56 protein-coding genes and 1 pseudogene (2 of these 57 cut by a window edge) are annotated in these 55588 nt (G+C 63.0%); 33 read left to right on the forward strand and 24 right to left on the reverse strand.

Annotated elements, in window-relative coordinates:
• The 3 genes from NP503_RS14105 to mgrA all read left to right on the forward strand — a co-directional run.
• On the forward strand, positions 1-290 hold the end of the coding sequence (locus NP503_RS14105; protein WP_127268555.1) for a sugar phosphate isomerase/epimerase. 457 nt of this gene lie to the left of the window's left edge; the window shows 290 of its 747 coding nt (coding positions 458-747); its start codon lies off the left edge, out of view; its stop codon occupies positions 288-290.
• 11 nt (positions 291-301) lie between these two features.
• The gene (locus tag NP503_RS14110) at positions 302-1444 is read left to right on the forward strand and encodes a Gfo/Idh/MocA family protein (protein WP_127272134.1); all 1143 of its coding nucleotides are present in this window, start codon (positions 302-304) and stop codon (positions 1442-1444) included.
• A 121-nt stretch (positions 1445-1565) separates the two neighbouring features.
• Positions 1566-2612 (forward strand): L-glyceraldehyde 3-phosphate reductase, encoded by a 1047-nt coding sequence (gene mgrA / locus NP503_RS14115; protein WP_127268557.1) that lies wholly within the window; start codon positions 1566-1568, stop codon positions 2610-2612.
• 75 nt (positions 2613-2687) lie between these two features.
• Here mgrA and NP503_RS14120 read toward each other — a convergent pair whose 3' ends face one another.
• Positions 2688-3785: a serine protease gene (locus tag NP503_RS14120; protein WP_127272136.1), complete on the reverse strand. Its 1098-nt coding sequence runs from the start codon at positions 3783-3785 to the stop codon at positions 2688-2690.
• Positions 3786-4181: 396 nt separating this feature from the next.
• On the opposite strand from NP503_RS14120, the gene NP503_RS14125 reads away from it, so the two are divergent.
• Positions 4182-5276: a serine protease gene (locus NP503_RS14125; protein ID WP_127271446.1), complete on the forward strand. Its 1095-nt coding sequence runs from the start codon at positions 4182-4184 to the stop codon at positions 5274-5276.
• 62 nt (positions 5277-5338) lie between these two features.
• Here the strand turns inward: NP503_RS14125 and NP503_RS14130 are convergent, their stop codons facing one another.
• The 3 genes from NP503_RS14130 to NP503_RS14140 form a co-directional block, all read right to left on the reverse strand.
• Positions 5339-6040 (reverse strand): hypothetical protein, encoded by a 702-nt coding sequence (locus NP503_RS14130; protein WP_127272138.1) that lies wholly within the window; start codon positions 6038-6040, stop codon positions 5339-5341.
• Positions 6037-6417: a hypothetical protein gene (locus tag NP503_RS14135; RefSeq protein ID WP_127271640.1), complete on the reverse strand. Its 381-nt coding sequence runs from the start codon at positions 6415-6417 to the stop codon at positions 6037-6039. The genes NP503_RS14130 and NP503_RS14135 overlap by 4 nt, the downstream gene beginning before the upstream one ends.
• Before the next feature lie 113 nt (positions 6418-6530).
• Positions 6531-8729, reverse strand: a complete 2199-nt coding sequence (locus NP503_RS14140; RefSeq protein WP_127273154.1) for a caspase family protein — start codon at positions 8727-8729, stop codon at positions 6531-6533.
• Positions 8730-8973: 244 nt separating this feature from the next.
• Between NP503_RS14140 and NP503_RS14145 the strand changes: the two genes are divergently transcribed.
• On the forward strand, positions 8974-9378 hold the full coding sequence (locus tag NP503_RS14145) for a Fur family transcriptional regulator (protein WP_056594898.1): 405 nt from the start codon (positions 8974-8976) through the stop codon (positions 9376-9378).
• Between the two features lie 231 nt (positions 9379-9609).
• On the opposite strand, the gene polA is transcribed toward NP503_RS14145, so the two are convergent.
• Positions 9610-12561 carry a DNA polymerase I gene (gene polA, locus NP503_RS14150; RefSeq protein ID WP_164748733.1) on the reverse strand — a complete coding sequence of 984 codons (2952 nt, stop codon included), beginning with the start codon at positions 12559-12561 and terminating at the stop codon, positions 9610-9612.
• Between the two features lie 415 nt (positions 12562-12976).
• Between polA and NP503_RS14155 the strand changes: the two genes are divergently transcribed.
• From NP503_RS14155 to NP503_RS14195, 9 genes are all read left to right on the forward strand, one after another.
• On the forward strand, positions 12977-14362 hold the full coding sequence (locus tag NP503_RS14155; protein ID WP_127271233.1) for a M20/M25/M40 family metallo-hydrolase: 1386 nt from the start codon (positions 12977-12979) through the stop codon (positions 14360-14362).
• Positions 14363-14487: 125 nt separating this feature from the next.
• Positions 14488-15108, forward strand: coding sequence for a ribonuclease D (locus NP503_RS14160; protein ID WP_095084743.1), 621 nt, complete (start codon positions 14488-14490; stop codon positions 15106-15108).
• A gap of 104 nt (positions 15109-15212) precedes the next feature.
• On the forward strand, positions 15213-15413 hold the full coding sequence (locus NP503_RS14165; RefSeq protein ID WP_027037740.1) for a hypothetical protein: 201 nt from the start codon (positions 15213-15215) through the stop codon (positions 15411-15413).
• 215 nt (positions 15414-15628) lie between these two features.
• Positions 15629-15883, forward strand: coding sequence for a GlsB/YeaQ/YmgE family stress response membrane protein (locus tag NP503_RS14170; protein WP_013529551.1), 255 nt, complete (start codon positions 15629-15631; stop codon positions 15881-15883).
• Positions 15884-15908: 25 nt separating this feature from the next.
• Positions 15909-16055, forward strand: coding sequence for a hypothetical protein (locus NP503_RS14175; protein ID WP_013529552.1), 147 nt, complete (start codon positions 15909-15911; stop codon positions 16053-16055).
• Positions 16056-16085: 30 nt separating this feature from the next.
• On the forward strand, positions 16086-17000 hold the full coding sequence (locus tag NP503_RS14180; protein ID WP_127272553.1) for a hypothetical protein: 915 nt from the start codon (positions 16086-16088) through the stop codon (positions 16998-17000).
• A gap of 20 nt (positions 17001-17020) precedes the next feature.
• On the forward strand, positions 17021-18013 hold the full coding sequence (locus NP503_RS14185) for an acyltransferase (RefSeq protein WP_256754973.1): 993 nt from the start codon (positions 17021-17023) through the stop codon (positions 18011-18013).
• Positions 18007-18993: an SGNH hydrolase domain-containing protein gene (locus NP503_RS14190; RefSeq protein ID WP_127272552.1), complete on the forward strand. Its 987-nt coding sequence runs from the start codon at positions 18007-18009 to the stop codon at positions 18991-18993. Before NP503_RS14185 ends, NP503_RS14190 begins: the two co-directional genes overlap by 7 nt.
• Positions 18994-19142: 149 nt before the next feature.
• Complete coding sequence (locus NP503_RS14195; RefSeq protein WP_127270873.1) at positions 19143-21404, forward strand: transglycosylase domain-containing protein; 2262 nt, start codon at positions 19143-19145, stop codon at positions 21402-21404.
• A 9-nt stretch (positions 21405-21413) separates the two neighbouring features.
• On the opposite strand, the gene NP503_RS14200 is transcribed toward NP503_RS14195, so the two are convergent.
• The gene (locus tag NP503_RS14200; RefSeq protein WP_127270874.1) at positions 21414-21776 is read right to left on the reverse strand and encodes a nuclear transport factor 2 family protein; all 363 of its coding nucleotides are present in this window, start codon (positions 21774-21776) and stop codon (positions 21414-21416) included.
• Between the two features lie 165 nt (positions 21777-21941).
• On the opposite strand from NP503_RS14200, the gene NP503_RS14205 reads away from it, so the two are divergent.
• Complete coding sequence (locus NP503_RS14205) at positions 21942-22694, forward strand: SDR family NAD(P)-dependent oxidoreductase (protein ID WP_023812510.1); 753 nt, start codon at positions 21942-21944, stop codon at positions 22692-22694.
• 13 nt (positions 22695-22707) lie between these two features.
• Here the strand turns inward: NP503_RS14205 and NP503_RS14210 are convergent, their stop codons facing one another.
• Complete coding sequence (locus NP503_RS14210; protein WP_127272551.1) at positions 22708-23628, reverse strand: zinc-binding dehydrogenase; 921 nt, start codon at positions 23626-23628, stop codon at positions 22708-22710.
• 197 nt (positions 23629-23825) lie between these two features.
• On the opposite strand from NP503_RS14210, the gene NP503_RS14215 reads away from it, so the two are divergent.
• Positions 23826-24635, forward strand: a complete 810-nt coding sequence (locus tag NP503_RS14215; protein ID WP_127271895.1) for a helix-turn-helix domain-containing protein — start codon at positions 23826-23828, stop codon at positions 24633-24635.
• Positions 24636-24704: 69 nt separating this feature from the next.
• Here NP503_RS14215 and ybaL read toward each other — a convergent pair whose 3' ends face one another.
• Together ybaL and NP503_RS14225 are read right to left on the reverse strand one after the other, a co-directional pair.
• Positions 24705-26501, reverse strand: coding sequence for a YbaL family putative K(+) efflux transporter (gene ybaL / locus NP503_RS14220; RefSeq protein ID WP_127272506.1), 1797 nt, complete (start codon positions 26499-26501; stop codon positions 24705-24707).
• Positions 26502-26724: 223 nt separating this feature from the next.
• Entirely contained in the window at positions 26725-27174 is a 450-nt protein-coding gene (locus NP503_RS14225; RefSeq protein WP_127271043.1) for a host attachment protein, read from the reverse strand.
• Positions 27175-27592: 418 nt separating this feature from the next.
• Between NP503_RS14225 and cysG the strand changes: the two genes are divergently transcribed.
• From cysG to NP503_RS14255, 6 genes and pseudogenes are all read left to right on the forward strand, one after another.
• Complete coding sequence (gene cysG / locus NP503_RS14230; RefSeq protein WP_127272507.1) at positions 27593-29044, forward strand: siroheme synthase CysG; 1452 nt, start codon at positions 27593-27595, stop codon at positions 29042-29044.
• The gene (locus tag NP503_RS14235; protein WP_127272018.1) at positions 29041-29334 is read left to right on the forward strand and encodes a DUF2849 domain-containing protein; all 294 of its coding nucleotides are present in this window, start codon (positions 29041-29043) and stop codon (positions 29332-29334) included. Before cysG ends, NP503_RS14235 begins: the two co-directional genes overlap by 4 nt.
• A gap of 43 nt (positions 29335-29377) precedes the next feature.
• Positions 29378-31048, forward strand: coding sequence for a nitrite/sulfite reductase (locus tag NP503_RS14240; RefSeq protein ID WP_127272508.1), 1671 nt, complete (start codon positions 29378-29380; stop codon positions 31046-31048).
• Positions 31023-31787, forward strand: a complete 765-nt coding sequence (locus tag NP503_RS14245; RefSeq protein ID WP_127272509.1) for a phosphoadenylyl-sulfate reductase — start codon at positions 31023-31025, stop codon at positions 31785-31787. Before NP503_RS14240 ends, NP503_RS14245 begins: the two co-directional genes overlap by 26 nt.
• Before the next feature lie 172 nt (positions 31788-31959).
• Positions 31960-32493 carry a DUF934 domain-containing protein gene (locus NP503_RS14250; RefSeq protein ID WP_127271069.1) on the forward strand — a complete coding sequence of 178 codons (534 nt, stop codon included), beginning with the start codon at positions 31960-31962 and terminating at the stop codon, positions 32491-32493.
• 98 nt (positions 32494-32591) lie between these two features.
• Positions 32592-34195 (forward strand): annotated as a pseudogene (locus NP503_RS14255) (GMC family oxidoreductase).
• 117 nt (positions 34196-34312) lie between these two features.
• On the opposite strand, the gene NP503_RS14260 reads toward NP503_RS14255, so the two are convergent.
• The 3 genes from NP503_RS14260 to NP503_RS14270 all read right to left on the reverse strand — a co-directional run bounded on the left by NP503_RS14260 (position 34313) and on the right by NP503_RS14270 (position 36164).
• On the reverse strand, positions 34313-35335 hold the full coding sequence (locus NP503_RS14260) for a fatty acid desaturase (protein WP_127273297.1): 1023 nt from the start codon (positions 35333-35335) through the stop codon (positions 34313-34315).
• 151 nt (positions 35336-35486) lie between these two features.
• On the reverse strand, positions 35487-35864 hold the full coding sequence (locus NP503_RS14265; RefSeq protein ID WP_127269664.1) for a hypothetical protein: 378 nt from the start codon (positions 35862-35864) through the stop codon (positions 35487-35489).
• Between the two features lie 99 nt (positions 35865-35963).
• Entirely contained in the window at positions 35964-36164 is a 201-nt protein-coding gene (locus tag NP503_RS14270) for a hypothetical protein (protein WP_127269662.1), read from the reverse strand.
• Between the two features lie 239 nt (positions 36165-36403).
• On the opposite strand from NP503_RS14270, the gene grpE reads away from it, so the two are divergent.
• Complete coding sequence (gene grpE / locus NP503_RS14275) at positions 36404-37039, forward strand: nucleotide exchange factor GrpE (RefSeq protein ID WP_127269660.1); 636 nt, start codon at positions 36404-36406, stop codon at positions 37037-37039.
• A 119-nt stretch (positions 37040-37158) separates the two neighbouring features.
• Positions 37159-37791, forward strand: a complete 633-nt coding sequence (locus tag NP503_RS14280; RefSeq protein WP_127269659.1) for a trimeric intracellular cation channel family protein — start codon at positions 37159-37161, stop codon at positions 37789-37791.
• Positions 37792-37876: 85 nt separating this feature from the next.
• On the opposite strand, the gene NP503_RS14285 is transcribed toward NP503_RS14280, so the two are convergent.
• The 6 genes from NP503_RS14285 to NP503_RS14310 form a co-directional block, all read right to left on the reverse strand.
• A complete protein-coding gene (locus NP503_RS14285; protein ID WP_023812526.1) occupies positions 37877-38752 on the reverse strand; it encodes a GNAT family N-acetyltransferase in 876 nt (291 codons plus the stop codon).
• Positions 38753-38933: 181 nt separating this feature from the next.
• Positions 38934-41225: a PAS domain-containing hybrid sensor histidine kinase/response regulator gene (locus NP503_RS14290; protein ID WP_127272653.1), complete on the reverse strand. Its 2292-nt coding sequence runs from the start codon at positions 41223-41225 to the stop codon at positions 38934-38936.
• 138 nt (positions 41226-41363) lie between these two features.
• Entirely contained in the window at positions 41364-42353 is a 990-nt protein-coding gene (locus NP503_RS14295; protein WP_127269342.1) for an MDR family oxidoreductase, read from the reverse strand.
• A 57-nt stretch (positions 42354-42410) separates the two neighbouring features.
• Positions 42411-42899, reverse strand: coding sequence for a signal peptidase II (gene lspA, locus NP503_RS14300; RefSeq protein WP_127269341.1), 489 nt, complete (start codon positions 42897-42899; stop codon positions 42411-42413).
• Positions 42900-42912: 13 nt separating this feature from the next.
• Positions 42913-43770, reverse strand: coding sequence for an RNA methyltransferase (locus tag NP503_RS14305; RefSeq protein WP_013529576.1), 858 nt, complete (start codon positions 43768-43770; stop codon positions 42913-42915).
• Positions 43767-44861 carry a class I SAM-dependent rRNA methyltransferase gene (locus tag NP503_RS14310; protein ID WP_023812530.1) on the reverse strand — a complete coding sequence of 365 codons (1095 nt, stop codon included), beginning with the start codon at positions 44859-44861 and terminating at the stop codon, positions 43767-43769. Before NP503_RS14310 ends, NP503_RS14305 begins: the two co-directional genes overlap by 4 nt.
• A gap of 135 nt (positions 44862-44996) precedes the next feature.
• On the opposite strand from NP503_RS14310, the gene NP503_RS14315 reads away from it, so the two are divergent.
• The 3 genes from NP503_RS14315 to NP503_RS14325 all read left to right on the forward strand — a co-directional run bounded on the left by NP503_RS14315 (position 44997) and on the right by NP503_RS14325 (position 46590).
• Complete coding sequence (locus NP503_RS14315) at positions 44997-45689, forward strand: YafY family protein (protein ID WP_127272542.1); 693 nt, start codon at positions 44997-44999, stop codon at positions 45687-45689.
• Positions 45690-45760: 71 nt separating this feature from the next.
• The gene (locus NP503_RS14320; RefSeq protein ID WP_127271653.1) at positions 45761-46156 is read left to right on the forward strand and encodes a VOC family protein; all 396 of its coding nucleotides are present in this window, start codon (positions 45761-45763) and stop codon (positions 46154-46156) included.
• Positions 46153-46590: an EVE domain-containing protein gene (locus tag NP503_RS14325; RefSeq protein WP_127271652.1), complete on the forward strand. Its 438-nt coding sequence runs from the start codon at positions 46153-46155 to the stop codon at positions 46588-46590. Before NP503_RS14320 ends, NP503_RS14325 begins: the two co-directional genes overlap by 4 nt.
• On the opposite strand, the gene NP503_RS14330 is transcribed toward NP503_RS14325, so the two are convergent.
• From NP503_RS14330 to sppA, 4 genes are all read right to left on the reverse strand, one after another.
• Positions 46587-47552 (reverse strand): ornithine cyclodeaminase family protein, encoded by a 966-nt coding sequence (locus NP503_RS14330; RefSeq protein WP_127272543.1) that lies wholly within the window; start codon positions 47550-47552, stop codon positions 46587-46589. The two genes, NP503_RS14325 and NP503_RS14330, sit on opposite strands and share 4 nt — an antisense overlap.
• A gap of 37 nt (positions 47553-47589) precedes the next feature.
• Positions 47590-47994, reverse strand: coding sequence for a LapA family protein (locus NP503_RS14335; protein WP_127272544.1), 405 nt, complete (start codon positions 47992-47994; stop codon positions 47590-47592).
• Between the two features lie 57 nt (positions 47995-48051).
• On the reverse strand, positions 48052-48336 hold the full coding sequence (locus tag NP503_RS14340; protein ID WP_006200394.1) for an integration host factor subunit beta: 285 nt from the start codon (positions 48334-48336) through the stop codon (positions 48052-48054).
• 82 nt (positions 48337-48418) lie between these two features.
• A complete protein-coding gene (sppA, locus tag NP503_RS14345) occupies positions 48419-49375 on the reverse strand; it encodes a signal peptide peptidase SppA (RefSeq protein WP_127269998.1) in 957 nt (318 codons plus the stop codon).
• Positions 49376-49776: 401 nt separating this feature from the next.
• Between sppA and lptC the strand changes: the two genes are divergently transcribed.
• The 6 genes from lptC (at position 49777) to ptsN (ending at position 55141) form a co-directional block, all read left to right on the forward strand.
• Positions 49777-50490: an LPS export ABC transporter periplasmic protein LptC gene (gene lptC / locus NP503_RS14350; RefSeq protein ID WP_127269996.1), complete on the forward strand. Its 714-nt coding sequence runs from the start codon at positions 49777-49779 to the stop codon at positions 50488-50490.
• Complete coding sequence (locus NP503_RS14355; RefSeq protein ID WP_127269994.1) at positions 50477-51058, forward strand: LptA/OstA family protein; 582 nt, start codon at positions 50477-50479, stop codon at positions 51056-51058. The genes lptC and NP503_RS14355 overlap by 14 nt, the downstream gene beginning before the upstream one ends.
• Positions 51058-51876, forward strand: coding sequence for an LPS export ABC transporter ATP-binding protein (lptB, locus tag NP503_RS14360; protein WP_013529586.1), 819 nt, complete (start codon positions 51058-51060; stop codon positions 51874-51876). Before NP503_RS14355 ends, lptB begins: the two co-directional genes overlap by 1 nt.
• A gap of 322 nt (positions 51877-52198) precedes the next feature.
• Entirely contained in the window at positions 52199-53725 is a 1527-nt protein-coding gene (rpoN, locus tag NP503_RS14365) for an RNA polymerase factor sigma-54 (RefSeq protein ID WP_127267109.1), read from the forward strand.
• Between the two features lie 264 nt (positions 53726-53989).
• Entirely contained in the window at positions 53990-54574 is a 585-nt protein-coding gene (gene hpf / locus NP503_RS14370) for a ribosome hibernation-promoting factor, HPF/YfiA family (RefSeq protein WP_013529588.1), read from the forward strand.
• Positions 54575-54676: 102 nt separating this feature from the next.
• The gene (gene ptsN / locus NP503_RS14375) at positions 54677-55141 is read left to right on the forward strand and encodes a PTS IIA-like nitrogen regulatory protein PtsN (protein WP_013529589.1); all 465 of its coding nucleotides are present in this window, start codon (positions 54677-54679) and stop codon (positions 55139-55141) included.
• 66 nt (positions 55142-55207) lie between these two features.
• Here the strand turns inward: ptsN and NP503_RS14380 are convergent, their stop codons facing one another.
• A complete protein-coding gene (locus NP503_RS14380) occupies positions 55208-55462 on the reverse strand; it encodes a DUF1150 family protein (RefSeq protein ID WP_023760740.1) in 255 nt (84 codons plus the stop codon).
• Between the two features lie 120 nt (positions 55463-55582).
• On the reverse strand, positions 55583-55588 hold the 3' portion of the coding sequence (locus NP503_RS14385; protein WP_023760739.1) for an Hsp20 family protein. It continues 420 nt past the right edge of the window; the window shows 6 of its 426 coding nt (coding positions 421-426); its start codon lies off the right edge, out of view — the gene reads right to left on this strand; its stop codon occupies positions 55583-55585.

Consider the following 55588-nt stretch of genomic DNA (forward strand, 5'->3'; position numbering starts at 1 on the left):
GGGAGATGGACGTTGCCTGGGTGGTGCGCGGCGGCGATGATCCGTTGCCGTGGATCGAAAAGCACGGCAAGCGCATCAGCGCCGTCCACGTCAAGGACATGGCCAAGCCCGGCGAGGGGCTGGATGAGGATGGCTGGTCGGATGTCGGCCATGGCACCATCGACTGGGCCGGCCTGATCAAGGTGTTGCGTGCCAAGAGTGCTGCCCAATACTATGTCATGGAACAGGACAACCCCAACGACATCGAGCGTTTCGCCCGCCGCTCCATCGCAGCCGCCAAAACCTATTAGGAGCAATCAGCATGGCAAAGAAACTTGGCATCGGCGTCATCGGCTGCGGCAACATCTCGAAAGCGTATTTTTCGCTGGCGCCGCTGTTTCGCGGCATCGAAATGCGTGCCTGCGCCGACATCAACATGGAGGCGGCCAAGGCGCGGGCGAAGGAGTTCAAGCTGCGCGCCGAGACCGTCGAAGACCTGCTCAAGGCCGACGACATCGACATCATCGTCAACCTGACCATCCCGGCGGTGCACTACGAAGTATCGAAGCAGATCCTCGACGCCGGCAAGCACGTCTATTCGGAAAAGCCGTTCGTGCTGTCGGTCAAGGAAGGGCTCGACCTTAAGAAGCGGGCGGAGAAAAAGGGCCTGCGGATCGGCTCGGCGCCAGACACTTTCCTCGGCGGCGCGCACCAACTGGTGCGCAACCTGATCGACACCGGCAAGCTTGGCAAGGTCACGAGCGGTACCTGCCATGTCATGGGCCACGGCATGGAGCATTGGCATCCCAATCCGGATTTCTTCTTCCAGCCGGGCGCCGGTCCCGTGCTCGATATCGGGCCTTACTACATCACCAATCTGATCCAGCTGATCGGACCGGTGAAACAGGTCGCGGCCTTCGCGACGACGCCGGCCAAGGAGCGGACGATCAGTTCAAAGCCGCGCGCGGGTGAAAAGATACCGGTCAACACGCCGACGACCATTCATGGGCTGCTGGAGTTCGAGAACGGTGCCGTTATAACGCTCAACACCAGCTGGGACGTCTGGGCCCACGGCCACGCGCCGATGGAACTCTATGGCGAGGCGGGTACGGTGTTCGTGCCGGACCCGAACTTCTTCGGTGGTGACGTTCGCTTCACCGACGCGGCCAAGCCGGTCAAGAAGCTGCCGAACTGGCCGCATCCGTTCGGCGTGCCCAACGAGATGCATTCGCAAGGCATGATGGCCAACTACCGCACATCGGGCCTCGCCGACATGGCAGTGGCGATCGCGGAAGGCCGACCGCATCGCTGTTCGATGGAGCTGGCGCTGCACGCCGTCGACGTGATGACCGGGCTGTTGCGCTCCGGCGAAACCGGCAAGTTCGTCGCCATGCAGACCACCTGCGAACGGCCGGCAGCCCTCGGCGTCAAGCAAGCCAAGGACCTTTTGGCGAAGAAGAAGTAGGCAGATACCTCAACCCTCTCCCCGTTCCGGCGGGGAGAGGGTAAAGGTGAGGGGCAAAGCCGACTCGCCCGCGTTGTCGCGATGGCAGTAGCCTGGCTCGCTTCCATTTGAGGATTTTCCGATGCCCTATACGCCCGCCGAAAACCGCTACGAGAAAATGGTCTACAACCGCTGTGGCCGCTCCGGCCTGAAGCTGCCGGCAATCTCGCTCGGCCTGTGGCATAATTTCGGCAACGACACGCCGCACAGGACCAAGCAGGCGATCGCGCGCAAGGCCTTCGACCTCGGCATCACGCATTTCGACCTTGCCAACAATTACGGTCCGCCACCCGGCTCGGCCGAGACCGCTTTCGGTGAAATCCTGCGCACCGACTTCGCCGCCTACCGCGACGAGCTGATCATCTCGACGAAGGCCGGCTACGAGATGTGGGCCGGACCCTACGGCGAATGGGGCGGGCGCAAATACATTCTGGCCAGCCTCGACCAGAGCCTGAAGCGCATGGGGCTCGACTATGTCGATATCTTCTATTCGCATCGTTTCGACCCCGACACGCCGCTGGAAGAGACCATGGGCGCGCTCGACCATGCCGTGCGCTCGGGCAAGGCGCTCTATGCCGGCATCTCGTCCTACAATTCGCAGCGCACACGCGAGGCCGCCGATATCTTGAAGCAGCTTGGCACGCCTTGCGTCATCCACCAGCCGAGCTATTCGATGCTGAACCGCTGGGTGGAGGAAGATGGCTTGCTCGACACGCTCGAAGGGCTCGGCGTCGGCTCCATCGTGTTCTCGCCGCTGGCGCAAGGCATGCTGACCAACAAGTATCTCGGCGGCATTCCCGATGGCAGCCGTGCCTCCCAGGGCAAGTCGCTGAAGACAGCCTTCATCAACGACAAGACCATCGCCAACATCAAGGCGCTCGACGCCATCGCCGGCAAGCGCGGGCAGACGCTGGCGCAGATGGCGCTGGCCTGGGTGCTGCGCAAGGGCAGGGTGACATCGGCGCTGATCGGCGCCAGCCGGCCGGAGCAGGTCGAGGACTGCGTCGGCGCGCTCAAGGTGCTCGATTTCAGCGATGCCGAACTCGCCGAGATCGACACCTATGCGCGCGAATCCGACATTAATCTGTGGGCGGCTTCCGCCGAGCGCAAAGGCCCGCCGCGAAAATAAGTCCTCTCGATAAGCCGGCAAGCAAAACGGCGGGAACCTCTCCCGCCGTTTTGCTTGAAAGCGAACAGCGCTGCTTCAGGGCGTTTTCGGTTTCTGGGCGGTGCCCAGTCCCGCCTTGGGCTTTGCCGGCGCCGGAGCCGAGGTCTTCATCTTCGCCTCGATCCAGCCGGTGTAGTTGGCCAGCCGCGTGTAGATGCCGTAGGCCTCCTTGTGGCCGCACGCCGCACTGCCGTCAGCCGGGCCTTCGCCCCAGCTGACGACGCCGACCTGGACCGGGCCTTCGGCACCGGTCATGAACAGCGGGCCGCCGCTGTCGCCGTTGCAGGCATCGCGCACGCCGCTGGTGGTGCCGGCGCAGATCATGTTGCCGGTCAGCGGGTCGGTCATGTCGGCGGCGATCGCATTGGCTGCCGCGTCGATGCCTTTTTCCGAATAGCGCATACGGCGGGACAGATCACCGAGCGCTGCCTTCAGATCACGCGCATAGATGGCCTTGATGCCGCTGTTGCAGGCCTGGTTCGGCTGCAGATCGAGATCGACAACCATCAGCGTGGTCGGAAAGGTGCCGTCCTGCATCTTGCCCCAGCCGGTGACGGTCGTCTTGCCGGTGTCGGGGGTTGCCTCATGGGCGACCTTGATGGTCGGCGCGTCGGCCGGTTCGGCAAGCCGGAGCAGGGCGAGATCGTTGTCGAGCGTTTGCTCGCTGTAGGCTTCGTTGACGATGACCTCCACCACCTTGTGGCGCTTGCCCTCGCTGAGATCGGTTGCACCGGTCAGCACGGTGACGCTCTCCGGCGAAACCGGCTGACCCTTGTCGTTGAGGCAGTGTGCTGCCGTCAGCACCCATTGCGGCGCGATCAGGCTGCCGCCGCAGAATTGGGCGTTGGCCTGCGAGGCCGGGTTCTCGTCCAGCCTGTCGGTGGTGAGCAGCGCGACCTGGAACGGATAGGCTCCCTTTTCGGCCTGGTTGCCGCCATAGACGCGGTCGGCTGCGTCGGGGTTCTCCGCCGCGGCTTTCGCCCTGGCTTCCGTCACGCGCTTCATTGGCGAGACCGCTGCCTCCGGTCGGGCGACTGCTTCGTCGGCCTGGGTGGAATTGGCTGCCGCAAGGGCGGCTGCGATGCCGAGCAGCGATGCAGCGGCGATCGGCCTGAACCGATGGATGATGTTCATCTGAAGCCCTCCTGATATGTACCCGAGCGGACCAGCCCCGGCGCATGATCAACAAAGCAAGCCTCAGACTGGTGGTCAGGCCGCGCAGCTTTCGTTGCAGCGGCACGGCAGGGACACCAAGTCAGGCACTGCTTCGCGTATCGCGTTCCTGTGCAGACCCCGTTCAAAACCCTATAGCCCCCCACGGGCTATGTGGAAGCTAATTGTCATTCCAATGTTGTATTAATTTAGGCAATATATCCGCCCGGGTGTCTTTGGCGGGGGCTTTGACCGACCGCATAGGCGATGGTCAAATTTCAAGTGCGGTAACCAAAATCCTTTTTCGACGCCACCACGATCTCGACAATATTTCTGTATCTTGATCCAGTCCTTGCTGACTTTTGGGAGAGTCTCACCATGACAAAACTGACAAACGCACTCATTGTGTCCGCATTGCTTTCCACCGCAATGTGGACGGTCCCGGTTTTCGCCGCCGATCCTGGCTCCGCCAGTGCCGGCAATGGCGAAAGCGCGCGCGACGTGACTTCAGGCGACTACAAGCCCGGGCGGGCAAAGCCAATCGCGCCACCTAAGCTGACCGACGAAGACAGCCGCGCCGCGCCGCTTGCCGACGAGGCAACGGCTGTCAAATCCTACGGCGTCGTCGGACGGTCCGCCGATGGCAAGGAGATCAAGATCGAGCCGAGCGAAGCGCTGCGGGAGCTTATCATCAAGGAACTGAACGCTCCGGCCACCGGAAAAGACGGGGCCGAGCGCAAGACCGAGGATCCGGACCTCGGCGAAGGCGAAGCCGGCCGTCAGGTCTTCGGCACCGACGATCGCGAGCAGGTCAAGAACACCAAGACCTATCCGTTCTCGGCAATCGGCTATCTCGAAGCCAAATCGCCGAAGACGGGCAGCTTCGGCAGCTGTTCGGCAACGCTGATCGGCCCGCGCACGGTGCTCACCGCCGCGCACTGCCTCTACAGCCATGAGGACAAGGATTGGCTCTCCGACTATCTGTTCGTGCCGGGGCTGAACGGCAGCACGGCCGACGACGCACCGTTCGGCGCCTTCGCCTTCGAAAGCGCCTATGTGCTGCAAGGCTTCATCGACAACTACCAGGGTTATTATGGTTCGGTCCTGCTGTGGGATCTCGGCATCGTCACGCTAAAGCAGGATGTCGGCACCAATCTCGGCTGGCTGGGCTATGCGAACTATGACGATCTTGGCGACTTCACCGCCAATCTCGTTGGCTATCCCGGCGACAAGCCGATGGGCACGATGTGGAAGGCAAACTGCGAAGTGCATGCCGAAAACATCGCGCCGGAATATTTCCAGTACGACTGCGATACGTTCCCAGGGTCGAGCGGCAGTTCGGTCTATGCCTACGACAACAAGGCCAAGCAGCGCATCGTCACCGGTGTCAACGTGGCGGAAAGCCCCGACGCGAACACCGCCGTGCGCCTGAATGCTGCCAACGTCCAGTGGATCAACAGCCTGTATAAATAATCGCTGCGCATTCGCGGTGGAGACAAAGGCGGCGGCGCAATCCCGCCGCCTTTTTCGCGCCGCTATTTGGCTTCGGCCGTGGGCGGCCCATTGCGCACATAGGTCTCGATCGCCGAAGCGAAAGTGGGAGAACCCGCCTTGCGCTGCTTGTCTATGTAGCCGGCAAAATAGCTCCAGAAAGAGACGGCATAGTCACGGAAATAAGCATCGGTCACTTTGCGCGAACACAAATCGCCGTCGATGCAGAATGACAGCCGGTTGAGGAAATAGACGATGCGATCGAAATTCTCGCTGAAATCGGCGAGCGGCATGTCGCCGCCGGAGGCGGTCATCGCCTCGATGCCGATCCGTTGCCGGAACACCTGCTCCTCGGTTGGCGAGGGGTTGGCGCTGAGCAGATTGTCATATTTGGCGTTAAGCGCGGTCAGACGATCTTTCAGCGCGCGCTGCGCCTGCTGGTAGTCCTTGTTTTCCCAGAGTTCGACAAGCGACATGGTCTGCTCGACGCGCTTCTGCTCCTGGTTGGCCAGGAACTGGTAGACCGAGAACATCAGGGTGAAGATGATGGCGAGACGCACGGCCATGCCCGACCAGGCATAGACCAGCATGCGCCAGTCGCGGTCGGTGAAGGGGTTGCTCTCCTTCTTGATCTCGTGGGCGCTTGGCCAAGGGAAACCTTCGGTGGTTTCCGCCAGCGCGGGTTTGCCGGCCGGCGCCTTTGCGGCGGCTGCTGTCTGCCTGGTGTTGCCCGTTGGCTTCTTCATCCGCAGCTGTCCAGTTCAATGGTGGCGGAGGGATCCAGCACGATGCCCGGCGTCTCCAGCTTCCGTTTCAGGCATTCCAGTTGCAGGCGCGAAATCATGAACTGCACGTCAGGCTCCGCCGCCCCCTTGTTCGGTGACGGCAAGGCTTCGACGACGCCGCGCGAGGCGCAGTTGCTGAGATCGACGACAACGGCGTCGCTGCCGCTTTTGGCGAACTGGTCGTACTGATCGAGAAAACACGTCGCCAGTTCCGAGTTGGTGACGATCTGCTTGACGCACAGGCCGCAGGCCTCGTCCGCCGAAGCGTTGGCGATCAACAACAGGCCGCCGCCAAGGCCAGCCACCGTTCCACGCCAGGAAAACACAGAATTCTTCACAATCGATCCTATCCGTTTCATCCGGCCGTCATGCGCCAAGACGCGGCCGGGAATGTTCTCATATCGCGCCGATCGCGCAAGAGCCGGCAGAGCCATGCGGCGCCGGCATCCGCTCAGGCGCGCGGCACCGTCTCCATCGGGAAAATCATCACCGCGCCTTTCGGGCCGCTCTTGTCGGCAAGCCGCATCACCGAGCGGGTTGCCGGCGCCATGCCGAGATCGGTCAGCATGTCGGAGAAGCCGGCGGAGCCCATTCCGCGTGTCGCCGCGGCGACGCCGTCCTGCGCCAGGAAGCTCAGATCCTGCTTCTCGCTCCCCGGCGGCGCCTCGGTCAAAACCGCGATCATCCGCTCCATGCCGAAGCTGGTGTCGGTGAAAGCCAGCAGCCCCTCTTCGAGCATGGCTTGCGGGGCGAGGCGTTCGGCAACGATATGGGTGATCGAATAGTCGCTGCCGACATAGAGCACATTGATGTCGACCAGCAGATCCGAGCCGTTCTTGGCCAGCACATGCACTTCGTCGCCCGGCGACACGCGCGGCACAACCGAAGCCTGCAGCGGTTCGAGGCCATCCTTGTCGCGACGTTTGACCTGAAACTGGACGTCGACGTCCTCGGGCTTGTAGTCCGTGGCCGCCGCCAGCCGCGAAAGCCCGGTGGCGCGGAAGATGGTGCGCAGGTTCCTGGCCATTGCATCGGCCAGTTTCTGGCGGTCGTGAATGATGATCAGCGGCGGTTTGCCGCCCTCCTTCAGGCTCACGTCGCCCGATGCCGGCAGGAACCACAGCGCCGGCTTGTCTGTCGCATCCTTGTGGGCACCGGGAACAGCATTCTCGCGCATCACCGCGAGGCGGAGGTCGGCGCTCTTGCCGGGATCGACCAGCTCGATGTTGAAGCCGGTCTCCCTGGCTGTGGCCAGTTCGTCGAGAACCGAATTGACCAGAGCGGTTTCCTTTTCAAGTCCCTTGGCTATGGCCGGCCGCGCCAAGACGAGCTTATAGTCGACGGCGATCTCCGCCACCCGCGCATAGGCGTTGGCGGGAATGTCGGCGAATTTGAGCGCCGGCTTCTTGTCGAACTCGACCGGCTTGACGCGGCTTTCCAGGTTTTTTGCCGACTGCACTTCCAAAAATCCGACAGCGTCGGACAGCGGCGATAACGCCGATGGCAGGATGGCGAGCTTGCTGCCGGGGGTGAGGCGATGCAGCAGTCCGGCGCCGATCGTCGCTTCGCCGTCCTTGATGACGACAGGCCACTGCATGACTGCATCGGTCTTGTCGGTGCCGAAGACGCGGGCATCCAGTTCGCCCTCGAACAGCGGTGTCGGCCGGGTGCGGCTGTCGGCCGAATATTGCTGCAGCACGGCCTGGCCGAGCTGGCGATAGGTGACGTTGGGATTCTCGGCCAGTTTGGACAGGATGGTGAAGGTGAACAGGCCCAAGCGCGGCGCATCCGCGATGCCCTTGGGCAACGGCATCTCGGGCGTCGTCTCCACCGTCTGCGCGGCATAGAAGGCGACCAGCTTGCCCTTGGTGATCGGTTCGCCACCGGTCGGCGTCAGGGTGAAGGCGGGCTTGCGCGTGCCATTGTCGTCGATGCCGCGCGAGCCGGCGACCGAAATCACCTCGTCATAGGCCTCGATCGCGGCAGCCCGCTCGGACTCGTTGCCGCCGACCAGGTCGGCGAACTCGACCTTGCGCTCCAGCTCGTCATCGACCTCGACGGCGCGTGTCGCGGTTCCGGAATGGCAGCAGTCGAACACAACCCAGACGAAAGCACCCTTGTCGCGGATGGCGTCGAGTGCCGCGCCGATTTCGTTGTCGATCAGCGCATTGGGCACGCCGGCATCACGGTTGATCCATTTGCCGATATCTACGGGCAGGAAGATCTCGTCGAGCCCGTCGGTCTCGTCGCCCTTGACCATCTGCGGCTGCTGGGCACCGTGACCGGACAGATGCAGATAGACGAAATCGTCGCGCTGAACCTTGGCGGCAAGGTCGGCCAATGCAGCCTTGATCGCCGCATGGGTCGGCAGGCCACTGGCGCCGGGGACATCCTTGGCGAGCAGCGTGACGTTTTCCGGCGCGAAGCGCACGGGGTCGGGCACATTCTTCAGCAGATAGTCGTGGACGAGGGCTGCATCGTTCTTCGGCCCGACAAGCCAGTTCCTCTGCGGCAGGTTGGGATATTCGGTGCAGGCGACCAGCAGCGCATGGTAGATGCGCGATGCGGCCATGGTTCGGAACGATACCATGCCGGCCATGGTCAAGGCGGACGTGCCGACCAGCAGCGTCCGCCGCGTCAATTTGATCATGATTGCTTCCCCAAGCCCGACCGAATTTCCAAGCGCGGCAATCCTTGCCGAAGATATTGTCAGTATTTTGAACGTCACATCGCAGAGCAACCTGCCTGTTGCCCCGCTCCGATCGATGTTCTCGACAGCCTCGCGGGCAGAATGCTGGAAACAGTAGCAAAAAGGCCTGTTCGTCGCTATCTGGATGGGACATGGATCGTTTGTGCGCGGCACAAGCGACGCAAGGCGAGTTGGAAACAGGATCATGGCGGCAAGGGATGTGCTGACGAAGAACCAGCTGTGCGTGCTCGAGAAACTCGAGACCGCCAGCGGACCGCTCAGTGCCTACACCTTGCTCGACCAACTGCGCGAGCGCGGTTTTCGCGCGCCGCTCCAGGTCTATCGCGCGCTCGATACGCTGGTGAAGTCAGGTTTCGTGCATCGGCTCGAAAGCATCAACTCCTTCGTCGCCTGCGCCGAACCGCACGACCACAACCACTCGATGACCGCCTTCGCGATCTGCGACACATGCGGGCAGGTCACCGAAATGTCCGACCACGATGTCGGCCACCAGTTGGACGAATGGGTGCGCTCCACCGGCTTCGCCGCCAAGAAGGCGGTGATCGAATTTCGCGGGACGTGTGCCAAGTGCCTGGCCGAAGCGGCTTGAGGCCCATCGCTTCGTCATCCTAGGGCGAAGCAGGAGCGAAGCGACGTCGCGGAGACCCTAGGATCCATGCCGTGACATGAGAATGTCGCGGCGGCCCAGATTTAAGGATACTTGGCGCAGCCTCGGAAGCGGCTTCATTTTGCACCGTTGCATCCAAGGCTAATGTAACGGCATGGATCCTAGGGTCTGCGCTCCGCTTCGCGTCGCTCCGCCCTAGGATGACGACGACGGCTAATGCGCCTCGTCCCAGTTGTTCGCCGCCCGCGCGTCGACATGCAGCGGCACCGACATCGAGACCGCCGGCATCGCCGCGTTCTCCATGACGTGACGCACGACCGGGATCGTTGCCTCGACTTCCGCCTCGACGGTCTCGAAGATCAATTCGTCATGCACCTGCAGCAGCATGCGTGCCGAAAGGCCTGCTTTTTCCAGAGCCTCCTCCATGCGGATCATGGCACGGCGGATGATGTCGGCGGCGGTGCCTTGCAGGCGGGCGTTGATCGAGGCGCGCTCGTTGAACGCGCGGAGCGAGGGATTGGACGATCTTATATCGGGGTAATGGATGCGGCGGCCGAAGATCGTTTCGACAAAGCCATGCTCGCGGGCATAGGCCTTGGTCTCCTCGATATAGTCTCGGATGCCGGGGAAGCGCTCGAAATACTTCTTGATGTAGTTGCCTGCCTCCTCGCGCGGGATCGACAACTGATTGGCGAGACCGAAGGCCGAAATGCCGTAGATGATGCCGAAATTGATCGCCTTGGCGCGGCGGCGGACTTCCGAAGGCATGCCTTCGACCGGCACGTTGAACATCTCCGACGCGGTGATGGCATGGATGTCGGCGCCGTCGGCGAAAGCCTGCCGCAATTGCGGGATTTCGGCGACATGGGCGAGCACCCGCAGCTCGATCTGGCTGTAGTCGGCCGAGACCAGGCGGTGGCTCTTGTCGGTGATGAAGGCGGTCCTGATCTTGCGGCCTTCGGCGGTGCGAACCGGGATGTTCTGCAGGTTCGGGTCGGAGGACGACAGCCGGCCCGTCGTCGTCGCGGCCAGCGCGTAGGACGTGTGGACGCGCTTGGTGTCGGGATGGATGAAGCCGGGCAGCGCATCAGTATAGGTCGATTTCAGCTTGGTCAGCTGGCGCCAGTCGACGATCTTGCGCGGCAGTTCGTGGCCTTCCGCGGCGAGATCTTCGAGAAGCTGCGCCGACGTCGACCACTGGCCGGTCTTGGTCTTGGAACCGCCGGGCAGGCCCATGCGCCCGAACAGGATGTCGCCGAGCTGCTTTGGCGAGCCGATGTTGATGCGTTCGCCGATGAGCTGGTAGATTTCCTCTTCAAGGCGAGCGGCGCCCTGGGCCAGTTCGCCGGAGAGCCGCGACAGGATCTGCCGGTCGACCGAGATGCCGCGCTGTTCCATGCGCGCCAGCACCGGCACCAGCGGCCGCTCCAACCGCTCATAGACAGACACCAGGCCCTTGGCGGCAAGCCGCGGTTTCAGCACCAGCCAGAGCCGAAGCGTCACATCGGCGTCCTCAGCGGCATGAGCCGTCGCCTTGTCGATGTCGACCTGATCGAAACCGACGGAGCTTTTGCCCGAGCCGGTCACATCCTTGAGTTGGAGAGGGGTATGACCGAGCCACTTTTCGGCAAGCGCATCCATGCCATGACCATGGGGCGTGCCGGCATCGAGCACGTAGGAGATCAGCATGGTGTCGTCGAACGGCGCGACATCGATGCCGTAGCGGCTCATGATCACAAGATCGTATTTCAGATTCTGCGCCACCTTGAGAACCGATCGGTCTTCGAGCAGCGGTTTCAGCACGGCCAGCGCCTCGCGCAGCGCAATCTGGTTTTCGAGCGCGCCACCACCGAGCAGGTCGCCATTGCCGCTCATGTGGGCAAAAGGAATGTAGGCGGCGCGGCCGGGCGCTGTGGCGATGGCCATGCCGATGAGTTCGGCCTGCATCGGATCAGCCGATGTTGCCCGGACATCGAAGGCGGCGATGCCCGCCTCCCGTGCCTCGGCCACCCAGGCTTTCAGGGTCGAGACATCGCGAATGCAATGATAGGCAGAAATATCGATCTTGCCGGTGGCCGCGCGCTCCAGCCGCAGTGCCGCGAGCAGGGAAGGGGTATCGCCTTGTTTTGACGTCTCCGCCGTCCCGCCGGCTTCGTCCGGTTCAGTGCCGGACGCGTTTCGGGCAACCGGCGGCAACCCGGCCCCGACATCTGGGCCATGAGCATGATCGGCGCGTTCGACGGTGACCGCGACGGCCTGGACGTCGCCGGCCTCGGTGCTGGTCGCTTCCGCCACACGGCGGGTCAGTGACGTGAATTCCATGGTCTTGAGGAAACCGATCAGCTTCGGACCGTCCGGCGCGTGCAGCACGAAATCCTCCAGTCCCTCGGTCACCGGCACATCGTTCATCAGCGTCACCAGCTGACGAGAAATGCGCGCCTTGTCGGCATTGGCGATGATCGATTCGCGCCTCTTGTCCTGCTTGATCTCGCCGGCCCGGGCCAGCAGCGTGTCGAGGTCACCGAACTGTTCGAGCAGTTGCGCCGCCGTCTTCGGCCCTATGCCGGGCACACCAGGCACATTGTCGACCGAATCGCCGGTCAGCGCCTGCAGGTCGACCATCTTCTCCGGCGGCACGCCCCATTTTTCTATGACTTCCGGAATGCCGATCTGGCGGTCCTTCATCGGGTCGTACATGGCGACCGTATCGCCAACCAGCTGCATCAGGTCCTTGTCGGAGGAGATGATGGTGGTATCGCCGCCGGCTTCGCAGGCGAGCCTCGCATAGGTGGCGATCAGATCGTCGGCCTCGTAGCCTTCGATCTCGACGCAGGGCAGGTTGAACGCCCTGGTCGCCTGGCGGATCAGGCCGAATTGCGGGATCAGATCTTCCGGCGGTGCCGAGCGGTTGGCCTTGTATTCGGGGTAGAGGTCGTTGCGGAAGGTTTTCGACGAATAGTCGAAAATGACGGCGAAATGCGTTGGCACAATGCCTACATCGGTGTTGCGGGCGTCGAGCATCAGCTTCCACAGCATGTTGCAGAAGCCGGAAACGGCGCCCACCGGCAGGCCGTCGGATTTGCGGGTCAGCGGCGGCAGCGCGTGATAGGCACGGAAGATGTAGCCGGAGCCGTCGACAAGGAAGAGATGATCGCCTTTTTTCATGCCGGCAGGGATAGCGCGGCGCGGCGGCTTGGTCCATGCCAAAGGCAGCGTCGACTATCGGTTCCGGCAACACCCTGACAGATCGCCGTCACCCTGCTCACGCCTATGTTACAAAACTGTAATTTTCGTGCCCTTGAATCGCCACGTTCAGAGACCCAAATACACGTCATCGGCAGTTTTCGCCGAGTCCGGAGCAAGGCCCGTCCCCCGCCTAATCCGGACACCTGCGGCAGCCTATCCCCCCTCTCCGGGCTGCCGCATCGTTTCGAGTAGAAGGCCGCCGTGGTTCCCCCTCCACCACGGCGGTCTTTTTTATCCCAGACAGACGTTTGCAGCCCGTGGTCCAATGATCGCGGGCTTTTCGTTTTCCTGTCCTGCCTTTACGGTTCGGGTTCTGAATCGAAAGGCTTCACATATGTCCGCAATTTCCCCCGTCCTCGACCGTCTCGACAACAATCTCGACCAGAGCCTCGAGCGCCTGTTCGGCTTGCTCAAGATCAAGTCGATCTCCACCGATCCGGCCTTTGCCGCCGATTGCCGCAAGGCGGCGGAATGGCTGGTGGCCGAACTCAAGCTGATCGGCTTCGACGCCAGCGTTCGCGACACACCAGGCCACCCGATGGTGGTTGCGCACCATGACGGCCCGGCCGGTTCGCCGCATGTGCTGTTTTACGGCCATTATGACGTTCAGCCGGTCGATCCGATCGAATTGTGGGAAAGCGATCCGTTCGCGCCTGCTGTCAAGGAGGTCGGGCCGGATCACAAGGTGATCACCGGACGCGGGTCGGCCGACGACAAAGGCCAGTTGATGACCTTCGTAGAGGCTTGCCGCGCCTGGAAACAGGTGCACGGCAATCTGCCTTGCCGCATCACCATCCTGTTCGAGGGCGAAGAGGAATCCGGCTCGCCCTCGTTGAAGCCGTTCCTCGAAGCCAATGCCGACGAACTCAAGGCCGATTTCGCGCTGGTTTGCGATACCGGCATGTGGGACCGCGAGACGCCGTCGATCTGTGTGGGATTGCGCGGGCTGGTCGGCGAGGAGATCACGGTGAAGGCGGCCGATCGCGACCTGCATTCCGGCCTCTATGGCGGTGCCGCCGCCAATCCGATCCGGATCCTGGCCAGGGTGCTGGCCGATATCCACGACAAGGACGGCCATATCACCATCCCCGGCTTCTATGACGGCGTCGAGGAAACACCGTCGCAGATCCTGAAATCATGGGAGACGCTCGGCGAGACCGCCGAGACGTTCCTCGGACCGGTCGGCCTGTCGATCCCGTCGGGCGAAAAGGGCCGCTCCGTGCTGGAGTTGACCTGGGCGCGGCCGACGGCCGAGTTCAACGGCATCATCGGCGGCTATACCGGCAAGGGCTTCAAGACGGTGATCGCGGCGGAAGCCTCGGCGAAGGTGTCGTTTCGCCTTGTCCACAAGCAGGATCCCAAGAAAATTCGCGCTGCGTTCCAGAAATTCGTCAAGGAGCGGATTCCGGCCGACTGTTCGGTCGAATTCCATCCGCATGGCGGCTCGCCGGCAATCCAGCTTTCCTACGACTCGCCCTTCCTCGCCAAGGCCAAGAATGCGCTGTCCGACGAATGGCCGAAGCCGGCGGTGACGACGGGCAGCGGCGGCTCCATTCCGGTTGTCGGCGATTTCCAGACCTATCTCGGTATGGAATCGCTGCTGGTCGGGTTCGGCCTCGACGACGACCGCATCCACTCGCCCAACGAGAAATACGAGCTCAGCTCCTTCCACAAGGGCCAGCGCTCCTGGGCGCGGATTCTCGATGCCTTGACGCGCTGAGCGGCGGAAACTCCTGTTTTCCTGTTGATTTTTCAGCGGATCGCGGCGAGGACGGGCCACAAGACAAAGCGCTGCAGCGTCCCTTGCGGGTCAGGGGACACTGTAGAGCTCGACCGGAGAAGACAATGGCCGATATCCGTTTCCATAAAAACGACCTGCCCGACCTCTCGCACTACAATGTCGGGGCAGTGGCCATCGACACCGAGACGCTCGGGCTCAATCCGCATCGTGACCGGCTGTGCGTGGTGCAGATTTCGCCCGGCGACGGCACGGCCGACGTCATCCAGATCGCGCCTGGCCAGAAGAAGGCGCCGAACCTCGTCAGCCTGCTGCGGAACCGTGGCGTAACCAAGCTGTTCCACTACGGACGCTTCGATCTTGCCGTGCTCTACAATGCGTTCGGCGTGATGCCGGAGCCGGTGTTCTGCACCAAAATCGCCTCGCGGCTGACCCGCACCTACACCGACCGCCACGGGCTGAAGGACATCTGCTTCGAGCTTCTTGGCGTTGGCCTCTCCAAGGCGCAGCAATCGTCGGACTGGGCGGCCGAGACGCTGTCGCCCGAACAGCTCGAATATGCCGCTTCCGACGTGCTCTATCTGCACCGTTTGCGCGATGTGCTCGCCGGACGCCTGGCGCGCGATGGGCGGACCAAGGAGGCCGATGCCTGCTTCCGCTTCCTGCCGACGCGTGCCAAGCTTGACCTGATGGGCTGGGACGAAGAGGATATCTTTGCCCACAGCTGACGGTCGTCCGGCCAGCACATCGCGCAGCCGGTACCGGCTGGAACCGGATGCGGGCCGCGGCGTTCTGTCGGCTCAGTTTGTCGGTGCAATTGGGGGATGATGACATGGCGGACAGAAAGCCGATTGCGACCGCGCCGACAGACGGCTCCAAGGTCTCCGTCACGTGGAAGGACAGCGACGGCGTGATCAACGAATCCATCGCGCAATATCGCGACGACGGCTGGTGGGTCTATATCGACAGTCACACGCAAAAGAAGGTCGAGCCGACCAGCTGGCGCCCTGCCGCAAGCGACGATGACGACTAGAGCAGTTCACCGTTTCACGGAAACGGCGAGCTGCTCTAACTCTTTGTTTTGACGCAATTTTGGACGGAAAACCGCTTTACACTTTTCCTAGAATTGCTCTAGTGATGGCGCCGCTGGTGAGGCTGGTCGCTTTCGAATAGCCTGAAGCCGTTGATATCGAGGCCGATTCGGAGCTTTCCGTTCCGCCGTCGCCCTCTTGCTCGGAGGAACTCTCTATGGGTGTCGAAAGCCTGCTCGTCTTCATCATCATCGGTGCCATCGCCGGCTGGCTCGCCGGTCTTATCGTTTCCGGTTTCGGCTTCGGCCTTATCGGCAACATCATCGTCGGCATCGTCGGCGCGTTCATCGCCGGCTGGCTGTTTCCGAGGATCGGATTTTCCATCGGCGGCGGCACTCTCGCCGCGATCATCCATGCCACCATCGGCGCCATCATCCTGCTGGTGCTGGTCAAGGTCCTGAAACGAGCCTGAGGCTCGACAACGCAAAGAGCGCGCCATGAAACAGAATACGCTCTATCTCGTCATTGGCGCGCTCGTCGTCGTGGTCATTGCCCTCGGCATCTACGTCTATCGCGAGCAGACCAAACCCAAGGGCGTCGAACTCAAGATCGACGACAAGGGCATTTCGATCCAGCAGAACTGAGCCGTCGAACGGCACATGCAGGAGCACGACATGGTGGCTTCTGACGCTCCGGAAGACGTCGATCAGCCCAGAATTACCGTTGCGGAATGGGAGAGGCTGAACAGGCCGCCAAGACGCGAGGCGCTGCTGCGCTATCATTGGCGGGTGTTTCGCTTCCTGAGGACATCCGCGCCGGTCAGCGAATTGCAGGGGCGAGAGCAGGCTTTCCGCGATACGATCATAGCCACCGTAGCCTTCAACCGGCCCGAAATGATCGAATGGCAAATCCACCTGGTACGCAGATACCTGGCCGAGCACGAAAGCTACATCGTTTTCGACAACAGCAACAAGGACGATGCAAGGGAAGCGATCCGCGATCTCTGCCGTCGCCAGCATGTCCCCTATGTGGCATTGCCGAAGAACAGGCTGGTCGTCAGCAGATCGCACGGTCAAGCGCTCAACTGGATCGTGCGGAATTTCTTGCCTGGGTTCGGGCCGAAGCTTTTCGGCTTCATCGATCATGACATCTTTCCAACTGAACCATTTTCGATCCGCGACCGAATGGAGGGCAAGAGCCTATACGGCAGCGTGCGGCGCGATACGCCGACACCAGGCGGCTGGTTCCTGTGGCCCGGCTTCTGTTTTTTCCATGGAAGCCTGTTGCGGCGGCGGCTGGATTTCGCCCCGAGCTACAAGTTTCATATGGATTCCGGCGGCGGCAACTGGCCGGTGCTCTACAGGTCGATCGATCCGGCGCTGGTTCGGTTCGCCGAAAACAAATCGCTTCGCTTCGGCGCGGGACATGATCAATCCGAGGATTTTTTCATGGTGGTCGATGGCTGGCTGCACGTGACTAACGCCTCGAACTGGAGGCGACAGCAGGTTGACAGGAGCGAACACATTCTCGCGCTGTTGCGGCAAGCCGGCGGTCCCGACCAGCCGGATGTGAAGTTCGAGCCGATCTGAAATCAGGTCTGAGGCGGGTGGTGTTGACAGAAAACGCTGAGGGGCCTGTTGCATTGCGGCCTGAAATCCAGGGGCTGCGTGGCATAGCCGTTGCCCTGGTGGTGGTTTTCCACATCTGGCCCGCGGTTCTTCCTGGCGGGTATGTCGGGGTCGATGTGTTCTTCGTCATCTCGGGCTATCTCATCACCGGTCTGCTTGCCCGCATGGCGCTGCGCGACGGCCGCATCTCGCTGATGGCCTTTTATTCGCGGCGAGTGCGGCGACTGCTGCCGACTGCGATCCTGGCCCTTCTTGCCACGCTCGCCGGAACGCTGGTCTTCCTGTCCATGGCACGTTGGGAAGAGACGGCAATCCAGGTCGCTGCCAGTGCGCTCTATGTGCAGAACTGGCGGCTTGCCTGGCAGGCGGTCGACTATCTCGGCGCCGAGGAGGCGGCGAGCCCGGTACAACATTACTGGTCTCTATCCATCGAGGAGCAGTTCTATATCGTCTGGCCATTGCTGATGGTGGCAGGCCTTTGGCTGGCGCGCCGTCTCGGGCGGCCAGCGAAAGACGTATTCCTCGTGGGGCTGACCGCGGTTTTTGCCGGATCGCTGATCAGCTCGGTTGTCATCACCCGGAGCGATCCGGCCGCCGCTTATTTCGTAACCCATACCCGTCTGTGGGAGCTGGCGCTCGGTGGCCTGCTGGCGCTGACGGTCCATCGGTTCAGGGCAGGGCTGCCATTGCGCGCCGCAATGGCGATGACCGGTATTGGCGCCATCGGGTTTTCAGCGCTTTTCTTTTCCGCCTCGACGTCATTTCCTGGCGCTCTTGCCTTGCTGCCGACCTTGGGGACGGTGCTCATCATTGCCGCCGGCGGCATCAAACTGGGCCGGTTCGCGGACTTGATGCCAGCATCCTTTGCTATGTCGGCGACCGGTCGTATTCGATCTACCTCTGGCATTGGCCGCTGGTTGTTTTCTATTCGGCGCATCGCCCCGCGGCCGGGCTCCTTGCAGGTCTCGTGCTGATCGCCCTGACGCTGGCAATCTCGGATCTTTCCTACCGATATGTCGAACAGCGCTACCGGCAGCCGCGGTCGGATACGGAACGGAAACCTCTGGCCTATGCCACTGCCGCCGTTGCCGTCTGCGTGATGATGTCGGGTGGGCTCGGCTATGCGCTCGACAGGAAAGACGTCGATATCAGCCTGATCGGGACACCGAATTATCCAGGGCCGGCAGCGCTTCTTGCCAACGCTTCGGTTCCGCGCGACGTGCAACTGCTGCCATCCCTCGGCAAACTCAGGCGTGACGTACCGATCGTCTATCGACTGAAATGCCATCAGGAGCAGGACAGCACGCAAGCTGTGGGCTGCCAGCTCGGCGATCCCCAGGGAACCAGAACCATTGTCGTCGCAGGCGATTCACACGCAGCACAATGGATCCCGGCCATCGACAAGATTGCCAGGGACCGCAAGTGGAAATTGGTCACCTTCACCAAGGCTGCATGCCCTTTCACCCTTGCCGCGGTGACGGATGAAGGTAAGCCGTATGAGGCCTGCGCAACATGGCGCGACAACGTTCGCGCCGAGATCAGGAAATTGCGGCCAGACCTGATGTTCACCAGCCAGTCTCGCTATTCCGACACACCGGAGCCGGCAATGATCGACGGTTTGCGCAGCATCTGGAGCGACTTGAACAGAACGGGCGTGCGTATTATCGCCATTCGGAACACGCCTTTCGTCAAGTTCGATCCCGGTGATTGCCTGGCCGCCGATGCCGACAAATGCGTCAACGCGCGACAGGAGGTGGAGACGAGCGATGTCTTCGCCCTCGCCGCAGGGGCATTGCCGGGGGTCCGTGTCGTTGACATGAACGATGCCTTATGTGGCAAGGACAGCTGTTCGGCCGTGGTCGGCAACATCATCGTCTGGCGCGACCATCACCATATGACGGCCACCTATGCGCTGGCGCTGGCGCCCTATCTGGCGAAGGCGGCGGGTCTCTAGCGAGATATCAAGGCGTAGCGGCTTTTTCGCATCAACATCGTTGACCAACGCCAGGGCCGGCATTCGAACACGACTTAACCCGCCTTTAAACCGCCGCATCTACTCTTCAACCCGAACGCCATAGGCATCGGGGATATCAAGCACAGCGCATGGCGAACCGCAGAGACAGTCGCATCGAACCCAGTTTCGAGGGGCCGCCGCAGGCGCGGTCCTCGGCGGGTCTTTCGGTGAACGAGGAGGATCGCGTCGTGCCGAGCAATCGCAAAGCCTCCGCAAAACGCAAGCCGGCCAAAGGGAAATCGTCGCGGGCCAAGCGCGGCAGAAGCCGGCGCGGCCTGTTCGGTGTGCTCGGCCGGCTGTTCTACTGGTGCTTCGTGTTCGCCATCTGGGGCGGCATCGCGGTGGCCGGCATCGTCGTCTACTATGGCGCCAAGATGCCGGCGGCGACGACCTGGTCGATTCCCGACCGCGCCCCCAACATCAAGATCGTCTCGGCAGATGGCCAATTGCTCGCCAATCGCGGCATGAGCGGCGGCGAGGCCGTCGGCCTGCATGAGATGTCGCCCTATATCCCGGAAGCCGTCATCGCCATCGAGGACCGGCGCTTCTACTCGCATTTCGGCATCGACCCGATCGGTCTGTCGCGCGCCATGGTCACCAACGTGCTGGGCGGGCGTTTCTCGCAGGGCGGTTCGACGCTGACCCAGCAATTGGCGAAGAACCTGTTCCTGACACCCGACCGCACGCTGGAACGCAAGGTGCAGGAAGTGCTGCTGGCGCTGTGGCTGGAGCACAAGCACACCAAGGACCAGATCCTCGAAATGTACCTGAATCGGGTGTATTTCGGTTCCGGCGCCTATGGCGTCGAGGCCGCCTCGCGCCGCTATTTCGGCAAGAGCGCGCGCGACGTCACCCTGTCGGAAGCCGCATTGCTTGCCGGCCTGTTGAAGGCGCCGTCGCGGCTGTCCCCGGCACGCGATCCGAAGGCCGCCGAGGAACGCTCGCAACTGGTGCTTGCCGCCATGCGTGACGAGGGAAAGATCAGCGCCAAGGAAATGACCTCGGCAATGAGCGCGCCGGCAACGCGTGCGCCGTCCTACTGGACCGGCTCGGAGAATTACGTCGCCGACACCATCATGGAGGAATTGCCCGACCTGATCGGCGATGTGCGCGGCGACATCGTCATCGACAGCACCGTCGACCTCAACCTGCAAAAGCTCGCCGAACAGTCGATCCGCAGACTGATCGACGAGAGCGGCAAGAAGCTCAACGTCACACAGGGCGCGCTGGTGTCGATCGACGATTCCGGTGCGGTACGTGCCATGGTCGGCGGCTACGACTATTCGACGAGCCAGTTCGACCGTGCTTCGGAGGCACGTCGCCAGCCGGGCTCGGCGTTCAAGCCGTTCGTCTATATGGCCGCGCTCGAAGCCGGTCGCACGCCCGACAGCATCCGCAACGATGCGCCGATCAAGATCGGCAATTGGACACCCGACAATTACGGCGGCAAGTATTTCGGCAAGGTGACGCTGGCCACCGCGCTGGCCAAGTCGCTGAACTCGGTGGCGGCGCAACTGACCATGGAGGTCGGGCCGAACGCGGTTGTCGAGGCGGCGCACCGCATGGGCATCCAGTCCGACCTGATAGCCAACACCTCGATCGCGCTCGGCACTTCGGAAGTGACGCCGCTGGAGCTGACCTCGGCCTATGTCCCCTTTGCCAATGGCGGCTACAAGCCGGACATCCATTTCATCCGGCGCGTGACGACCACCGAGGGCAAAGTGCTTTACGACAGCGGCGGCGGCAGCGCGCCGCGCGTCGTCAAGCCTGAGATCGTCGGCATGATGAACTCGATGATGACGGGCACGGTTGAGATCGGCACTGCCCGGAAAGCGGCTTTCGCCTGGCCATCGGCCGGCAAGACCGGCACCAGTCAAAATTCGCGCGACGCCTGGTTCGTCGGCTACACCGCCAACCTCACCACTGGTGTGTGGTTCGGCAATGATGATGGCAGCGCGATGAAGAAGGTCACCGGCGGCGCACTGCCGGCGCAGGCCTGGCACGAGTTCATGGTTGCGGCCCACGAAGGTGTGCCGGTGCGGCCGCTGCCCGGCACCTGGAAATCGACGCCGGCCGACACAATCGTCCCCGACGAGATACCCGCGGCGAACAACACGGCGCCGGTTCCGTCGACGTCGGTCGGTCAGCAGGCACCGGCGCGGCCAGCAGCGCCGGTTGCCCAAGCGCCGGTCCGCGCGGCCCGTCCCGCCCAAACCGTCGATGCCGACGGCCCCTCCATGCCGGAGGATGACGGCGCCACCGCGTCGATCAAGCACCCGGTGCCGCCAGGCGACGTCGGCGGTCCGCGCAAAAAGCGGCAGACCTCGATCCTCGACCTCCTTGGCGGCTGATCCGATCCGCTAATTCCGTGGCTTGGCGCTGCCCAACTTCTTGCTGTCAAAGGTCAGTTTGTCGCTGTGAATCTTGCCATCGCTGATGGTGAGGTGCTTGGCGCAGGAAAGCGCGCCGGACGACTTGGTCATCAAATCATACATCAGCAGCGCCTGGTGATCGTCACCGAAGGCCGCGATCATGCGCACACCGGTCACATCCTGTGATAGTTTGGTCAGGCCCTCGAGATAGGGTTTCTTGCCGGTCGATTGCTGCATCGGCCCATCAAAGACGACGTCGTCGGCAACCAAGGATGCTGCTTTGTCGAGGTCGTGGCTTGTCCACGCCTTGGTGAAGTCGGTGGCTATGTCGAGGGGTGCTGTCTGCGTCATGGCTCTGTCCCGATTGATTTGATCTGAGACCCCGCGCCCTGTCCTGCAACTCCCGAACCAACGGCGAGCCGGCTTCCCGGTTCCTCCTCTGAGGTGAATGGTGACATTTCGGCCTCTCGCCACCTCGGCGGCGTTCGGCTACATCTGCCGGCCGGAGACCTTGAAATGACTGAGCTCGACACCCGAAAGACCATCGTGCTGACCGGCGCCAGCCGCGGCATTGGCCACGCCACCGTCAAGCGTTTTTCGCGCGAGGGCTGGCGCGTCATCACCTGCTCCAGGCAGGCTTTCGCCGAGGATTGCCCGTGGCCGGCCGGGCCGGAAGACCACATCAAGGTCGATCTCGCCGATCAGGAGGATGTCGGCATCGCCGTCTCCGAAATCCGCCACCGGCTGGAAGCGCATGGCGGCCAGTTGCATGCGCTGGTCAACAATGCCGGCATTTCGCCGAAGCTCAAGGACGGCAACAGCCGCATGGATTCGATCGACACGCCGATGCATGTCTGGCGCGACGTGTTCCAGGTCAATTTCTTCGCGCCGATCATGCTGGCGCGCGGCCTGTTCAAGGAGCTGGCGGCGGCCAAGGGCTCGATCGTCAACGTAACCTCGATCGCCGGAACCCGCGTGCATCCCTTCGCCGGCACGGCCTACGCCACATCGAAGGCGGCACTCGGCTCGCTGACGCGCGAGATGGCACATGATTTCGGCCCGCACGGCATCCGCGTCAATGCCATTGCGCCCGGCGAGATCGACACCGCGATCCTGTCGCCGGGCACTGACAAGATCGTCGAGACCATCCCTCTCAGGCGCCTTGGCACCACGGCCGAAGTCGCCGACATCATCTTCTTCCTGTGTTCGCAGCAGGCGTCCTATGTGACGGGCTCGGAAATTCACATCAATGGCGGCCAGCACGTGTGACATAACAGGATGCTCATCCTGTTATGGTGAGAACGGCCTTGCCGCTGAAGCTGCGCTGTCGCAGTGCGTCCAGCGCTTGGGCGATGTCTGTCCATGGCACGGTCAAGGCCACGCGTGTTTCGAGCCGGCCGGCTGCGACCAGAGCGAGCAGCGAGGCGATGTCCTCGCCAATGCCTGGACCGGACGTGTAGTAGGCGAAGGTCTGAAGCCTCGCTCCTTCATGATCCGGAACGAACTGGCGGAATCCGACGGGCGTTAGTTCGCCGCTGCTCGAACCGAACATGACGATGGTCCCGCCAGGGGCGACGCGTTCGATCGCGCATGCGAGGCTTTGGCCGCCAACCGACTCGGTAATCAGCGAGAACGGCCCCTCGGCCAGGTCTATCGCTTCGACAACCTGCCTGGCTCCGAGGCCGCGGAGATCCTCAGCGTGCCGGGCGGCGGCGACAGCGGTCACGAATCCGCCCTGATGGCGGGCGAGCTGGATCTGGAAACGACCGACCGCACCGCTTGCGCCGGTGATCAAGACCTGCTGGCCGGCGAGGTCCCCGCCATGGCGTAGAGTCCTCAGCGCCGTCGTACCGGCGACAGGAAGCGTGGCTGCGGAAACGAAGCTGACGTCATCCGGCAGGGCGGCGAGACGGTCGGTTGGGACTGCGATGCGTTCGGTCCAACCAGCCTCGTCGACCAACGCGACAACCCGGGCGCCGACGGTTGGCCCGGAACCATCGGCTGCTCTTCGTTCGACAATCCCCGCAATGTCCTGGCCGGGTATCCAGCCCTTGGGGCGTATGGCAAGCAGGCGCAGTTCGCCGCGATTCAACGAAGTGGCGTGGACCGAGACAAGCGCTTCATTCGAGGCCGGTTGAGGCTCGGCGACGTCGGCGAGCCTCAACCCGGTCGCACTTTCGGGAGAGATGACCAGGGCGAGCATGGCGTACCTTGTTGCTGGCTTGTCGGTGCCAGCTTGCGTTGGAAAGCACGGCAAGCTGAGTACCCACGTAGGTAGCGAGCCATACCGGCGATGGCGCGCAGCGTCACGAGATCAACCCTGCGCGAACCGGAGCCTATCGACTTCCGCGGTTAAAGAATTTAGCTATCATGGCGTTTCATCGCTAATAGCAGTCAATCATGAGACGGCCCCTCAGCTACCCCTGGCTTGATCTCGATGTGGATGACCCTTCCGCGTTGGCGATTGCCGTGCGCGTCGACATCCCCGACACCCGAGCGGAAGTCCCCGCCCACCGGCACCGCAAAGGCCAGCTCGTCTTCGCGCTCGGCGGCGGCGTCACATGCCGCGTTCCAAGCGGTCTATGGATGGTGCCGCCGCATTGCGGGGTGTGGATCCCCGGCGGCATGGAGCACAGCAATGTCGCAACCGCCAACGCCCGGATTTTTTTCGTCTACATAGAGCCGGGAGCGGCCGACCTGCCGGAGCGGTGCTGCACGCTTTCGATCTCGCCACTGCTGCGCGAATTGATCATCGAGCTTTCCGATCGGCTGCAGGACGACGAGGCGAGGGGCGAACTCTTGACCAAAATGCTGCTCACCGAATTGCCACGCATGCCTGTCCAGCAATTGCACCTGCCGATCTCATCCGAGCCGCGCTTGAACAGGATCGCCGAGGCGTTGGCGCAAGACCCTGCCGACCGCAGCACGCTGGCGGACTGGGCCAAGCGCATGGCGCTCAGCGAGAGCAGCCTCGCCCGCCTTGTGACAAAGGAGACAGGGCTGAGTTTCGGGCGCTGGCGCCAGCAATTGCACTTGATCGTTGCAATTCGGGAACTGGCGTCCGGCAAGAGTGTCCAGCAAGTCTCGGGCGATCTCGGCTATGGTTCGGTCACGGCCTTCATCACCATGTTCAAGAAGGCGCTTGGGAAGCCGCCGGCCAAATACCTCAGTGGTATCGCGCAAAATGGCGGCTCTGCATTCGTGGCGTAATGCTCACTTGAAAGGCTGGTCGAGCCAATCAGGTTGCCAGCGTGCGAGAATGCAGCTTGGCTTTGGGACTCAGGCCACCGATGGCTCGGCGGTTTCGCGCCTCAACTCCGGTTTGGAACCGAGAACTTCTTCCACAATCCCGCGCGCAATCTCGCGTTCACCCATGATCACCGTATCGGCGCCCAAACCCTTGAGATGTTCGACCTCGGCATCCGAATGGGCCCGGGCGATAACGTTGATACCGGGATTAGCGGCGCGGGCTCGGAGCACGATCTGACCGGCTTCGAAGGCATTGGGGATGGCAAGGATCAGCCGGCTGGCGCCTTCGGGGTTGGCGGCGGCAAACACTTCGGCATTGGCCGCATTGCCGGCGACGGTCTCGATGCTGTCCGCTTTCAGCCTCGCCAGCGTCTTGTCGGCGTCCTCGATGACCAGGAAGGGCAGTGCCGCGTCTTTCAACGCCGAGCCGACCAGGCCACCGACACGGCCGTAGCCGATCAGGATGGCATGGCCTGTGAGTGCCGTCTTGGGCGGCGGCCCGTCCTCCCTTTTCGCCGTTGCCGCGACAGAGGCCACCTGGCCCGGCTCCGTCGCCGGACCAACCGGTTTTGCTTCGACCGGCGGTGCCGTCCTGGCGGCGCGCCGTTCCAGCCACGGCTTCATCCAGTCGATGGCCAGGAACATCAGCGGGTTGAGGACGATCGACAGGATGGCGCCGGCCAGAATGAGGTCGCGACCTTGTTCGGGCAACAGTTTCAGCCCGACGCCGAGCTCGGCCAGGATGAAGGAGAATTCGCCGATCTGGGCAAGGCTTGCCGAAATCATCAATGCGGTGGCCAGGGGATAGCCGAAGGCAACGACGATGACGAACGCCGCCAGCGATTTGCCGATGATGATGATGGCCAGCGTTGCCAGGATCGGCCAGCCATTGCTGATCAGGCTGAACGGGTCGAACAGCATGCCGACCGAGACGAAGAACAACACGGAAAAGGCATCGCGCAGCGGCAAGGATTCTTCGGCGGCACGGTGACTGAGTTCGGATTCGCTCATGATCATGCCGGCGAAGAATGCGCCCAGCGCCAGTGAGACCCCAAACAGTTTGGCCGCGCCAAAGGCGACGCCGAGCGCTATGGCAAGCACCGCCAGCCGGAAGAGCTCGCGCGAGCCGGTGTGGGCGACATAGTGCAGGATCCAGGGGATGACCCGGCGGCCGACCACCAGCATGACGACGACGAAGGCGGCGACCTTGGCCAGCGTGATGCCGACGACGCCCCAGATGCCGTAGCTGGCCGGCAGCGACAGCAGCCCGCTTGCATGGGCGTCGGTCTGCTCCTGGCCGCCGAGCACGCCGGCCAGCGCCGGCAGCAGCACCAGCGCCAGCACCATGGCCAGGTCCTCGACGATCAGCCAGCCGACAGCGATGCGGCCGCGCTCGGTCTCGATCATCCGCCGCTCTTGCAGAGCGCGCAGCAGCACGACCGTCGAGGCGACCGATAGTGCCAGGCCGAACACCAGTCCCGCGCCCATTGACCAGCCGAGCATCCACGACAACCCGGCACCGAGTGCGGTGGCAAAGCCGATCTGGACGACGGCGCCCGGCACGGCTATGGCGCGCACCGACAGAAGATCCTTCAATGAGAAGTGCAACCCGACGCCGAACATCAGGAGGATGACGCCGATTTCGGCCAGTTCGTTGGCAAGGCCGGCATCGGCGACGAAGCCAGGCGTGTTCGGCCCGACCAGCACGCCGGCTACGAGATAACCGACCAGCGGCGGGATACGGAAGCGGTTGGCGAGAGCCCCGAAGACGAAAGCCAGCCCCAGACCGGCGACGATGGTGGCGATAAGGGGCGTGTCATGCGGCATTGTCTATGGAGCGCCTTTCAAAAACAGCGATGTTGGATGAGCGCCGCCCAAAGCCGCCGCCTGTTTTGCAATATGGTGGATGGTATGTCGGCGATGCAACCCGCGAATCCGTGAAATCGACGGCGCTGCCGCAAAAATTTGACCGGCAGCTGAGAAGCTGCCGGCCGGATCGGAATTTGTGCGGTGCTATTCGTCTCGATCCGTCAGGGCCGATCGACAATGATCAGCCTGCCCGCAGCAGGGCCTCGATTTCCGGTATGGCATGGTTGGTCAATGTCTTGGGAATTTCGGCGGTCACCTTGTCCTCGACCTCCTTGTGCAGCTTTTTGCGCATTGTCCCAAGCACCACTGGCGGTGCGACGAGCACGATCTCGTTGAATTCGCCGTCATGCGCGAGCTTGTAGAGCCGGGCGGCGATTTCATCGGCGAAACGCTCCTTGCCGATGCGGTGCCAGTCCGTATCCTCGACTGCGCTGCGGTGTACGGAGGGACCATCATTGTACCGGCCCGGGCTGTCGCTGCCTTGCTCGCGGGTGGGCGGGTTGTCCTGCTGTATTTCCTGCACCACCTCGAGATTCGGATATTTGTTGTCGCCGGCGTTCCTGAGGAAAAGCGCCTTCTCGCCATCGGCCACCATGACCCAGATACCGTGCTTGAGTATGATTGTGTTCATGATGACAGGCTCCTTTTCAGCCGCGTGGTGGCCTTCGGGGCGTTCCGCAGCCGGGGTTTCGATCCGATATGACAGGCCTTTTGAGAACGCGCCCCGAGCCACTAATGTTCCAGTCGGCCGCCGCGTCGGCGTTGGACATTCCGGCTATCCAGAGTTCGCGGCTTTAATCTACTAATTTGGTAGAATTTAGAAAAAACAGTTTTGCGCTTTTCTCCCCAGGCGCTAAAAGACCCGGAAAACAAGGCCTGCGACAGCAGCTTGAATCCGCTCCATCTGCAAACGAGAAATATTTTTCTCTTGGCTGGGATGCTTTCAGAAAAGCAATTGCATCCCGATAAGGGATGCGCGAGTGCGTTCCTTCTGGTTTCTCGCGCCCGCGCGTAGAACTGCAAGCTCATTCAGGATTCCGCTCGCGTCCATGTCGCACACTGCTCCCAAGCTCAGCGCCTTCCCCGTGTTCATGCGGGTCGAGGGCGAAGCCGTGGCCATCGTCGGCGGCGGCGAAGAGGCACTCGCCAAGGCGCGGCTGATCGGACAGTCGAGCGCGGTCCTGCGGATCATCGCGGAACACGCCGAGCCCGATCTGCTCGCCTTCATCGTCCAGGCCGGCGCGAGCCATTTTGCCGCCGCTTACGACGCATCGCAGCTCGAAGGCGCGATCATGGTGTTTGCCGCCAGCGGCGACGAGGAACTCGACCGTCGGGTGGCTGCGGATGCGCGCCGCCTAAGCATTCCGGTCAATGCCGTCGATCGGCCTGAGCTTTGCGATTTCTTCACCCCGGCGCTGGTCAACCGCGCGCCGGTCGCCATCGCCATCGGCACCGAAGGTGCAGGCCCGGTGCTTGCCCAGATGTTGCGCGGCCGCATCGACCGCATGCTGTCGCCGTCGCTCGGGCCGCTGGCAATTCTTGCGGCGTCGTTTCGCGGGGCTGCCGAGAAGCTGCTGCCGAAAGGCAATGCCCGCCGCCGCTTCTGGAATGATTTCTTCTCTGGCGCTCCTGCGCGCGCGGCCGAAGCCGGCCAGCTTTCGCAGGCGCATGAAGCTGCCGTCGATCTCCTGCTGTCGGACACGCCCGCTTGCGGTCACATCGCGCTGGTTGGCGCCGGTCCGGGCGCCGAGGATCTTTTGACCTTGCGGGCCCATCGTCTGCTGATGGAAGCCGATGTCATCGTCCATGACGCGCTGGTGCCCGAGGCGGTCGTTGCCATGGGTCGCCGCGATGCCGAGCGCCTGCCGGTCGGAAAGCGTAAGGGCTGCCACACCAAGAGCCAGGCTGAGATCAATGCGCTGCTGGTCGAGCTTGGCCGTGAAGGCAAGCGTGTCGTGCGGCTGAAGTCGGGCGATCCGCTGGTGTTCGGCCGGGCCGGCGAAGAGATGGCGGCACTTCGTGATGCCGGCATCGCCTATGAGGTGGTTCCGGGTGTCACCGCGGCCTTTGCCGCCGCCGCCGATTTCGAACTGCCGCTGACCTTGCGCGGTGTCTCCTCGTCGATGGTGTTCACCACCGGCCACGACCTCAAGGGCAATTCGCTGCCCGACTGGGCCAAGCTCGCCATTTCCGGCGCCACCGTCGCCGTTTATATGGGCCGCTCGGTGGCCGCCGAGGTTGCCGGACGGCTGATCGAGGCCGGTCTGTCGCCGGACACTGCGGTGGCCGTGGTCGAGAATGCCAGCCTCGCCAACCGGCGTCGCTTCCACGGCACGCTTGCCGACCTGCCGTCGCTGGAAGCGCGCGCCGATCTTTCCGGCCCGGTCATGACCATCATCGGCGATGCGGTCGCCGGCGCCAATTTTGAGCGATCCGAGCCGCTGGCGGCACACAGGCATGAAGGTGCGTCCAGTTCGATCGCCGAAGGAGTTCAGCCATGAAGATACTGACCGCCAACCGCCTCACCGACGGCATTGCTGTCTGGTACGCCGATGGCGGCTGGGCGGAGACGGTGGACCATGCCGACCTCGCCGATGACAAGGCAGCGGAGGATAGGCTCGAGGCGATCGGCGCCAAGGCCTATGCCGCCAACGAAGTGGTCGACGTCAATTTGATCGACGCTGAAGTCGTCAACGGTGTCGTCCAACCGGTGCGGCTGCGCGAGAAGATCCGCGCTGCCGGCCCGACCATTCGCAACGATCTCGGCAAGCAGGCTGCGCGGGCAGCATAACCAAGACACCAGGCATGGGCGGACGCGCCCTGAAAGACCAAGCATGTACCGTTACGATGAGTTCGACCACGATTTTGTCCAAGCCCGCGTCGCCGAGTTCAGCGACCAGGTGCAGCGTCGTCTTGCCGGCGAGATCACCGAGGACCAGTTCCGGCCCTTGAGGCTGATGAACGGCGTCTATCTTCAACTGCATGCCTACATGCTGCGCATCGCGGTGCCTTACGGCACGCTGAACGGCAAGCAGTTGCGCATGCTTGGTCACATCGCCCGCAAATACGACAAAGGCTATGGCCATTTCACCACCCGCCAGAACATCCAGTTCAACTGGCCGGCGCTGTCTGATATTCCGGCGATCCTGGCGGATCTCGCAAGTGTCGAGATGCATGCCATCCAGACCAGCGGCAATTGCATTCGCAATGTCACCGCCGACCACTTCGCCGGCGCTGCCGCCGACGAAGTCGCCGATCCGCGTCCCTACGCGGAAATCCTGCGCCAATGGTCGTCGGTGCATCCGGAATTCTCGTTCCTGCCGCGCAAGTTCAAGATCGCGGTGACGGGTGCCGAGCGCGACCGCGCCGCCATTCAGACCCACGACATCGGCCTGCACCTGAAGAAGAACGCCGCCGGCGAACTCGGTTTCGCCGTCTATATCGGCGGCGGCCAGGGCCGCACGCCGATGGTTGCCCGCAAGATCCGCGATTTCCTGCCGGAAGCCGACCTTCTGTCCTACTGCACGGCGATCCTGCGCGTTTACAACCTCTATGGCCGCCGCGACAACAAGTACAAGGCGCGCATCAAGATCCTCGTCCATGAGACCGGCGTCGAGGAGATCACCCGCCAGGTCGAGGCCGAGTGGCAGGAGTTGAAGGACGCCGAGCTGAAGCTGCCGGAAGCCGACATCCGCGCCATCGAGGCCTATTTCGCGCCACCGGTGCTCGCTGGGCGGCCGGAAGGCGACCAGGCGGTCAAGCTGGCGCGGCTCGATTCCAAGGGGTTCTCGGAGTGGCTCGACCAGAATGTCGTGACGCACCGCCATCCCGACTATGCGGCGGTGACGATCTCGCTGAAGGGCATCGGCGAGGTGCCCGGCGACGCCTCGGACAGCCAGATGGAAGCGATCGCCGACATCGCCGAGAAATATGGCTTTGACGAGCTGCGTGTCAGCCATGAGCAGAACCTGATCCTGCCGCATGTGGCCCGCGCCGACCTCAAGGCGGTCTATGATGCGCTGGTCGGCATCGGCCTGGCGACGGCCAATTCCAACCTGATATCGGACATCATCGCTTGCCCGGGCCTCGACTACTGTGCGCTGGCCACAGCGCGCTCGATCCCGATCGCGCAGGAAATCTCGCGCCGCTTCGCCTCGCTTGAGCGGCAGCGCGAGATCGGCGAACTGAAGCTGAAGATCTCCGGCTGCATCAACGCCTGCGGTCATCACCATGTCGGCCATATCGGCATCCTCGGGGTCGAGAAGAAGGGCTCTGAGCTCTATCAGGTGACGCTGGGCGGCTCGGCCGACGAAAACACCTCGGTCGGCGAGATCATCGGCCGCGGCTTCTCGTCGGAAGAGATCACCGACGCCATCGAGCAGATCGTCGAGACCTATCTCGGCCTCCGGCTCGACCCACAAGAGAAATTCATCGACGCCTACCGCCGAGTCGGTCCCGCGCCGTTCAAGGAGGCGCTCTATGCTGGCGAAGCCAAGGCCGCTTGACCGTATTGGAGACGTCGATGACGGTATCGCCGCCAAAGCGGCGGGGCTCGATGCGCTCTATGGTCATCTGAAGCCGATCGAGATCATCGAACGCTCGGCCCGCGAACTGTTCCTCGACGAGATCGCGGCGGTGTCGTCGTTCGGCGCGGATTCGGCTGTGCTGCTGCACATGATCGCCAAGATCGACCGGACGCTGCCGGTCATTTTCCTCGACACCGGCAAGCATTTCGAGGAGACGCTCGGCTATCGCGACGCGCTCGCCGCCGATTTCGGGCTGACCAACATAAGGGTGATCAAACCCGAGGAAGCAGCACTCGAACGGATCGATCCGACGGGCAATCTGCATCAGAGCAACACCGACGCCTGCTGCGACGTGCGCAAGGTGGAGCCGCTGGCGCGCGGTGTCGCGCCATTTCGTGCCTGGCTCACCGGCCGCAAGCGTTTTCAGGCCGCGACGCGGGCGGCGCTGCCGGTGTTCGAGGCGGTCGGTCCGCGCATCCGCATCAATCCGCTGGCGCATTGGACGACATCGGACCAGGCGGACTACATGCGCGCCCATGCGCTGCGCGAAAATCCGCTGGTCGCCTATGGCTATCTGTCGATCGGCTGCTTCCCGTGCACGCAGCCGGTGCAGCCGGGCGAGGACGCGCGCAGCGGCCGCTGGGCCGGTCACGCCAAGACCGAGTGCGGCATTCACCTGTCGGGGCTGGAGAAGTCGCTGACCGACGCATCCCTTTAGGATATGCTGATATTCAGGTTAGGCTGGCCTGCAAACGGCAGCTTCCTGCGCTTCCGGTGCTCACGTACTTCAAGTACGCTCCGCTCCGGTTCTCGGAAGCCGCTATTTTCGGCGCAGCCTGACCTGAATCTCAACACATCCTTGGTTCGTTTGACTATTTAGGAACTTTTTGATGACTGAACCGACGACAGCGGAGACCCGACTCTGGACCCCTGCGGGTTTTCACGAGGATGAGTGGACGCATGCCGAAAGCGCCGATGCGCTGTCCGGCAACGGCCGCTTCATCCTGCCGTTGCAAGTCTTCCTCGATCTGGATCCGGAGGTGCGCCGCTCGGCCAAGGAACGGCTCGGCGTCCTGCTGCAGCCTGGTGATCAGCTCGAGAAGATTGCCGACCTGCTCGACCAGCTGTCGCTGGTGGCATTGGCCTTCCCGGCCTTCAGCGACGGCCGCTCCTTCTCCAAGGGAGAACTGCTGCGCGGCCGCTACCATTTCGAAGGTGCCGTTCGCGCCACGGGCCAGGTGCTGGTGGACCAACTGCCGCATATGCTGCGGCTAGGCTTCGACGAGTTCGAGATTTCCAATGCGGTGCTGTTGAAGCGCCTGGAGGAGGGCCGCACCGGCGGATTGGGGCTCTACTACCAGCCAGCCGCCGTGCCGGAACCAAAAGGCCCGAAATACTCCTGGCGGCGCGTTCGCAGCAGCTGACGTTGCGGTAATTCCGCGCGTCTTTACATCAGCCGTGTTCAGGCCTTCTCTTGATCGTCCGGATGGAAAATCCGTGGAACGATCGGGGAGGGGTCTTCATGCGTTACGACTATGTCATAGCCGGCGGTGGGTCCGCCGGCTGTGCGCTTGCCGCGCGGCTTTCGGAAGATCCATCGAAAACGGTCTGCCTGATCGAAGCTGGCGGCGAGGGCAGGGATATGCTGATCCGCGCTCCGGCTGGCATTATCGGCATGCTTTCCGGCCGGCCCAGGATCAACAACTGGGCCTTCGAAACCGTGCCGCAGCAAGGTCTTGGCGGCCGCAAGGGCTACCAGCCGCGCGGCAAGGCGCTGGGCGGCTCCAGCGCCATCAATGCAATGCTCTATGTCAGGGGCCATCGCAGCGACTATGACGAATGGGCAAATCTGGGCTGCGAGGGCTGGTCGTGGGATGAGGTTCTGCCCTATTTCCGGCGCGCCGAGGGCAATGAGCGCGGCACTGATGCCTTGCATGGCGGGGACGGCCCGCTGAAAGTGTCGAACCAGCGCTCGCCGAGGCCGATCGCCAAGGCCTTCATAGAGGCTTGTGCCGAAAACCAGATTCGCGCCTCGGACGATTTCAACGGACCGGAACAAGAGGGCGCCGGCTATTTCCAGGTGACCCAGTTTGCCGGTGGCGCCCGTAATGGCGAGCGCTGTTCGACTGCCGCCGCCTATCTCCATCCGGTGATGCAGCGGAGCAATCTGACCGTGATCACGCGGGCGCACGCCACAGGCATCGTCCTTGCCGGCAAGCGCGCCACCGGCATCCGCTACCGGACGCGCAAAGGCGAGGCAGTGGCACAGGCGTCGCGCGAGGTGATCCTCTGCGGTGGTGCCTTCGGTTCGCCGCAGCTTCTGTTGCTGTCGGGTATCGGCCCGGCGGCCGAACTTGCCGTGCATGGCGTTCCCGTCGTCCACGAATTGCCGGGCGTCGGCAAGAACCTGCAGGACCACCTCGATTTTATCGTCGGCTGGAGATCGAAGGACACCGATATGCTCGGCATGAGCCCGCGCGGCGCGTGGGGTTTCCTCAGGCACATCGCGCAGTGGCGGCGGGATGGAACCGGGCTGATCGCCTCGCCGTCGGCCGAGAGCGGCGCTTTCGTCAAATCCGACCCGGCGCTTGAGCGCCCTGACCTGCAGCTGCAATTCGTCATCGGCCTGGTCGAAAACCATGCGCGCACGCTGCACTACGGTTTCGGCTTCTCCTGTCATGTCTGCATATTGCGGCCGCACTCGCGTGGCGAGGTTGGGCTGGCCAGCGCCGATCCACTTGCCGCGCCACGCATCGATCCGCGCTTTCTCGGCGACCAGCGCGATGCGGAACTGCTGCTGAAAGGCGTGAGGATCACCCGGCAGGTGCTGGCTTCGCCGGCGCTGACGCGCTACCGGCACAAGGAAATGCACATCGCCGGCGAGCCGAGCGATGCCGATCTGATGACCCATATCCGTACCCGCGCCGACACGGTCTATCACCCGGTCGGCTCCTGTCGGATGGGGTCGACGAGATGGCGGTGGTCGATCCGCAACTCAAGGTGCGCGGGCTTGAAGCCTTGCGTGTCGTGGACGCCTCGGTGATGCCGACACTGATTGGTGGCAACACCAATGCCCCAACCATCATGATCGCCGAAAAGGCCGCCGACATGATCAGGGCTGCCTGATCGGAGCTCCAGGCCGCGGCGCCCATGGCGCGGCGGTCTTCTTGTTGTGACGCAATTGCCCAGGGAAAACGCTACGCGTTTTCCCTGGAAAACCGTTCACACTTCTCCTGGAATTGCTTAAGCCGCCGCCCGTGCCTCGCGGAACGACACCAGCTTGCGGCGGTTTTCGTCCCACAATGCCAGTTTGACGCAGCGCAGGCTTTCGAGCAGCGTAACCCGGCCTATGTCGCGCAACTCGGGATAATCCCGCAGCACTTCCTGCAACCGGTAGCACGGCACCTTGGCCGAGAGGTGATGGACGTGATGGACACCGATGTTGCCGGTGAGCCAGTTCAGCACCGGCGGAAGGTCGTAATACGACGATCCGTGCAAGGCGGCGTGCTGGAATTCCCAGTCGGCATCCTTCGCCCATTCTGTTTCCTCGAACTGGTGCTGGACGTAGAACAGCCAGATGCCGGCCGAACCGGCGAGGATGACGATCGGCAGGTGAACCACCAGGAAAGCGCCCGGGCCGACGAACCAGATAAGGACGGCTGCTGCGACCGCGATGCCAAGGTTGGTGGTCATCGACGACACCCAAGGGGTCAGGCCGCCGCGCATCATGCCGACGGGTAGCCTCTGCTCGAAGATGAAAAGCCAGATCGGACCGAGCCCGAACATCACCAGCGGATGGCGATAGAGACGATAGGCGAGGCGGCCCCGCCACGACATCTGCCGGTATTCTGCAACGGTCAGCGTCCGGATGTCGCCCATGCCGCGTTCGTCAAGATTGCCGGCGCTGGCGTGGTGCGTCGCGTGGGCGCGCCGCCAGCAATCGTAGGGCGTCAGCGTCAGGATGCCGAGCGCGCGGCCAATCCAGTCGTCCGCGTAACGATTGGCGAAGAAGGAGCCGTGGCCGCAATCGTGCTGGATCATGAAGATGCGCACCAGAAACCCGGCCGCGGGGAGGATGAGGACCAGTCCCCACCAATGGCCATAGGCATAAGCCGCCGAAGACAGCCCCCAGAGTATGGCGAATGGAATGAGGGTGATGGCGAGTTCGACGGCGCTGCGCCGCCTGTCAGGCTTCTTGTAGCGGGCGAGAATCTTCAACCAGGCGCGCTTGCTGTTGGCGACCGCCTCAGGGGAAATCATGTTCATCAGGAAGCATAGGCGGGGCGCCTCGCCGCCGCAAGGCAACATCACGCAAAATTACTGTGCGTAATTGTCGCGTAGCTTGGCGATCGAGCCTGCCAACCCGCCAGCTCGACCTGCTGATGGCTCTGAGCGTCGGTTTTCCGCTGGTCGATCGCTATTCGCGATCGAGGATAGGGCAGCCGCGCTCGGTGCCAAAAGTCACGCGCACGCGGTCGCCGCCCTGTCTGCCGCGGACCGTGATCTCCCGGCGGCCGACGGACTCTATCCTTGCGCGGCGGATGCCCATTCGGTCTGCCTTGTCGAGAGCCCGGTCTTCCGTGCAGCCTCGTTGACGGCGGTCGCGCCGATCGTCGCGACGGGGGCCTTCGCAATCGTCGTAGGCGGGGTCGCAATCTTCCATGAGCTTCAGCCGCGGGCCATGTTTGCCCAATTGCAGCTGAAGATTGTCTGCTTGTGCCGGAAAGGCCGCCAAGGTGATGGCGCCGAGGCCGACAAACGCTATCAGCGATGAGGTGATCGAAACCTTGCGCATTTACGTCCTCCATTGAACCACAACACATCTATCCTTAGATGGTTCGGCTCTCCCCGGCTATTGCCGATAGGAGGTTTGCTGCCAAGATCGATTGTTGCGTTACCGCCGGCGCCAGCCGATGTCACCGCGCTCCGCCCCATCGAGGCGGTCGAGCAGTTCTCTGAACCGATCGGGGATGTCGGCCTCGGTGCGGAAGGCCGGCAAGGTGCGCAGAAAGCGGGTCACCGCCTCGGCGCCGAACTGGCGCCTGATCTCGATGGCCAGCCCCTCTGCCTTTTCGCCCATGTTGCGGGTCATCATCTCAAAATCCTGTGTCGGCTTCGAAACTCCTGCAGCAAGAGAATGGTTCCCCCATCATGCCTGTATGGCAAGCAAAGCCCGCGGTTAAGGTAAAATTTGAATTAAAGTCGAAATGTCTTGCCTGTCATTGCCCGGCCTTGGCCGGCGGCTTCCATAGTCGCTTACCCCTTGATTTTTGGCCACCAAACATCGATATCGGGCACAAAATCCACATCATTCGAGATTGACGGGAAACGGCGATGAGCGACCAGGCAAAAGACGAACGCGCGCCCGACGAAGTCGAGGCGACCGAGCCCACAGCCGAGCGCACGGAAGGCAGCACCGACGGCGACTATGAAGCCCTTGTGCGGCTGCTGAAGGAAAATGAAGAGCTGAAGGACCGCGCGCTGCGCGTGGCGGCGGAGATGGAAAACCTGCGTCGCCGCACGGCGCGCGATGTGCACGATGCGCGAACCTACGCGGTCGCGAATTTCGCCCGCGACATGTTGTCGGTGTCGGACAATCTGCGCCGCGCGCTGGATGCGATTCCCGCCGAGGCCAAGGCATCGGGTGACGCCGGCTTCAAGGCGCTGATCGAAGGCGTCGACCTCACCGAGCGCGCCATGCTGTCGGCGCTGGAACGGCATGGGGTCAAGAAGCTCGCGCCGGAAGGCGAGAAGTTCGATCCCAATTTCCACCAGGCGATGTTCGAAGTGCCCAATCCGGATGTCCCGGCCAACACCGTGGTCCAGGTCGTGCAGCCGGGGTATTCGATCGGCGACCGCGTGCTGCGCCCGGCCATGGTCGGCGTCGCCAAGGGTGGTCCGAAGTTCGCCGCCGCTGAAGCACCGGTTGAGCCGGGGCCGGTGAACGAGCAGGCTGAGAAGGATGCGTAGTTAGGGCAGTAAGGGAGTAAGGGAGTAAGGGAGTAAGGGAGCGTACCAACGGTGCGGCTTTGTGATAAACATACTCTCCTATTCTCCTATTCTCCTCTTCCCTTACTCCCCTGGTCTGCATGAATGCCATCGCGCTTCTCGACTATGCCGGTGTCGCCGTCTTCGCGGCGACCGGCGCGCTTGCGGCTTCGCGTAAGCAGCTCGACATCATCGGCTTCCTGTTCCTGGCCAGCGTCACCGGGATAGGCGGCGGCACGCTGCGTGACGTCATCCTCAACCTGCCGGTTTTCTGGGTCGCCAACTCCGGCTATGTGCTGGTCTGCGCCGCGGTTGCGGTGCTGGTCTTCTTCAGCGCGCATCGTGTCGAATCGCGCTGGAAATGGCTGCTCTGGCTCGACGCCATCGGGCTCGCCGCCTTTTCGGTGATGGGCGCGGCCAAGGGGCTTGCGATTACCGGCTCGCCGGTCGTCTCCGTCATCACCGGCGTGCTCACCGCCACTTTCGGCGGCATTTTGCGCGATCTCCTTGCCGGCGAGCCATCGGTGCTGCTCAGGCCCGAAATCTACGTCACGGCCGCCCTTGCGGGTGCCGGGCTTTACACGCTTGGCGATCTTGCCGGACTGCCGCCGCTCACCTCGAACCTTGCCGGCTTTGCGGCGGCGTTCCTCGTGCGTGGCGGTGCGCTCAAATTCGGCTGGTCGTTTCCGTCCTACAAGAGCCGACCCGGCCGGCGGCCGGAAGATATTTTGTGAAAGGAAGCGAATAGCGAGTAGCGAATAGCGAATAGCGAATAGGAGCTGAACGAGATAGCTCTCGCTACTTTCTATTCGCTATTCGCTATGCTGCGAAGCGCTGGGCTTCGCCGCCATAGTAGTTGACGTAGCGGGCGCCGATTTCCTTGACCGGCATCACGACGAACACATCGACCGTCGAGAATTCGCGATCGATGACGCAGCCGTCGCCGATGCGGGCACCGACGCGCAGATAGCCCTTGACCAAAGGCGGCATCGCGGCGATCGCCGCCTTGGCATTGACGGCCTCGATCGGCATCAGGTCCATCGAGCAGTAGCGCCCGGACACCGCGCGCACGTCCCAGGCCGAATTGGTGCGGCAGTGGTGGGCGAGGTAGGTGAGCGCCTCGGCATGCGCCGCCGGCACGGTGCCGTGGAAGGAAGCGCAACCAGTCATCACACCGATTTCGTAATGGTTGATGTAAGCCCAGATGCCTTGCCACAACGCCTCGATGGTGCGCTTCGAGCGGTATTCCGGCAAAACGCAGGAGCGGCCGAGTTCAAGGAAACGCTGGCCGGGGTGACGGGCGATGAGCTTGGTCAGCTCGAATTCACCTTCGGAATAGAAACCGCCGGCCGTGGCCGCGATTTCTTGCCGCAGCAGCCGATATGTGCCGACGATGCGGCGATGTTCGGGACCGGAAAGCGTGGTGTCCAAAACAAGCAGATGATCGCAGAGCGGATCGAACCGGTCGGCGTCACGGCGGTCATGGGCCTGGAACAGGTCCTTCCTGGCGCCAAGTTCGTCGTAGAACACCCGGTAGCGCACTTCCTGCGCGGCCGCGATCTCGGCCTCGTTGCGAGCGAGCCGCACTTCAAGATTGCCTATACGGCCCAGCGCCGCGCCCTTTATGACGGAATCGACGTTACGTCCGGCAAGCAAGGCGCTGCTGGCGTTCGGCCGAGTGTCACATTCCGGCATAACTGTATGCACGAGTGATTCTCCTTCGAGCCATCCCTCTTGGCACGGGGATACGGTGTAGGTGCAACAGGATTGTGACAGTACCGTGATACGACGCCGTGGGCAATACTTCGTCGGCTGGCGAATACGATCAACCGGCTACGTTTAAGTGATCGCGCGGTGCGGATGGGCGGTGGAAAGCTCAGGCTGCGACGACCTGGCCCTCGACGGCATTGACCAGCGCCTCGGGGTCGAGCGGCTTGGTGACAAAGCCGCTGGCGCCATGGGCCAACACCGCATGGCGGGTCTTTTCCTGGCTGTCGGCCGACAGCACCATGATCGGTACCGGCCGCACGGCACTTTCTTCCTCATGGCGGCGGATGGCGGCGATCGCGTCCAGCCCGTCCATGACCGGCATGTGCAGATCCATCAAGACCACGTCGAAGCGGTCCTTGTGCGCGGCGCCGGTGACAGCCTCGACGGCGGCCTTGCCGTTGCCAACCACCCTGACGCGATGCCCGGCCTTCAGCAGCGTGGCGCGGGCCAGCATGGCGTTGATGTCATTGTCCTCGGCGATCAGCACCGACAGGCCGCGCTGGCGGTTGCCGACGGCGCGCAGCGACGGCGCGCCGCGCTTTTCGGGCTGCGGCGGGCCGAGGCTCGGAGCATGGCTGCTCAACAGCACACGCAAAAGTGTTCCGCCGCGCACTGGCCTGGCCAGGAAGGTTGCGTAGCCGCTGGCACGGAACTCGCCAAGCATGCCGCGATCGGTCGGCGCGATCAGCGTGATCGCCTCACAGTCGGAGAAACCGCTCTGGCGCAGGCGCTTGAGCAGCCTTCCGTCGCCTTCTTCCATCGCTGCATCGACCAGGATCGCATCGCAGCCGGCGGCGAAAGGCGCGGCCTGTGCTGCAGTGGTGGCGATGTCGACCGCGCCGCCATTGGCGCGGATGGTGCGGGCGATGGCGTCGGCCTCGACGGCGTTCTTCGACAGGATCACCGCGCGTCTGCCCGAGAGAGCATTCTGGTGGCCCTGCGGCGCTTCGGTGGCCGCTATCGCAGGGATTTCGAAGACGAATTCGGATCCCTGGCCGAGCCGGCTGGATACCGAGATCGTGCCGCCCATGGCGGCCACCAGGCGTCTGGAGATGGCAAGGCCGAGGCCGGCCCCGCCATGTGTGCGTGTCGACGTGCCGTCGGCCTGCTCGAATTCCTCGAAAATGCGCTCCAGGTCGGCGTCACGCAGGCCCGGACCGGTATCGGCGATGGTGAAGCATATGCGGTCGCTGGTTTCGGTGCGTGCGCGTGCTATGCTCACCAGCACGCCGCCGCTGTCGGTGAACTTGATGGCGTTGCCGATGAGGTTGAGAAGCACCTGCCTGACCTTGCCCGGATCGGCGGTGATCAATTGCGGCACGTCGGGTTCGACATGGCAACCCAGTCCGATATCCTTGGCGAAGGCGCGCGCCGCCAGCAATTCGATGATGTTGTCGGCGATCTCGCGCACCGACATCGGCTGCGGCTCGGGGTCGAAGCGCCCGGCTTCGATCTTGGAATAGTCGAGAAGATCCTCGATCAGGGCAAGCAATGCGCTGGCCGAGGTCGAGACGGCGCCGACATAGGTCTGCTGCTCCGGCGACAGGCTGGTGTCGGCGAGCAACCTGGCCATGCCCATGATGCCGTTCATCGGGGTGCGGATTTCATGGCTGACGGTAGCGAGGAAGCGCGATTTGGCCTGGCTGGCATATTCGGCCCGTTCGCGTGCGGTGATCAGCGACGATTCGGCGCGTTTGCGGGCGGTGATGTCGCGGGCGATGGCGCGGTGTGAAACGGCGCCGCTGTCCTTGTCGCGCACCGACAGTTCGATCCAAGAGAACCAGCGCTGCCCGCTCGGCGTGCTGATGGAGACATCGGTGGAACTCAGGCACTCATGGTCGGAAAAGGCGGCATCGGGAACCATGCCGACCTCGATGCCCAGTTCCGCCAGGGTCTTGCCGGCGAGGTCGCGCTGGTCGATCTCGACGAGATCGGCGAAGACCTTGTTGGCATAGACGATGTAGCCGTCGCGGTCGCGATGGATGACGAGATCGCCAAGCGCGTCGATCAGGCCGCGAAAGCGCTCGTCGCTCTCCTGCATCTCCCACATGCGGTCGGCCAGCGTCTCGATCTCGGCGCGGCTGCGGGCAGTGGTTTCGTCAAGAAGGGCGGAGGTGCGATGTTCGCTCCGCCTGGCGCGCAAATGCAGGGCAAGGCCGGCAAGGCCGGTTGCCAGCAATGCGACGCTGATGAAGATCGGTGCCCCGGTCAGATGCGCCAGCCCGGCCACCAACACGATGGCGACGAATGTCAGAAAGGGCAGGCTTTCGCGCCTGGAGAATTCCGGCTCGGGCACCAGCGGCGGCGCGGCGACGAAGCGCCGCGTCGACGCCGGCGGGAGCACCGCATCGACGTCGTCGCCAGTGTCCGCCTGTTGGCTGCCGGATTCCGCGATCATGCGAAATCCTTGCCAGACAGAGATTATGGAAAATTGCGGCGGATCGTTCGAATTTTAGCGGATGAGCGCTTTTTGCCGAGGCGCGGCGGGTTTGCCGCCAGATCTGGCGATTCCATCCCTTCCGGCAGTTGGGCGGAGTCACATATCCACGACGACGCGGCCGCGGATCTTGCCGTCGACGATGTCGTGCGCGGCATCGACGATGCCGTCGAACCCGATGGTGCTGGACAGGCTGGCGAGCTTCTGCAGATCGAGGTCGGTGGCGATGCGGCGCCATGCCTCGAGGCGGACTGCTTTAGGCGCCATCACTGAATCGATGCCGAGCAATGAGACGCCGCGCAGGATGAAGGGCGCGACGCTGGCCGGCAGGTCCATGCCGCCGGCCAGGCCGCAGGCGGCGACCGCGCCGCCGTAGGAGGTCATCGACAGCACATTGGCCAGCGTGTGGCTGCCGACTGCGTCGATGCCGCCGGCCCAGCGCTCCTTGGCCAGCGGCTTGGCCGGCTGGGCAAGCTCCTCGCGCGATATCACTTCGGCGGCGCCAAGGTCGATCAGAAAGGGGCTTTCGGCATTGCGGCCGGTGGAAGCAATGACATGGTAGCCGAGGCTGGACAGGATCGAGACCGCGACCGAGCCGACGCCGCCGGCCGCCCCCGTCACCACCACCGGGCCGCGATCAGGCAGGATGCCGTGCCGCTCCAGGGCCATGACGCAGAGCATGGCGGTATAGCCTGCGGTGCCGACGGCCATCGCGTCATGCGGGCTGATGCCTTGCGGCAGCGGCACCAGCCAGTCGCCCTTGACGCGGGCGCGGCCAGCATAGGCGCCGAAATGGGTTTCGCCGACGCCCCAGCCGTTCAGAATGACCTTGTCTCCGGTGCGCCAGTCGGGATGCGAGGACGAGACGACGGTGCCGGCGAAATCGATGCCCGGCACCAGCGGCCAGTGGCGGATCACCGGCGCCTTGCCCGTGATCGCCAGGCCATCCTTGTAGTTCACCGTCGTTGCCTCGATCGCGACGGTGACATCGCCTTCCATCAGGTCGGCCTCGGTGAGATCGGTTACGTTGACCGACTGCTTTTTCTCGGCGTCACGCGAAACGAGGATGGCTTTGAAGGTTTCGGACATGTCTTTCTCCGCGATCTTGTTTGGCGACATGAACTGTGCGGCGATGGCCGCACGGGGTCAATCCTTGGAAGGTCTGGCTTTGGGTTCGCGTCCCCAGCCGAACAGCTCGTCGAAGACGACCAGTGCCGCGCCCACCGAAATGAAGGCGTCGGCAAGGTTGAAGACGGCGAAGGACCACACCGGCGTGTGAAACAGAATATAGTCGATGACGTGGCCGTAGACGGCGCGGTCGATCAGATTGCCCAGAGCGCCACCGACGATCAGCGCAAAGCCGGTGCGGGCAAGGATCTGGGACGGCGCGATCCGCGTCGCCAGGAACAGCACGAAAGCAACGACGACAAGCGAGATGACGATCAACCCGGTGTCGCCGAAGGACGAGAACATCGAGAAGGCGATGCCGGTATTGTAGGTGCGGAACAGCGCCAGGAAGGGCAGCAGATCAACCTTCTCCTGAAAAGGCAGATCGGCCTCGACCAGGTATTTTATCCACTGGTCGAGCGCGATGGCCGCGACGACAAGCAGTGCGTAGGGAGACCATGATCTCACGGGCGGGCAACCTTCATTGCTGGTCCAGGATTGGCTCGAGCTTGAGCGCGCCGCGCCGGATCTCGAACAGCATGATGCCGGTGGCAACGGCCAGATTGAGCGAATCGGCACGGCCGGCTTGCGGAATCCTGAGCAGCCTGTCGCAACTCGCAGCCAGGCTTTCGGGCAGTCCCTGCTGCTCGTTGCCCATCATCAGCAGCACGGGCCCGCGTGAAAAATCGACCGAGCGGTAGTCGACGGCGCCTTTCAGGTGGGTTCCGGCGACGAGGCCTGAAAACCCGCCTCGCCAGGCGAGGAAAGCCTCGGTTGTCGCTTTGGCCACCGGCACGGCAAAGATCGAACCCATGGTGGCGCGCACCGTCTCCACGGAGAATGGATCAGTGGTATCGCCGACCAGGATGACGCCTTTGGCGCCGACGGCATCGACGGTGCGGATGACGGTGCCGAGATTGCCGGGGTCGCGCACCCGGTCGAGCGCCACCCAGACGTCGCCATTGTCGGCGCGGACATCCTTCAAGGCGAGGAATTTTTGCGAAAAGACGCCCACCACCATTTGCGGATTGTCGCGGCGGGTGATGGCCACCAGCACCTTTTCCGACACTTCGAGCACCATGCCGCCGGCGGCAACCGTGCGTGCGGCCACCTTCTCCACCGCCGCGTTGCCGCGCCCGGCCTTGGCGAAAACCAATGTCCTGATCTGCCAGCCGAGATCGAGCGCATCGATAACCAGCTTCAACCCTTCGGCCATGAAGGCGTTCTGCTGGTCGCGGAATTTCTTCTGAGCGAGCGCCTTGATGTCCTTGACCAGCGGATTGGCGAGGCTGGTGACCTCCTTCACCTGGCCAGGTGCGCCTGCATGCCGCTCGTTCATTCAGCCACCCAGCGCGAAAACAATGAGGTCGAGAGCGCCCGGCCAGCGGACTTTTCACGGATGATCAGCTCACCCGATTCAATCTTGCCGCCCATGCCGGCAAAGGTATCGCGCATCAGGGCGTGGATGGCGAAGAAGGAGGCGCGGATCGAATAGGCGGTCAGCACCACGGCAAGCGGCTTCGGCGTCAGGATCGCCCGGCAGAGATCGGTCAAATCGGGCAGATCCTCGAACAATTGCCAGACCTCGCCCTTGGGGCCACGGCCATAGGCCGGCGGGTCGAACAGGATGATGTCGTAGCGGCTGCCGCGGCGCTCCTCGCGCTCGGCGAATTTGACCGCGTCGTCGACGATCCAGCGGATCGGCTTGCTGCCGAGGCCGGCCATCTCCTGGTTTTCACGGGCCCAGCCGATCGCTTTCTTCGAGGCATCGACATGGGTGACCTCGGCGCCGGCGCGAGCCGCCACCAATGAGGCGAGACCGGTATAGCCGAACAGGTTCAGCACCTTGACCGGCCGCTTCGCCGCCGCGATCAGCCCGGCCATGTGATCCCAATGGGAGGCCTGCTCGGGAAAGACGCCGACATGACGAAACGAGGTGAAACGGCCGAGATAGTCGATGCCGTCATGCTTCATCGGCCAGGTCTCGCCGAGCGGCAGCTTGGGGAAACGCCAGCGGCCGATGCCCTCCTCGTCGGTGTCGCCGGTGAAGACGGCGTCGGCACGCTCCCATTCCTTTGCCGGCAAGGCCTTTTGCCAGATCGCCTGGCCCTCGGGCCGCACGATACGGTAGGGGCCATATTGTTCGAGCTTTTGGCCGGTGCCGCTGTCGAGCAGCGCATAATCGGCATTGGGCGCCACTTCCAGGATCACGGGAAGATGTTCGGCGGGCAGAGCGCCTTCGCGGCGGGCCAGGATGCGCGGCGCCGAGTTCGGTTCGGAACGACTTTCCGTCTTCGCCTCATGGCGCTCGCGCGGTGGCGCTTCCGGTCTGGCGGGAGCCTGGCCGGGACGCGGACGTGACACGTCCGCCGCACCCTTCGCGGATGGATGTGGACGGTTGTCGCGGCGTTTGTCGCGAAAAGACTTCAAGCGGGGGCAACTCCGAACGGCGTGGCCGCTTTTGACATAGGGCAACCGGCTTCGCAACCAAGTCCGACAGGTCGGCCTCTCCGGTTCAGGTTGGCCGCGATGGACCAATGTCAAAGAAACAGGCAAATCTACCGGATGTCCCGCTCCGAACGCCTGCTCGACCTGATCCAGTGCCTGCGCCGGCATCGCCGGCCAGTGAGCGGACAGGCGCTGGCCGATGAACTCGGGATTTCGATTCGCACACTCTACCGCGATATCGCCACGCTGCAGGGCCAGGGCGCGCCGATCGAGGGCGAGGCGGGTGTCGGTTATGTGCTCAAGCCCGGCTTCATGCTGCCGCCGCTGATGTTCAGCGACGAGGAGATCGAAGCCATCGTGCTCGGCTCGCGCTGGGTCGCCAAGCAGCCGGACCAGCGTCTCTCGGCCGCCGCTGCCAACGCGTTGGCCAAGATCGCCGCCGTCCTGCCGGACGATCTGCGCGAGGATCTCGACGCGAGCACACTGCTGGTCGGCCCTCCCGCCGCAGTCATCGAAAGCATCGATCTTGGTCTGGTGCGGCAGGCCATCCGCAACGAGCGCAAGCTTGGCTTTCTCTACCGCGACGCCGGCGGCGCTGCGTCCGAGCGTGTCGTGTGGCCATTTGCGCTGGGCTTCTTCGACAAGGTGCGGGTGGTGGTGGCGTGGTGCGAGATGCGGCACGATTTCCGGCATTTTCGCGCCGATCGCATCGCCGAGCTCCAAGCGACAAACACGCGCTATCCGCGCCGTCGCCAGGCGCTGCTCAAGGAGTGGCGGACGACGCTCGACAAGCCTCGTGGTTCGAGATGACTGCTGCCATGATCTGACAGTAGCTCATCTTATGGTCGCCAAGTCGAAGCACCGAACCTTGGAGAGCAGATATGGCCACCCCGAATTTCATCATCCTCTATGTCGACCAGCCGCTTGAGAGCGGCGCCTTCTACAGCGCGCTGCTCGGCCGTGAGCCGGTCGAAAGTTCGCCGACCTTCGTGCTGTTCGTGCTCGATGCCGGCTTCAAGTTCGGCCTGTGGTCGCGCCATACGGTGGAGCCGGCAGCCGCCATGTCAGGCGGTGGCGCCGAAATCGTCTTTGCGCTGGATACGCCCGATGCGGTCGATGCCGCCCATGCCGACTGGTCCGGGCGCGGGCTGAATATCCTGCAGACGCCAACCGACATGGATTTCGGCCGTACTTTTGTCGCGCTCGATCCCGACAATCATCGCCTGCGCGTCTATTGGCTGTCCGATGGCGAACAGGCCAATGGTAACCAGAGATGAGCGCGTACTGGATCGCCGTGGCGTCGGCCGAACATGTCCGGCGGGGTCGCGCAGCCGGCTTCATGCAGGTCAACCACGGCAAGGCGGCACCGCTGCGTCGCGTCAAGCCAGGCGATGGCATCGTCTACTACTCGCCGAACACTGTTTTGGGCGAGAAAGATGGCCTGCGGGCCTTCACCGCGATCGGCATCGTGCGGGAAGGCGAGCCCTATCAGGGCGATATGGGCGCCGGCTTCACACCCTTCCGCCGCGATGTGGCGTGGGCCAAGGCCGAGGAAGCGCCGATCAAGCCGCTGCTCGACAGGCTGGACTTCACCATGGCCAAGTCGAACTGGGGTTATCAGCTTCGCTTTGGCCTTTTCGAAATCGGGGATCACGATTTTCGTGTGATCGCCGACGCGATGAGCGCCAAAATGGCTGTACCGGCGAACTAGGCCGTGAGCGCCTTGTAGACGGCAATGCCGGCGGCAAGATCCTCGAGCGCCGCGCCGACCGACTTGAACAGCGTGATCTCACCGGCGCTCTCGCGACCCTTCTTCTGGCCGCGCGCCAATTCGTGCAGATCGGCGACGATGGTTTCCGGCTTCAGCACGCCGGAGGCCAGCGGCTGGACGATGTCGCCGGCTTCCTTGGTGGCGCCGGCGCGGGTGTCGACATAGACGCGGGCGAGCCTGATCGCGTCGTCGTCGCTCTCGCGCATCGTCGGCGTAAAGCCTCCGACCAGGTCGACATGGGTTCCCGGCTGCAACAGCGCACCCTTGATCAGCGGCGTCGTCGTGATCGTCGCCGAGGAGACGATGTCGGCCTGCCCAAGCTCGGCATCGAGATCGCTCGCCGCGCTGGCTGCAAAACCCTCGGCGCGCAGATCGGCCGCGACCTTCTCGGCATTGGCCGGGGTGCGGTTCCAGATGCGGATGGTCTTGATCGGCCGTACGGCCGAGTGCGCCTTGGCGAGGAAGGGCGACAGCGCGCCGGCGCCGACCACCAGCAGCCGCGAGGCATCGTCGCGGGCGAGATAGGAGGCCGCAAGCGCCGAAGCACAGGCGGTGCGCCACTGTGTCAGCCGCTGGCCGTCGATCAAGGCCTCAGGTTCGCCGGTGGCGCCATTGAGCAGGAGATAGAGCCCCATCACCGCCGGCTTGCCGATGGCATTGTTGTCGGGGGACACGGTGACGATCTTGACGCCGATGTGACCGCCGGCCGATGTGCCGGCCGCGTTGAGGTCGGTCCAGGCGGGCATCAAGAGCAGGGTGGAGGCCGCGCCATCTGGCCGCTCGATCGTATGATGATGCCTGACCGGCTGCACCGCGCCGTCGCGAAACGCCATGCGCAGCGTCTCGACCAGCCCGGCAAAGCTCAGCGCATGGTCGACCTCTGCGGCCGAAATGGTCAGCATGAAGAACTCCGTGGGGACAAAACCGCCGACGGGCGGCTCAAGCGGTCGGCTTCGGCAATGCGGACCCATGGGCGGACCCATGGGCGGACCCTTGGGCGGACCCTTGGGTGGAGCCTGGGGCCGTTCCCAGAGCCGGGCTTTGCGGTGCCGCCGGCGCACGGCTGACCGCCTGGCGCAGGTTCTCGGCCTCGACGCCGCGCTGGCGCGCCAGCTTGCGATAGCGGCCCTGCTTGACCCAGGTTGCCAGGCTGCCGACGATCATGCCGATGGCGAGTGCCAGGAACAGGAAAATGAACAGCGGCAAAGTCAGGGTCAGCTTCGGATTGCCGGGGTTGAACGGATCGAGCGTGAAGGCGACCAGTTCGCGGTTGGCAACGGCGAGTGCGATCAGGATGATCGCCAGGGGCACGAAGATCGCGATGAGGATGAAGCGATTGAACATGATGTTTTCCGTCGGAAGCTGGCCTGTCCGAAAGGCCGTCAGGCGCTGACGTCGCGCCTACTTGCCGCCGTTCAGCCTTTCACGCAGTTCCTTGCCGGTCTTGAAGAACGGCACCCACTTCTCCTCGACCTCGACGGATTCGCCGGTGCGCGGATTGCGGCCGGTGCGGGCGGGACGGTTCTTCACCGAAAAAGCGCCGAAGCCTCGCAACTCGACCCGGTTGCCTTCGGCAAGGGCGTCGGTGATTTCATCGAAGATGGCGCCGACGATGTTTTCGACGTCGCGCAGGAAAAGATGCGGATTGCGCGTGGCAATAATCTGCACAAGTTCGGACTTGATCATGAGACGGGTCCCCGTGAAAGCAGTGCGGTCAAAATTATGAGGATGATTTTATTTGCTTTTTTCACTTGCCCCAAACGGCGTCTCAAGGGTGCCAGACGGAAACGAGACCGTCAAGAAACAAGCGGTCGGCTCCGAGTTCATGGATGACGTCGCCACTGTAGGCGGGCAGGCCGAGCGCACTGCCGATGGTTTGCGCCATCGCTTTCGAGAACAGGAAGCCGCCGCGCTGTTCGGTATCCTTCCACTCGACGACCTTGAGCTTGGCATCGACGCCCTTGGTCGCCAGCCAGTCGACCGCTACCGCCTCGCCGCCGACGGCGTCGATCAGCCCGTTGGCTACGCCCTGACGCCCGGTGAATATCGAGCCGTCGGCAAGCGCCAGCGCTTGTTCGCGGGTCATCTTGCGGCGTTCGGCGACGATGTCGACGAACCAGTTATAACTGTCGAGGATGAGTTTGCGAACCATGGCACGCTCGTCGTCATTGGTCGGCTTGAAGGGAGAGGGTGCGGCTTTCAGCGGCGAGGATTTCACCTCCTCCAGCTTGACGCCGAGTTTGTCCATCAGGCCGCTGACGTCGGGATACTGGATCAGCACGCCGATCGAGCCGACGATCGAGGTCTTGCGGGCAACGATGTGATCGGCGGCACTGGCGATCATATAGCCCGCCGATGCGGCGAGCGTGCCGACTTCCGCCACCACCGGCTTGTCGGCGGCCAGCTTGCGCACTTCTTCATAGATCGACTCACCACCGACGGTGGTGCCGCCAGGCGAATCGATCGACAGGATCACGCCCTTCACCTTCGATGAAAGACGGATGGTTTCCAGCCGCTTGATCAGTTCCTCGTCCTCGGTGATCGTGCCTTCGATCTTGACCTTGGCAATATGGTCGACCGTCGAGCCGCCGAAATCGTCGCCATAGAACCAGGTTGAAAGCGCAATCACCCCAAGGGCTACGATGCCTATGGCGACGACGCGCCAGAATGTCAGCTTGCGCCGCAAACGGCGGCGGTCGATCAGGTCGTCGGCTCTCAGTGCCATGGTCAGCCTTTCAGTCGGCGGGAGGAGACGCTTTTAGACCATGATCCGCCCATCTGGAAGCAGTTCTCTTTTGCGTATGGCGAGACAAGTCAGCACCTGGACGTGAGGTAGCCATCCCCGTCGACAGTCGGCCGGCCTCGGCTAGGCGCTCTACAAGTATTGGCCTGCTCACATGTTTGTGCAATCGCCCCAGGTCGGCGACGAGACCGACGACGGATAAATTTTACGCCGCGTGTCTGTTTCTGCTATGGAGAACACGCAGTTGTGCGGACCTCGTTTTCGTCTGTACAAAGGCGGCTGTCACATTTTTGCAGTTTTCGTGGGCTTGTGCTTGCTTGAAAGCGCCGGCGTCCCACCTATAGGCGGTGCTCAAGGGTGGGCAGGGTTAAAGAAAGCAGTGAATGTTAGCGCGACCGATTGAACCGACCAACGCCGAGGCGGTGTTGGCTCCCCCGGCGGACGGCCGGACGCGCGGCGACGCTTTCGACCGTGCACAGCGTCATTCGCGCCGCGTGCGCGTTCTCAAATTTGCCGTGCCGGTGGCCGCGGCACTGATAGCGGTCGCTTTCCCGGTCTATTCCTATCTCGCCGCACCCGTCGCCGTGAAGGTTCAGGCGGAAGGCACTGCCTTTTCCAACGGCAAGCTGGTGATGGCCAATCCCAAGCTCAACGGTTTCACCAAGCAGAAGCAGCCTTATTCGATGACGGCGCTGCGTGCCATTCAGGATGTCAGCACGCAAGGTATCATCGAGCTGGAAGGCATCGACGCCAAGGTGCCGATCGCGCCCGACAATGTGGCGGCGGTCAAGGCCTCGCACGGCACCTACGATCGCGACGGCAATACGATGAATTTGACCAGCGACGTGACGATCACCACGACCGACGGCATGCAGGCCAAGTTCAAATCGGTCTTCCTCGACATGGGCAAAGGCACTATGAAGACGGGAGATCCCGTCGATGTCAGCCGTGGCGGGTCGCGGATCACGGCGGATACGATGTCGGTCCAGGACAATGGCAAGGTTCTGGTTTTCGAGAACAAGGTGCGCGTCAACATCGATTCCACCGCCTTGAAGGCGGCACAGGGAAACAGCGGAGAAACCAATGCGGCTCAGTAGTTCGACGCGGCTCGCGGCTGCAACTTCAGCGTTGCTGCTGCTCGGACTCGGGCCGTCATCGGCGCAGACGACCAGTCAATCAGGCCTCAAACTGTCCGGCGACAAGCCGATCCAGATCGAGAGCGACAAGCTGGAAGTCCGCCAGGCCGACAGTGTCGCCATCTTCACGGGCAATGTCAGTGTCGTCCAGGGGCCGACATTGATGAAGGCCGGCAAGATGACGGTCTACTACGTCAAGGACCCCAACGCCGCTGCCAAGGGCACCGAGGCCGCGGGTGCGGCGATGACGGGCTCGGCCAACATCGATCACCTGGAGATCTCCGACAAGGTTTACATCAAGTCGGATGCGCAGGTCGCGACAGGCGATCAAGGCAGCTTCGATATGAAGAGCCAGGTGCTGGTGCTTTCGGGCAAAAAGGTCGTTCTGTCGCAAAACGACAACATTCTGGTGGGCTGCAAGCTTACCGTGCAGATGAAAAGCGGGCTGGCTCAGGTGGATCCATGCGCTGGGCAACGCGTCCAGATGTCGATCACGCCGCCGCCGAAATCGGGAGCGACGAACCCCTGATGGCCAGCCTGTCGTCGCTGACGGCGCGTCTTCCGGGACGGGCCGCCGGCAAGCTTTCGGCGCCGGCCACGGTGACCGTCGATGCGGGAAAGTTCAAGGGAACCCTGATCGCCAAGGGGCTGACCAAGAGCTACAAGGGCCGCAAGGTCGTCAGCGGCGTCACCATCGGCGTGCGCGCCGGCGAGGCCGTTGGGCTGCTCGGCCCCAACGGCGCCGGCAAGACGACCTGTTTTTACATGGTTACCGGCCTCGTGCCGGTGGATGAAGGCACGATCGAGATCGACGGCTTCGACGTCACGTCGATGCCGATGTACCGTCGCGCACGCCTCGGCATCGGCTATCTGCCGCAGGAAGCGTCGATCTTCCGCGGTCTCAATGTCGAGCAGAATATCCGCGCGGTGCTGGAAGTGGTCGAAAAGGACCGCAAGGTGCGCGAGCGCAATCTCGACGAACTGCTCGAGGAATTCCACATCAGCCATCTGCGCAAGGCGCCATCCATGTCGCTTTCGGGCGGCGAGCGGCGACGCCTGGAAATCGCGCGAGCGCTGGCGACGCGTCCGGCTTACATGCTGCTCGACGAGCCTTTCGCAGGCATCGATCCGATCGCCGTCGCCGATATCCAGCAACTGGTGCGCCACCTGACGGCGCGCGGCATCGGCGTCCTCATCACCGATCACAATGTGCGCGAAACGCTCGGCCTCATCGACCGCGCCTACATCATCCATGCCGGCCAGGTGCTGACCCATGGAAGGGCCGACGAGGTGGTGGCAAACCCCGATGTGCGGCGACTTTACCTCGGCGAGGGTTTTACGCTCTGAACGGTTCGTCGTTTCACGGAAAACGCCAATCCGCTCCGTCTTTTCGTCTTGACGCAATCCCAAGGGAAAGCGCTATGCGCTTTTCCCGGGAAAGCGGTCTCTCACTTTTCCTGGAATTGCTCTGAGCGTGAAATTTGTTTCCTGACACGATTTTTCCGGTTCGAGCGGCGCTTTTTCTCGATTTTGCTCCGGGATAACGCTCCGGTAAGCGGGTTTTGCTACCAATTGCCTTGACAAGCAAAAGCCGGGCCAGTTTTATGGCCGGCTGCAAAATTCTTGCCCGGAAGTCGGGATGCGTAGACGAGGCGTTTGAAACCGAACCATGGCGTTGGCGGCCAAACTACAGCTACGACAATCGCAGTCGCTGGTGATGACGCCGCAGCTGATGCAGTCGATTCGGCTGCTGCAGTTCACCCATGTCGAGCTTGAGCATTTCATCGACGAGGAAATCGAGCGCAATCCGCTGCTGGAGCGCGCCGAGCCGCAGGACGATGCCGCCAGCGACCAGGCGCAGAAGATCGAGGCGGAGCCGCAAGCCACCGCCGAAGGCGACTGGTTCGAAAACGAGACGCAGTGGAGCGCCGAGGCGATCTCGGACAAGCTCGACACGTCGCTGGAAAACCTGTTCCCCGACGACCCGGGGACCAGCGAGCGGCTCGGTCCCGACCTGACGGCACAATGGAAATCGGCTTCGGGCAATGGCGCGGGTTCCTCATCCGAGTGGTTTGACGCCGGCGATATGGCGACTGCTGCGATCACGCTGCGCGACCATGTCGGTGAACAGGTGGCGCTAGCCTTCACTGACCCGGCTGCACGGCTGATCGCCGCCGAACTCGCCGACGGCCTTGACGAGACCGGCTATCTGCGTGCCGACCTGGCCGAGATCGCCGCTCGTCTCGGTGCGGATGCCGCTGCCGTGGCGAAGGTGCTGGCGGTGTGTCAGACCTTCGAGCCGGCCGGCCTGTTTGCCCGCGACCTGGCCGAATGCCTGTCGCTGCAACTTGCGGTGCGCAACCGGCTCGATCCGGCGATGAAGGCGCTGGTCGCCAATCTCGAACTCCTGGCACGACGTGATTTTCATGCATTGAAACGGATATGCGGTGTCGACGAGGAGGATCTGCTCGACATGCTGGCGGAGATCCGGGCGCTCGATCCCCGGCCGGGCATGGCGTTTTCGGGCGGCGCCAGCGACGCGATCGTCGCCGATGTCGAGGTGCGCGCGGCCAATGACGGCAGCTGGACGGTCGAACTCAATGCCGAAACGCTGCCGCGGGTCTTGGTCGACCATATCTATTTCGCCCAGGTCTCACCGCAGGCCAAGAACCAGGCGGAAAAGGATTTTCTGGCCGAATGCCTGCAGAATGCAAACTGGCTGACGCGCAGCCTCGACCAGCGGGCAAAGACCATCCTCAAGGTCGCCTCGGAAATCGTTCGCCAGCAGGATGCCTTCCTCGTCCATGGCGTGCGGCAGCTGAAGCCGCTCAATCTGCGCACGGTGGCCGACGCCATCGGCATGCACGAATCGACGGTCAGCCGGGTCACAGCCAACAAATACATGCTGACGCCGCGCGGCGTGTTCGAGCTTCGCTACTTCTTCACCGCCTCGATCGCCGCGTCGGGCGGCGGCGATGCGCATTCCTCGGAAGCCGTGCGTGACCGCATCAAGCAGTTGATCGACGAGGAAAAACCCGTCGACGTGCTTTCCGACGACGCGATCGTCGACATGTTGCGCGAAAGTGGCGTCGACATTGCAAGACGTACGGTCGCCAAGTACCGGGAAGGCATGAATATCCCCTCTTCGGTGCAGCGCCGACGCGAGAAACGGGCGATGGCCAGCGCCGGGCGCTGAGCGGGTCGATTTTCCACAGGCCGGCACTTCATTGACAAGCCGCGGTGAAGTGGCTAGAAGCCCGCCCGCATGAGACGGGCTAGATGCCCGCATGCGGATGGTCCGTCACGACGTTGGCCTCGGGACGGTCAAAGGGCGGCTTGTGATCAACCGGAAAGTTTGGATTTAAAATCGGCGCAAGTGACGCCGCAAAGCTTGTGCGCACGGATCACGAGTATAAACTCGGGCCAGTTTGAAGCCTGAGCAAGGAAGGTCAGTTTTCAGATGAATCTGCGCATATCGGGAAAACACATGGATATCGGCGATGCGTTTCGGACACGCATCAATGATCGCGTCGGCGAAGCGATCGGCAAATATTTCGATCGCGGCTTTGCCGGACATGTCACGGTCATCAAATCGGGCTCGCGCTATTCGGCGGACTGCATGATCCGGCTGGATTCCGGCGCTTCGCTGCAGGCCACCGGCGATGCCCAGGATCCGACGCTAGCCTTCGAGGCGGCGGCGGACCGTCTGGAAACCCGCCTGAGGCGCTACAAGCGCAGGCTGAAATCGCACAATTCGGGCGCCGCCAACGGCCAGCCGACCGACATCGCCTACACGGTGATGGCGCCGCTTGCCGATGACGACGAGGACATTCCGGAGAATTTCGCGCCCGCCATCGTCGCCGAATCAACCATGACGCTGAAGACCATGTCGGTGGCGTCGGCGGTCATCGAACTCGACACCAAGGACAGCCCGGTCTTTGTCTTCCGCAATGCGGGAACCGACCATCTCAACATCGTCTATCGCCGACCCGATGGAAATATCGGCTGGATCGACCCGTCGACGACCAAGGTCGCGCAAGCGTGACGACAAAGGTCGCACGGTGACGACAAGGGTCGCACGGCAATAAGAGCCGGCCGCACGAGGGGTGGGGACTGGTGACGGCAGGCGAACAAGGGATTTTCTAGCATGGATCTGAGCGATCTTATCAACGTTCCGGCGATACTGCCGGCGTTGAAGGCGAACTCCAAGAAGCAGCTGCTGCAACTGCTGTCCGAACGGGCAGCGGCGATTTCCGGCATTCCGGAGCGGGAGGTGTTCGACACCATCCTGCAGCGTGAGCGCCTGGGTTCGACCGGCGTCGGCAACGGCATCGCCATTCCGCACGGCAAGCTGGCCGGCGTGAAACGCATCGCAGGTGTTTTCGCCCGGCTGGAGACGCCTGTCGATTTCGAATCGCTGGACGATCAGCCCGTCGATCTGGTGTTTCTGCTGCTGGCGCCGGAAGGGGCGGGCGCCGACCACCTCAAGGCACTGTCGCGCATCGCGCGGGTCCTGCGCGATGCCGACACGGTGGCCAAGATCAGGGGTACGCGCGACGCCGCCGCTATCCACGCGCTGTTGTCGGACACCCAGGCTTCGCACGCGGCCTGAATTTCGAGAATGATATCGCTAAAGGGCCGCCATGGGCGGCCCTTTCCGTTTCAGCCGGAATCGCTGTCAATGAATGGCGACGGTGGTCAGGTCGTTTTCCATGGCGCCGGCCAGAGCGCGGTCACGCGCATCGGAAAGCAGGATCGGCTGGCCATTGGCGGCAAACAAGGCCCACAGTTCCATGCCGGGGGCGATTTCGCCGAGATTGGGGAAACGGCCGAGCAATTCGTCGCTCGAGACCTTTCTGAGATAAGCGACCGAGCCTTCGCCGAGATGAGCGAATTCGCCATTGGTCATGGTGATGTTTTCAGTTCTGGTCATTTCAAAGCCTCCTTGGCGCGAGGACGCCGCTCAAGGCCATCCCGCATGAGAGCCATTTCAATTTGCTGCATCGTGCTTTCGGAAGTCGGAGCCGATTTCCGGCCGATGCAGTGGTAAAGATCAGTC

The sequence above is a fragment of the Mesorhizobium sp. SEMIA396 genome, assembly GCF_024518615.1.
GTDB lineage: Bacteria > Pseudomonadota > Alphaproteobacteria > Rhizobiales > Rhizobiaceae > Mesorhizobium.

Excerpts from the sequence above, each read along its gene's own strand:
- NP503_RS14170 (WP_013529551.1), top strand. The coding sequence starts at position 15,629 with ATGGGTGTCGAAAGCCTGCTCGTCTTCATCATCATCGGTGCCATCGCC.
- NP503_RS14315 (WP_127272542.1), top strand. The coding sequence starts at position 44,997 with ATGTCCCGCTCCGAACGCCTGCTCGACCTGATCCAGTGCCTGCGCCGG.
- NP503_RS14380 (WP_023760740.1), bottom strand. The coding sequence starts at position 55,462 with ATGACCAGAACTGAAAACATCACCATGACCAATGGCGAATTCGCTCAT.
- NP503_RS14305 (WP_013529576.1), bottom strand. The coding sequence starts at position 43,770 with ATGAACGAGCGGCATGCAGGCGCACCTGGCCAGGTGAAGGAGGTCACC.
- NP503_RS14215 (WP_127271895.1), top strand. The coding sequence starts at position 23,826 with ATGAGACGGCCCCTCAGCTACCCCTGGCTTGATCTCGATGTGGATGAC.
- NP503_RS14280 (WP_127269659.1), top strand. The coding sequence starts at position 37,159 with ATGAATGCCATCGCGCTTCTCGACTATGCCGGTGTCGCCGTCTTCGCG.
- NP503_RS14110 (WP_127272134.1), top strand. The coding sequence starts at position 302 with ATGGCAAAGAAACTTGGCATCGGCGTCATCGGCTGCGGCAACATCTCG.
- NP503_RS14250 (WP_127271069.1), top strand. The coding sequence starts at position 31,960 with ATGACTGAACCGACGACAGCGGAGACCCGACTCTGGACCCCTGCGGGT.
- ybaL (WP_127272506.1), bottom strand. The coding sequence starts at position 26,501 with ATGCCGCATGACACGCCCCTTATCGCCACCATCGTCGCCGGTCTGGGG.
- NP503_RS14245 (WP_127272509.1), top strand. The coding sequence starts at position 31,023 with ATGCTGGCGAAGCCAAGGCCGCTTGACCGTATTGGAGACGTCGATGAC.
- grpE (WP_127269660.1), top strand. The coding sequence starts at position 36,404 with ATGAGCGACCAGGCAAAAGACGAACGCGCGCCCGACGAAGTCGAGGCG.
- NP503_RS14290 (WP_127272653.1), bottom strand. The coding sequence starts at position 41,225 with ATGATCGCGGAATCCGGCAGCCAACAGGCGGACACTGGCGACGACGTC.
- NP503_RS14295 (WP_127269342.1), bottom strand. The coding sequence starts at position 42,353 with ATGTCCGAAACCTTCAAAGCCATCCTCGTTTCGCGTGACGCCGAGAAA.
- NP503_RS14285 (WP_023812526.1), bottom strand. The coding sequence starts at position 38,752 with ATGCCGGAATGTGACACTCGGCCGAACGCCAGCAGCGCCTTGCTTGCC.
- polA (WP_164748733.1), bottom strand. The coding sequence starts at position 12,561 with ATGAAAAAAGGCGATCATCTCTTCCTTGTCGACGGCTCCGGCTACATC.
- NP503_RS14120 (WP_127272136.1), bottom strand. The coding sequence starts at position 3,785 with ATGAACATCATCCATCGGTTCAGGCCGATCGCCGCTGCATCGCTGCTC.
- NP503_RS14210 (WP_127272551.1), bottom strand. The coding sequence starts at position 23,628 with ATGCTCGCCCTGGTCATCTCTCCCGAAAGTGCGACCGGGTTGAGGCTC.
- NP503_RS14265 (WP_127269664.1), bottom strand. The coding sequence starts at position 35,864 with ATGCGCAAGGTTTCGATCACCTCATCGCTGATAGCGTTTGTCGGCCTC.
- NP503_RS14130 (WP_127272138.1), bottom strand. The coding sequence starts at position 6,040 with ATGAAGAAGCCAACGGGCAACACCAGGCAGACAGCAGCCGCCGCAAAG.
- NP503_RS14335 (WP_127272544.1), bottom strand. The coding sequence starts at position 47,994 with ATGTTCAATCGCTTCATCCTCATCGCGATCTTCGTGCCCCTGGCGATC.
- NP503_RS14205 (WP_023812510.1), top strand. The coding sequence starts at position 21,942 with ATGACTGAGCTCGACACCCGAAAGACCATCGTGCTGACCGGCGCCAGC.
- NP503_RS14240 (WP_127272508.1), top strand. The coding sequence starts at position 29,378 with ATGTACCGTTACGATGAGTTCGACCACGATTTTGTCCAAGCCCGCGTC.
- NP503_RS14225 (WP_127271043.1), bottom strand. The coding sequence starts at position 27,174 with ATGAACACAATCATACTCAAGCACGGTATCTGGGTCATGGTGGCCGAT.
- rpoN (WP_127267109.1), top strand. The coding sequence starts at position 52,199 with ATGGCGTTGGCGGCCAAACTACAGCTACGACAATCGCAGTCGCTGGTG.
- NP503_RS14175 (WP_013529552.1), top strand. The coding sequence starts at position 15,909 with ATGAAACAGAATACGCTCTATCTCGTCATTGGCGCGCTCGTCGTCGTG.
- NP503_RS14320 (WP_127271653.1), top strand. The coding sequence starts at position 45,761 with ATGGCCACCCCGAATTTCATCATCCTCTATGTCGACCAGCCGCTTGAG.
- sppA (WP_127269998.1), bottom strand. The coding sequence starts at position 49,375 with ATGGCACTGAGAGCCGACGACCTGATCGACCGCCGCCGTTTGCGGCGC.
- ptsN (WP_013529589.1), top strand. The coding sequence starts at position 54,677 with ATGGATCTGAGCGATCTTATCAACGTTCCGGCGATACTGCCGGCGTTG.
- NP503_RS14340 (WP_006200394.1), bottom strand. The coding sequence starts at position 48,336 with ATGATCAAGTCCGAACTTGTGCAGATTATTGCCACGCGCAATCCGCAT.
- NP503_RS14140 (WP_127273154.1), bottom strand. The coding sequence starts at position 8,729 with ATGATCAAATTGACGCGGCGGACGCTGCTGGTCGGCACGTCCGCCTTG.
- NP503_RS14235 (WP_127272018.1), top strand. The coding sequence starts at position 29,041 with ATGAAGATACTGACCGCCAACCGCCTCACCGACGGCATTGCTGTCTGG.
- NP503_RS14145 (WP_056594898.1), top strand. The coding sequence starts at position 8,974 with ATGGCGGCAAGGGATGTGCTGACGAAGAACCAGCTGTGCGTGCTCGAG.
- NP503_RS14125 (WP_127271446.1), top strand. The coding sequence starts at position 4,182 with ATGACAAAACTGACAAACGCACTCATTGTGTCCGCATTGCTTTCCACC.
- cysG (WP_127272507.1), top strand. The coding sequence starts at position 27,593 with ATGTCGCACACTGCTCCCAAGCTCAGCGCCTTCCCCGTGTTCATGCGG.
- NP503_RS14325 (WP_127271652.1), top strand. The coding sequence starts at position 46,153 with ATGAGCGCGTACTGGATCGCCGTGGCGTCGGCCGAACATGTCCGGCGG.
- NP503_RS14200 (WP_127270874.1), bottom strand. The coding sequence starts at position 21,776 with ATGACGCAGACAGCACCCCTCGACATAGCCACCGACTTCACCAAGGCG.
- mgrA (WP_127268557.1), top strand. The coding sequence starts at position 1,566 with ATGCCCTATACGCCCGCCGAAAACCGCTACGAGAAAATGGTCTACAAC.
- NP503_RS14160 (WP_095084743.1), top strand. The coding sequence starts at position 14,488 with ATGGCCGATATCCGTTTCCATAAAAACGACCTGCCCGACCTCTCGCAC.
- NP503_RS14165 (WP_027037740.1), top strand. The coding sequence starts at position 15,213 with ATGGCGGACAGAAAGCCGATTGCGACCGCGCCGACAGACGGCTCCAAG.
- lptB (WP_013529586.1), top strand. The coding sequence starts at position 51,058 with ATGGCCAGCCTGTCGTCGCTGACGGCGCGTCTTCCGGGACGGGCCGCC.
- lptC (WP_127269996.1), top strand. The coding sequence starts at position 49,777 with ATGTTAGCGCGACCGATTGAACCGACCAACGCCGAGGCGGTGTTGGCT.
- NP503_RS14155 (WP_127271233.1), top strand. The coding sequence starts at position 12,977 with ATGTCCGCAATTTCCCCCGTCCTCGACCGTCTCGACAACAATCTCGAC.
- NP503_RS14195 (WP_127270873.1), top strand. The coding sequence starts at position 19,143 with ATGGCGAACCGCAGAGACAGTCGCATCGAACCCAGTTTCGAGGGGCCG.
- NP503_RS14260 (WP_127273297.1), bottom strand. The coding sequence starts at position 35,335 with ATGAACATGATTTCCCCTGAGGCGGTCGCCAACAGCAAGCGCGCCTGG.
- NP503_RS14270 (WP_127269662.1), bottom strand. The coding sequence starts at position 36,164 with ATGATGACCCGCAACATGGGCGAAAAGGCAGAGGGGCTGGCCATCGAG.
- hpf (WP_013529588.1), top strand. The coding sequence starts at position 53,990 with ATGAATCTGCGCATATCGGGAAAACACATGGATATCGGCGATGCGTTT.
- NP503_RS14330 (WP_127272543.1), bottom strand. The coding sequence starts at position 47,552 with ATGCTGACCATTTCGGCCGCAGAGGTCGACCATGCGCTGAGCTTTGCC.
- NP503_RS14355 (WP_127269994.1), top strand. The coding sequence starts at position 50,477 with ATGCGGCTCAGTAGTTCGACGCGGCTCGCGGCTGCAACTTCAGCGTTG.
- NP503_RS14180 (WP_127272553.1), top strand. The coding sequence starts at position 16,086 with ATGGTGGCTTCTGACGCTCCGGAAGACGTCGATCAGCCCAGAATTACC.